This is a genomic window from Streptomyces sp. NPDC051636 (assembly GCF_044453765.1).
Lineage (GTDB): Bacteria > Actinomycetota > Actinomycetes > Streptomycetales > Streptomycetaceae > Streptomyces.
Window position 1 is genome coordinate 56,072 of sequence record NZ_JBITDA010000016.1, and the last position, 57,083, is coordinate 113,154.

The 57,083-nt window shown below is 72.2% G+C and carries 52 protein-coding genes and 1 tRNA gene (2 of these 53 running past the window's edge); 35 read left to right on the forward strand and 18 right to left on the reverse strand.

From position 1 onward, the window contains the following. A protein-coding gene (locus tag ACIBBH_RS25850) for a hypothetical protein (RefSeq protein WP_399408422.1) crosses the window boundary here: on the reverse strand, positions 1–33 show its beginning. It extends 213 nt beyond the left edge of the window; the window shows 33 of its 246 coding nt (coding positions 1–33); its start codon is at positions 31–33; the stop codon falls past the left edge of the window. A gap of 162 nt (positions 34–195) precedes the next feature. On the opposite strand from ACIBBH_RS25850, the gene ACIBBH_RS25855 reads away from it, so the two are divergent. The 3 genes from ACIBBH_RS25855 to ACIBBH_RS25865 are packed head-to-tail and all read left to right on the forward strand — an operon-like array spanning position 196 to position 2,809. Beyond that, entirely contained in the window at positions 196–729 is a 534-nt protein-coding gene (locus ACIBBH_RS25855) for a PadR family transcriptional regulator (RefSeq protein ID WP_399408424.1), read from the forward strand. Continuing rightward, positions 726–1,424, forward strand: coding sequence for an ABC transporter ATP-binding protein (locus ACIBBH_RS25860; RefSeq protein WP_399408426.1), 699 nt, complete (start codon positions 726–728; stop codon positions 1,422–1,424). Before ACIBBH_RS25855 ends, ACIBBH_RS25860 begins: the two co-directional genes overlap by 4 nt. After that, a complete protein-coding gene (locus tag ACIBBH_RS25865) occupies positions 1,421–2,809 on the forward strand; it encodes an FtsX-like permease family protein (protein ID WP_399408428.1) in 1,389 nt (462 codons plus the stop codon). Before ACIBBH_RS25860 ends, ACIBBH_RS25865 begins: the two co-directional genes overlap by 4 nt. A gap of 86 nt (positions 2,810–2,895) precedes the next feature. Here ACIBBH_RS25865 and ACIBBH_RS25870 read toward each other — a convergent pair whose 3' ends face one another. Further along, positions 2,896–3,432 (reverse strand): HNH endonuclease, encoded by a 537-nt coding sequence (locus ACIBBH_RS25870; protein ID WP_121888680.1) that lies wholly within the window; start codon positions 3,430–3,432, stop codon positions 2,896–2,898. Between the two features lie 326 nt (positions 3,433–3,758). On the opposite strand from ACIBBH_RS25870, the gene ACIBBH_RS25875 reads away from it, so the two are divergent. The 14 genes from ACIBBH_RS25875 (at position 3,759) to ACIBBH_RS25940 (ending at position 22,841) form a co-directional block, all read left to right on the forward strand. Then, positions 3,759–4,862, forward strand: a complete 1,104-nt coding sequence (locus ACIBBH_RS25875; protein ID WP_399408430.1) for a mechanosensitive ion channel family protein — start codon at positions 3,759–3,761, stop codon at positions 4,860–4,862. 474 nt (positions 4,863–5,336) lie between these two features. Beyond that, positions 5,337–6,548, forward strand: a complete 1,212-nt coding sequence (locus ACIBBH_RS25880; RefSeq protein WP_399408432.1) for an ROK family protein — start codon at positions 5,337–5,339, stop codon at positions 6,546–6,548. A gap of 56 nt (positions 6,549–6,604) precedes the next feature. Next, positions 6,605–7,948 (forward strand): ABC transporter substrate-binding protein, encoded by a 1,344-nt coding sequence (locus tag ACIBBH_RS25885; protein WP_399408434.1) that lies wholly within the window; start codon positions 6,605–6,607, stop codon positions 7,946–7,948. A 2-nt stretch (positions 7,949–7,950) separates the two neighbouring features. Continuing rightward, on the forward strand, positions 7,951–8,892 hold the full coding sequence (locus tag ACIBBH_RS25890) for a carbohydrate ABC transporter permease (RefSeq protein ID WP_399408436.1): 942 nt from the start codon (positions 7,951–7,953) through the stop codon (positions 8,890–8,892). 2 nt (positions 8,893–8,894) lie between these two features. Beyond that, entirely contained in the window at positions 8,895–9,788 is an 894-nt protein-coding gene (locus ACIBBH_RS25895) for a carbohydrate ABC transporter permease (protein ID WP_399408438.1), read from the forward strand. A 7-nt stretch (positions 9,789–9,795) separates the two neighbouring features. Beyond that, positions 9,796–11,061 (forward strand): 6-phospho-beta-glucosidase, encoded by a 1,266-nt coding sequence (locus tag ACIBBH_RS25900; RefSeq protein ID WP_399408440.1) that lies wholly within the window; start codon positions 9,796–9,798, stop codon positions 11,059–11,061. After that, positions 11,052–12,029 (forward strand): N-acetylglucosamine kinase, encoded by a 978-nt coding sequence (locus tag ACIBBH_RS25905; RefSeq protein ID WP_399408442.1) that lies wholly within the window; start codon positions 11,052–11,054, stop codon positions 12,027–12,029. Before ACIBBH_RS25900 ends, ACIBBH_RS25905 begins: the two co-directional genes overlap by 10 nt. 145 nt (positions 12,030–12,174) lie before the next feature. Beyond that, positions 12,175–13,566, forward strand: coding sequence for a hypothetical protein (locus tag ACIBBH_RS25910; protein ID WP_399408444.1), 1,392 nt, complete (start codon positions 12,175–12,177; stop codon positions 13,564–13,566). Positions 13,567–13,580: 14 nt separating this feature from the next. Then, complete coding sequence (locus tag ACIBBH_RS25915) at positions 13,581–14,609, forward strand: glutamate ABC transporter substrate-binding protein (protein WP_399408446.1); 1,029 nt, start codon at positions 13,581–13,583, stop codon at positions 14,607–14,609. Positions 14,610–14,684: 75 nt separating this feature from the next. Then, positions 14,685–16,010, forward strand: a complete 1,326-nt coding sequence (locus ACIBBH_RS25920) for a hypothetical protein (protein ID WP_399408448.1) — start codon at positions 14,685–14,687, stop codon at positions 16,008–16,010. After that, a complete protein-coding gene (locus ACIBBH_RS25925; RefSeq protein WP_399408450.1) occupies positions 16,007–18,526 on the forward strand; it encodes a tetratricopeptide repeat protein in 2,520 nt (839 codons plus the stop codon). The genes ACIBBH_RS25920 and ACIBBH_RS25925 overlap by 4 nt, the downstream gene beginning before the upstream one ends. 3 nt (positions 18,527–18,529) lie before the next feature. Then, complete coding sequence (locus tag ACIBBH_RS25930; protein WP_399408452.1) at positions 18,530–19,963, forward strand: PP2C family serine/threonine-protein phosphatase; 1,434 nt, start codon at positions 18,530–18,532, stop codon at positions 19,961–19,963. Between the two features lie 100 nt (positions 19,964–20,063). Continuing rightward, on the forward strand, positions 20,064–21,410 hold the full coding sequence (locus tag ACIBBH_RS25935; RefSeq protein WP_399408454.1) for a VWA domain-containing protein: 1,347 nt from the start codon (positions 20,064–20,066) through the stop codon (positions 21,408–21,410). Positions 21,411–21,458: 48 nt separating this feature from the next. Continuing rightward, a complete protein-coding gene (locus tag ACIBBH_RS25940; RefSeq protein ID WP_399408456.1) occupies positions 21,459–22,841 on the forward strand; it encodes an FHA domain-containing protein in 1,383 nt (460 codons plus the stop codon). Between the two features lie 7 nt (positions 22,842–22,848). On the opposite strand, the gene ACIBBH_RS25945 is transcribed toward ACIBBH_RS25940, so the two are convergent. After that, on the reverse strand, positions 22,849–23,838 hold the full coding sequence (locus ACIBBH_RS25945; protein ID WP_399408458.1) for a methyltransferase domain-containing protein: 990 nt from the start codon (positions 23,836–23,838) through the stop codon (positions 22,849–22,851). A gap of 77 nt (positions 23,839–23,915) precedes the next feature. Between ACIBBH_RS25945 and ACIBBH_RS25950 the strand changes: the two genes are divergently transcribed. Both ACIBBH_RS25950 and ACIBBH_RS25955 read left to right on the forward strand, forming a co-directional pair. Then, positions 23,916–24,329, forward strand: a complete 414-nt coding sequence (locus ACIBBH_RS25950; protein WP_399408459.1) for a globin — start codon at positions 23,916–23,918, stop codon at positions 24,327–24,329. A 165-nt stretch (positions 24,330–24,494) separates the two neighbouring features. Continuing rightward, the gene (locus ACIBBH_RS25955; RefSeq protein ID WP_399408461.1) at positions 24,495–25,124 is read left to right on the forward strand and encodes a hypothetical protein; all 630 of its coding nucleotides are present in this window, start codon (positions 24,495–24,497) and stop codon (positions 25,122–25,124) included. Between the two features lie 10 nt (positions 25,125–25,134). On the opposite strand, the gene ACIBBH_RS25960 is transcribed toward ACIBBH_RS25955, so the two are convergent. From ACIBBH_RS25960 to ettA, 3 genes are read right to left on the reverse strand one after another with little or no spacing between them, the layout of a single operon-like run. Next, a complete protein-coding gene (locus ACIBBH_RS25960) occupies positions 25,135–25,809 on the reverse strand; it encodes a hypothetical protein (RefSeq protein ID WP_399408463.1) in 675 nt (224 codons plus the stop codon). Next, positions 25,806–26,216, reverse strand: a complete 411-nt coding sequence (locus tag ACIBBH_RS25965) for an acyl-CoA thioesterase (protein ID WP_399408465.1) — start codon at positions 26,214–26,216, stop codon at positions 25,806–25,808. The genes ACIBBH_RS25960 and ACIBBH_RS25965 overlap by 4 nt, the downstream gene beginning before the upstream one ends. A gap of 6 nt (positions 26,217–26,222) precedes the next feature. Beyond that, complete coding sequence (gene ettA, locus ACIBBH_RS25970; protein ID WP_399408467.1) at positions 26,223–27,887, reverse strand: energy-dependent translational throttle protein EttA; 1,665 nt, start codon at positions 27,885–27,887, stop codon at positions 26,223–26,225. 247 nt (positions 27,888–28,134) lie between these two features. Here ettA and ACIBBH_RS25975 point away from each other — a divergent pair, with 247 nt between their 5' ends. Both ACIBBH_RS25975 and ACIBBH_RS25980 read left to right on the forward strand, forming a co-directional pair. Next, on the forward strand, positions 28,135–28,311 hold the full coding sequence (locus ACIBBH_RS25975) for a hypothetical protein (protein WP_399408469.1): 177 nt from the start codon (positions 28,135–28,137) through the stop codon (positions 28,309–28,311). A 137-nt stretch (positions 28,312–28,448) separates the two neighbouring features. Continuing rightward, on the forward strand, positions 28,449–28,859 hold the full coding sequence (locus ACIBBH_RS25980) for a hypothetical protein (RefSeq protein ID WP_399408471.1): 411 nt from the start codon (positions 28,449–28,451) through the stop codon (positions 28,857–28,859). Positions 28,860–29,161: 302 nt separating this feature from the next. On the opposite strand, the gene ACIBBH_RS25985 is transcribed toward ACIBBH_RS25980, so the two are convergent. From ACIBBH_RS25985 to ACIBBH_RS26000, 4 genes are all read right to left on the reverse strand, one after another. Beyond that, a complete protein-coding gene (locus tag ACIBBH_RS25985; protein ID WP_399408473.1) occupies positions 29,162–30,595 on the reverse strand; it encodes a Cys-Gln thioester bond-forming surface protein in 1,434 nt (477 codons plus the stop codon). A gap of 172 nt (positions 30,596–30,767) precedes the next feature. After that, positions 30,768–31,235 carry a single-stranded DNA-binding protein gene (locus ACIBBH_RS25990; RefSeq protein WP_399408475.1) on the reverse strand — a complete coding sequence of 156 codons (468 nt, stop codon included), beginning with the start codon at positions 31,233–31,235 and terminating at the stop codon, positions 30,768–30,770. Positions 31,236–31,497: 262 nt separating this feature from the next. Then, complete coding sequence (locus ACIBBH_RS25995; protein WP_399408477.1) at positions 31,498–33,459, reverse strand: GTPase; 1,962 nt, start codon at positions 33,457–33,459, stop codon at positions 31,498–31,500. A gap of 231 nt (positions 33,460–33,690) precedes the next feature. Next, positions 33,691–35,298 carry a dynamin family protein gene (locus ACIBBH_RS26000; protein WP_399408479.1) on the reverse strand — a complete coding sequence of 536 codons (1,608 nt, stop codon included), beginning with the start codon at positions 35,296–35,298 and terminating at the stop codon, positions 33,691–33,693. 322 nt (positions 35,299–35,620) lie between these two features. Between ACIBBH_RS26000 and ACIBBH_RS26005 the strand changes: the two genes are divergently transcribed. Further along, positions 35,621–35,693, forward strand: a tRNA-Arg gene (locus tag ACIBBH_RS26005). 144 nt (positions 35,694–35,837) lie between these two features. Here ACIBBH_RS26005 and ACIBBH_RS26010 read toward each other — a convergent pair. Together ACIBBH_RS26010 and ACIBBH_RS26015 are read right to left on the reverse strand one after the other, a co-directional pair. Then, positions 35,838–36,614 carry a hypothetical protein gene (locus ACIBBH_RS26010; protein ID WP_399408481.1) on the reverse strand — a complete coding sequence of 259 codons (777 nt, stop codon included), beginning with the start codon at positions 36,612–36,614 and terminating at the stop codon, positions 35,838–35,840. Beyond that, a complete protein-coding gene (locus ACIBBH_RS26015; protein ID WP_361880148.1) occupies positions 36,611–36,886 on the reverse strand; it encodes a hypothetical protein in 276 nt (91 codons plus the stop codon). Before ACIBBH_RS26015 ends, ACIBBH_RS26010 begins: the two co-directional genes overlap by 4 nt. Before the next feature lie 127 nt (positions 36,887–37,013). On the opposite strand from ACIBBH_RS26015, the gene ACIBBH_RS26020 reads away from it, so the two are divergent. Next, positions 37,014–37,283, forward strand: coding sequence for a hypothetical protein (locus ACIBBH_RS26020; protein WP_399408484.1), 270 nt, complete (start codon positions 37,014–37,016; stop codon positions 37,281–37,283). A gap of 4 nt (positions 37,284–37,287) precedes the next feature. Further along, positions 37,288–38,628, forward strand: coding sequence for a hypothetical protein (locus ACIBBH_RS26025; RefSeq protein WP_399408486.1), 1,341 nt, complete (start codon positions 37,288–37,290; stop codon positions 38,626–38,628). 4 nt (positions 38,629–38,632) lie between these two features. Here ACIBBH_RS26025 and ACIBBH_RS26030 read toward each other — a convergent pair whose 3' ends face one another. The 3 genes from ACIBBH_RS26030 to ACIBBH_RS26040 all read right to left on the reverse strand — a co-directional run bounded on the left by ACIBBH_RS26030 (position 38,633) and on the right by ACIBBH_RS26040 (position 41,912). Beyond that, positions 38,633–39,427, reverse strand: a complete 795-nt coding sequence (locus tag ACIBBH_RS26030; protein WP_399408625.1) for an SDR family oxidoreductase — start codon at positions 39,425–39,427, stop codon at positions 38,633–38,635. 296 nt (positions 39,428–39,723) lie between these two features. Continuing rightward, a complete protein-coding gene (locus tag ACIBBH_RS26035) occupies positions 39,724–39,909 on the reverse strand; it encodes a cytochrome P450 (protein WP_399408488.1) in 186 nt (61 codons plus the stop codon). A 185-nt stretch (positions 39,910–40,094) separates the two neighbouring features. Further along, entirely contained in the window at positions 40,095–41,912 is a 1,818-nt protein-coding gene (locus ACIBBH_RS26040; RefSeq protein WP_399408490.1) for a glycoside hydrolase family 15 protein, read from the reverse strand. A gap of 809 nt (positions 41,913–42,721) precedes the next feature. Here ACIBBH_RS26040 and ACIBBH_RS26045 point away from each other — a divergent pair. Together ACIBBH_RS26045 and ACIBBH_RS26050 are read left to right on the forward strand one after the other, a co-directional pair. Continuing rightward, positions 42,722–43,354 (forward strand): hypothetical protein, encoded by a 633-nt coding sequence (locus ACIBBH_RS26045; protein ID WP_399408492.1) that lies wholly within the window; start codon positions 42,722–42,724, stop codon positions 43,352–43,354. 125 nt (positions 43,355–43,479) lie between these two features. After that, positions 43,480–44,439 carry a D-2-hydroxyacid dehydrogenase family protein gene (locus ACIBBH_RS26050; protein ID WP_399408494.1) on the forward strand — a complete coding sequence of 320 codons (960 nt, stop codon included), beginning with the start codon at positions 43,480–43,482 and terminating at the stop codon, positions 44,437–44,439. Between the two features lie 29 nt (positions 44,440–44,468). On the opposite strand, the gene ACIBBH_RS26055 is transcribed toward ACIBBH_RS26050, so the two are convergent. The 3 genes from ACIBBH_RS26055 to ACIBBH_RS26065 form a co-directional block, all read right to left on the reverse strand. Next, positions 44,469–45,335: a tyrosinase family protein gene (locus tag ACIBBH_RS26055; RefSeq protein ID WP_399408496.1), complete on the reverse strand. Its 867-nt coding sequence runs from the start codon at positions 45,333–45,335 to the stop codon at positions 44,469–44,471. Next, on the reverse strand, positions 45,319–45,783 hold the full coding sequence (locus ACIBBH_RS26060) for a tyrosinase family oxidase copper chaperone (RefSeq protein ID WP_399408498.1): 465 nt from the start codon (positions 45,781–45,783) through the stop codon (positions 45,319–45,321). The genes ACIBBH_RS26055 and ACIBBH_RS26060 overlap by 17 nt, the downstream gene beginning before the upstream one ends. A gap of 287 nt (positions 45,784–46,070) precedes the next feature. Then, a complete protein-coding gene (locus ACIBBH_RS26065) occupies positions 46,071–46,349 on the reverse strand; it encodes a hypothetical protein (RefSeq protein WP_399408500.1) in 279 nt (92 codons plus the stop codon). A 273-nt stretch (positions 46,350–46,622) separates the two neighbouring features. Here ACIBBH_RS26065 and ACIBBH_RS26070 point away from each other — a divergent pair, with 273 nt between their 5' ends. The 9 genes in view from ACIBBH_RS26070 to ACIBBH_RS26110 are tightly spaced (at most 49 nt apart) and all read left to right on the forward strand, a layout consistent with a single transcriptional unit that may run on beyond the window. Next, positions 46,623–47,771 (forward strand): DUF3344 domain-containing protein, encoded by a 1,149-nt coding sequence (locus ACIBBH_RS26070; RefSeq protein ID WP_399408501.1) that lies wholly within the window; start codon positions 46,623–46,625, stop codon positions 47,769–47,771. 49 nt (positions 47,772–47,820) lie between these two features. Further along, positions 47,821–49,002 (forward strand): glycosyltransferase, encoded by a 1,182-nt coding sequence (locus ACIBBH_RS26075; protein WP_399408503.1) that lies wholly within the window; start codon positions 47,821–47,823, stop codon positions 49,000–49,002. Next, positions 48,999–50,426, forward strand: coding sequence for an exopolysaccharide biosynthesis polyprenyl glycosylphosphotransferase (locus tag ACIBBH_RS26080; protein WP_399408505.1), 1,428 nt, complete (start codon positions 48,999–49,001; stop codon positions 50,424–50,426). Before ACIBBH_RS26075 ends, ACIBBH_RS26080 begins: the two co-directional genes overlap by 4 nt. A 5-nt stretch (positions 50,427–50,431) precedes the next feature. Then, positions 50,432–51,787 (forward strand): O-antigen ligase family protein, encoded by a 1,356-nt coding sequence (locus ACIBBH_RS26085; RefSeq protein ID WP_399408507.1) that lies wholly within the window; start codon positions 50,432–50,434, stop codon positions 51,785–51,787. After that, entirely contained in the window at positions 51,784–53,472 is a 1,689-nt protein-coding gene (gene murJ / locus ACIBBH_RS26090) for a murein biosynthesis integral membrane protein MurJ (protein WP_399408509.1), read from the forward strand. Before ACIBBH_RS26085 ends, murJ begins: the two co-directional genes overlap by 4 nt. Further along, positions 53,456–54,220, forward strand: coding sequence for a polysaccharide deacetylase family protein (locus tag ACIBBH_RS26095; RefSeq protein ID WP_399408511.1), 765 nt, complete (start codon positions 53,456–53,458; stop codon positions 54,218–54,220). Before murJ ends, ACIBBH_RS26095 begins: the two co-directional genes overlap by 17 nt. 1 nt (position 54,221) lies before the next feature. Continuing rightward, a complete protein-coding gene (locus ACIBBH_RS26100) occupies positions 54,222–55,373 on the forward strand; it encodes a glycosyltransferase (RefSeq protein WP_399408513.1) in 1,152 nt (383 codons plus the stop codon). Further along, positions 55,370–56,038 carry a lipopolysaccharide biosynthesis protein gene (locus ACIBBH_RS26105; RefSeq protein ID WP_399408515.1) on the forward strand — a complete coding sequence of 223 codons (669 nt, stop codon included), beginning with the start codon at positions 55,370–55,372 and terminating at the stop codon, positions 56,036–56,038. Before ACIBBH_RS26100 ends, ACIBBH_RS26105 begins: the two co-directional genes overlap by 4 nt. Next, positions 56,035–57,083, forward strand: partial view of a GNAT family N-acetyltransferase gene (locus ACIBBH_RS26110; protein ID WP_399408517.1) — the 5' portion only. It continues 64 nt past the right edge of the window; 1,049 of the gene's 1,113 nt are visible here — the first part of the coding sequence; the start codon lies at positions 56,035–56,037; its stop codon lies beyond the right edge, outside the window. The genes ACIBBH_RS26105 and ACIBBH_RS26110 overlap by 4 nt, the downstream gene beginning before the upstream one ends.

Genomic DNA, 57,083 nt, shown 5'->3' on the forward strand with positions numbered 1-57,083 from the left:
GGCCGGGAGCAGAGGGTGTGCCAGTGCGGCCACGGGGGCCTCCTTGTCGGTACGTCGTACGGCGGCTTGGGCGGGATATCGCAGCCCTACCCAGTGGAGGCGACGGCAGACGTACGGAGAAGAACAACGTGACGTATACGTCATGCCGACCGCCACTATTCACTCAGTACAGGTAGCGCGTATATAGTGATCTCCATGAGCACCCGGCACATCCTCCTGGGGCTGCTCGCGGCGGGGCCGAGCCATGGCTACGACCTCAAGCGACGCCACGACGAACGCTTTCCGCAGGCCCGTCCGCTGGCCTACGGGCAGGTCTACACCACCCTGCAACGGCTGGTCCGCGACGGTCTCGCGGAGGTCGACGGCACCGACGCGGACGGGGGTCCGGAGCGGACCCTGTACCGCTCGACGGACACCGGTGCGCACGAGCTGGCCCACTGGGCGGGCGCGATCACCCCGCCGGCGCCCTTCGTGACGAACGAGATTTTCGCCAAGGTCGTCGTGTCGATCCTCGCGGGCGGCGACCCGGCCGCCTACCTCCGCGCCCAGCGCGCCGCGCACATGGAGCGGATGCGGGAACTCACGGCGGTCAAGACCGCCCGGGACGCCGACCTGGCGACCGTGCTCTCGGCGGACTTCGCCCTCAACCACCTCGACGCCGACCTCCGCTGGATGCACACCACAGCGGCCCGGCTCACCACTCTGACCGCGGAGGTCGACGCAGCATGAACAACAAGGGGGACGCCTCGGTGCCGCTTCTGGCGGGCCGGGACCTCGTCAAGGCACACGGCAGGACGCGGGCGCTGCGCGGTGCCTCGCTGGAGCTGCGCGCCGGTGAGATCCTCGCCGTGACGGGTGCCAGCGGCAGCGGCAAGTCGACGCTGCTGCACTGCCTGGCCGGGATCGTCCGTCCGGACGAGGGCTCGGTGGCCTACGCCGGGCAGCGGCTCGACCGGATGCCGGAGAAGCGGCTGAGCGAGCTGCGCCGCACCGACTTCGGCGTCGTCTTCCAGTTCGGGCAGCTGATCCCCGAGCTGACGGCCGGGGACAACGTGGCCCTGCCGCTGATGCTGGCCGGAACCGACCGCGCCGAGGCCCGGGAGCGGGCCGGCGAGTGGCTGGAGCGGTTCGGGGTGCGCGGGCAGGAGGCGCTGCGGCCGGGCGAGATGAGCGGCGGCCAGGCCCAGCGGGCCGCCCTGGCCCGGGCGCTGGTGACCGGCCCGAAGGTGGTCTTCGCCGACGAGCCGACCGGCGCGCTGGACTCGCTGGCGACCGAGCAGGTGATGACGGCCCTGGTGCACACGGCCCGCGAGTCGGGCACGGCGGTGCTGCTGGTCACGCACGATGCCCAGGTGGCGGCGTACGCGGACCGCGAGGTCCGGCTGAGCGACGGCGTCGCGGTGCCGGCGGAGGTGACGGCGTGACGACGGACGTACGCGGCAACGCCCGGGGCGCCCTGTCGGCCGACGTCCGGCTCGCCTGGCAGCTCACCCGGGGCTCGGACCGGCAGGAGTGGTGGCGGGCCGGGCTGACGGCGGCCGGGGCCGCGCTGGCCACGGGGTTCGCCCTCGCGGCCGTGGCGCTGGGCTCGCTCCGGGGGCACCACCAGGTGCCCTTCGCGAGCGGCCTGCTGGACAACCCGGGCGAGCGCTCGGGGGTGATCTTCAGCCTGCTGCTCCTGCTGGTGCCGGTGCTGGGGTTCCTCGGGCAGTGCGCCCGGATCGGCGCCGTGCACCGCGACCGGCGGCTGGCCGGGCTGCGGCTGGCGGGCGCCACCCCGGCCCAGGTGCGCCGGATCGCCGCCCTGGAGACGGGGCTGGCCTGTCTGCTCGGCGCGGTCCTCGCCACGGCCGTCGCGGTCCCGGTCCTGCTCGGCCAGTGGGACAGCCCGACCGCCTGGGCCTGGACGGGGATCGCGCTGGTCCTTCTGGGTGTGCCGGTGCTGGGTGCGGCGGCGAGCGCGCTGGCGCTGCGCCGGGTGGTGGCCTCGCCGCTCGGGTGGGTGCGCCGGGTGCGGCCGAGCAGCGGGCGGGGCCCGGGGCAGCTGTTCGTGGGCGGCGTGCTGGGCATCCTGCTCCTGGCGCTCTGGGCCCTCTCGAACACCGGCCGCGACCGCGGGCGGCTGCCGCTGACGGTGATCGGCCTGGTCCTCGTGGTCGGCGCGGGCACGGTGTGGCTGGCCGGGGGCACGGCCAGGGCGGTCGGGCGGCTGCTGACCGGCCGGGCCCGCTCCGCGGCGACGCTGATCGCGGCGGAACGGCTGCGCGACGACCCTTGGGCGGCGGCCCGTACGCACGCGGCGGTGCTGCTGGTGACCATCGTCGGCACCGGCTTCGTCGGCGTCCGGCAGGTGCTCCTGGCCGATCTGCACGCCATGAGCCGCGAGGGCCACCTCGGCATGAGCATGTCCTTCTACACGACGGGCATCGACCTGACGGCCGCCGCGATCCTCGTCGGCCTCGCGATCACCCTCTCCGGGCTGGCCGTCGGCACCGCCGAATCGCTGGCGAACCGCCGCCGCGGCCTGGCCGCGCAGGTCGCCGCCGGGGTGCCGCGGCCGGTGCTCGGCCGGGCGCTGCTCCTGGAGACGGCGCTGCCGCTGGCCCCCGCGGTCGCGCTGGCGGGCGGGGGCGGCATGGCGATCGGCATCTGGTACGCCTCGCTGAACCAGGAGCACGTCACCCAGGCCGTGCCGTGGGCCGCACTGCTGGTCCCGGTGGGCGTGTACGCGTGCGGCCTGCTGGCGGCGGCCACGTCGCTCCCCCTGCTGCGCCGCTCGGTGCACCCGGCGGAGCTGCGCTACGCATGAGGCTCCGGCTCCGGGGGTACGGGGGACCTCCGGAGCCGGTCGCCGCCGGCTCAGGCCGTGGCGACGCAATACGAAGACCCGGACCGTCAGGCGGAGATGCCGTCGATCCGGGCCAAGGCGTCGTCCGCGCCGTACGGCTGCAAGTACGGCAGCCAGCGCGGGTCCCTGTGGCCGGTCCCGATGATGCGCCAGGCCAGACCGGTGGGCGGGGCGGGTTTGTGGCGCAGCCGCCAGCCGATCTCCACGAGGTGTCGGTCGGCCTTCACGTGGTTGCAGCGGCGGCAGGACGCCACCACGTTGTCCCAGACGTGCTTGCCCCCGCGGCTGCGCGGGATGACGTGGTCGACGCTGGTTGCGACGCCACCGCAGTACATGCACCGGCCCCCGTCGCGGGCGAAGAGCGCTCGCCTTGTCAGAGGAACGGGCCCCCGGTAGGGAACCCGTACGAATCGCTTGAGCCGGACCACGCTGGGTGCGGGGACAGTGACGGTCGCGCTGTGCATGAAGGCGCCGGACTCCTCGAGGCAGACTGCCTTGTTCTCGAGGACGAGGACGAGCGCGCGGCGGAGCGGTACGACGCCGAGCGGCTCGTACGACGCGTTGAGGACCAGGACGTGCGGCACGGGTGCCTCCTTGGGCGTCGGCGGCGCGTGGCTCGCGCCGGGACGATCTGCAGTCAGTCTCCCCTCCGGGCTGGTGGAAGCGCCACCATCTCCCGGTAACGGGCTGGGAGTGTTTTCGACCACACCGGATTCATCCCCCGGATCATGGCCCGTTCAAGCCCAGGTGAGCCTGGTCTCTCCGGTACGCCTCCTGTGCGGATCGGCGCGAGGCACACACAATGCCCCGTTAGTGTGTTGGTTCTGTCCGTCCGGTGACCTTTTCGTGACCTTGAAGACCTTGACCGCCCCACCGGAGCGGACCGCGCAGCACCATGGAGGTACCTGCCGTGTCCTTGCCCGTCGTCCTACCGGCCGCCGGTGCGTCGCCGTCCCCGTCCCCCTCGGGGTCGACGGCACCGGCCGTGCCGTCGATCCAGGACGCCCAGGAGAGCGCGACGAACGCGGCGAGCTGGGTGGAGCAGAACTGGTCGACCTGGCTCGCGATGGGCCTGCAGATCCTGCTGGTCGTGGTGGTGGCGATCGCGCTCAGAGCGGCGGTGCGGCGAGCGATCACCAAGCTGATCGACCGGATGACCCGGAGCGTGCAGGCGGTGGACGGCACCGCGCTGGGCGGGCTGCTGGTCAACGCCGAGCGGCGCCGGCAGCGGGCCGCGGCGATCGGCTCGGTGCTGCGCTCGGTGGCCAGCTTCGTGATCCTCGGCACGGCCGCGCTGATGGTGCTGTCCACCTTCAAGATCAACCTGGCTCCCCTGCTGGCGTCCGCCGGTGTCGCCGGTGTGGCGATCGGTTTCGGCGCCCGCAACCTGGTCACGGACTTCCTCTCCGGCGTCTTCATGATCCTGGAGGACCAGTACGGCGTCGGCGACACGATCGACGCGGGCGTCGCCTCGGGCGAGGTGATCGAGGTCGGCCTGCGCGTGACCAAGCTGCGCGGGGACAACGGCGAGATCTGGTACGTCCGCAACGGCGAGGTCAAGCGCATCGGCAACCTCTCCCAGGGGTGGGCGACGGCCGGGGTCGACGTGACCGTGAAGGCCACCGAGGACCTCGACAAGGTGAAGGCCACCCTCGACGAGGTCGCCGAGAAGATGAGCAAGGAGGAGCCCTGGAGCGAGCTCCTCTGGAGCCCCATCGAGGTCCTCGGCCTGGACAGCGTGCTGATCGACTCGATGGTCGTCCGCGTCTCCGCCAGGACCATGCCGGGCAAGTCGGTGGCGGTGGAGCGCGAGCTGCGCTGGCGCGTCAAGCGGGCCTTCGACGCGGCGAGCATCCGCATCGTGGGCGGGGCGACGGCCGTCCCGGAGGGCGAGGAGACCCCCGATCCGACGGCCACGGTGGCCGCGCCATCCGCGTTCTCCAACACGGACTCCCCGCAGGCGGCGGCCACGACACCGATCGCTCCCCAGCGGGCGGCGACTCCGGGGAAGTAGGCGACTTTGGGGAAGTAGCGGAACGGTTCGGCACGCTCGTCCGGGTGAACGGGCGTGCCGAACGTCATCAGCGCGTCCGCGGGACCCCGCAGTGCCGCTGCACGGACCCCGTCCTCCACGGCGACCCCACCGAGGCCTGCCAGGACACCGACACCAAGGTGGATCCCGGCGCCCCCTCGCGCTCCCGGCGCCCCGCCCCAGCCGGGACACGGCCCCGTTCGTCAACGACCGAGCCGGCCGCCGGTGACCACGTCGAGGTGGCGCCCCCGAAGACTTTCCGGGCACGCATTCGAGCCACCGCCCCCGAGGTAACGACTCTGTTGCCTCGGGGGCGGTGTCTATTGACGCCCCCTTCGTCCTGGGCTTACGTTCCTCCCACCCCAATAGGAAACTTTCCTAACAGTGGCTGGCGGATGGACATGATCCCCAGGCCACTGGGAAACTGGGCAGCTGGAAAGGCAGGTGTCGACCCACATGGCAGGATCCGCCGGTACGCCGGGCACCCCGCGCGTCCTGCGCGCCATGAACGACCGCGCCGCCCTCGACCTCCTCCTGGAGCACGGGCCGCTGTCCCGCACGCGGATCGGCAAGCTCACCGGCCTGTCCAAGCCGACCGCCTCCCAGCTCCTGGCCCGTCTGGAGTCGGCGGGCCTGGTCCTGGCCACCGGCACCAGCGAGGGCCGGCCGGGTCCCAACGCGCAGCTGTACGCGGTCAACCCGGCCGCCGCGCACGCCGCGGGCCTCGACGTCACCCCCGGCCGCATCCGCGCCGCCGTCGCCGACATCACCGGCCGCACGGTGGGCGAGTACGAACTGCCCACCCCCGGCAGACACCCGGAGCAGCCCGTCGTCCGGCAGGTCACCGACGCCCTCGACGGCGCGGTGAAGGCGGCGGGACTGGCCCGGGACGACATCCACCGGCTGGTCATCGGCACCCCGGGCGCCTTCGACCCGGGCACCGGCCGTCTGCGTTACGCCTCCCACCTGCCCGGCTGGCACTCCCCGACGCTGCTCGACGAACTCGCCGCCGCGCTGCCGATGCCGGTCGAGTACGAGAACGACGTCAACCTCGTCGCGATAGCGGAGCAGCGGCTCGGCGCGGCCCGGGGCCACGGGGACTTCGTCCTGCTGTGGAACGAGGAGGGCCTCGGTGCCGCCCTTGTCCTCGGCGGGCGGCTGCACCGCGGCTGGACCGGCGGCGCCGGCGAGGTCGGCTTCCTGCCGGTACCGGGCACTCCCCTGGTCCGCCAGGTGACCAAGGCCAACAGCGGCGGTTACCAGGAGCTGGCCGGCTCGCAGGCCATCCCCCGCCTGGCCCGGGAGCTCGGCGTGGAGGACGTGCCGGCGGGCCCGCACGCCGAGGTGGCCGCCGAGCTGGTGGCCCGTGCCGCGGACCACACGGGCGGACCGCACCGGCAATTGCTGCAGACCTACGCGACCCGGCTCGCCACCGGTCTCGCCTCCCTCGTCTCCGTCCTCGACCCCGAACTCGTCGTCCTCAGCGGCGCCTCCCTCACCGCCGGCGGCGAGGTGCTGCGCGCGCTCGTCCAGGCCGAGCTGGAGGAGCTGGCGGCACCGCGCCCGCGTCTGGTCGTGGGCGACGTCCGCGAACACCCCGTGCTGCGCGGCGCGCTGGAGAGCGCGCTGGCGGCCACCCGCGACGAGGTCTTCGACACCTCGCGCTGAGCCTTCCCGCACGGCCCTTCCCTCACCACCCCGTCCCGCCCCAGGGAGATCCCGTCATGCCCGAAGTCATCCCCGAAGTGGTCCGAAAGACGGCTTTTGCCCTTACTGTCTCGCTGGCGCTGCTCACCACCGCCTGTACCGGCCAGTCGAACTCATCCGCCACCGACGACGCCTCGAAGGACACGACCATCAACTTCTGGCACGCCTGGAGCGCGCCGAACGAGGTCAAGGGGGTGAAGTCCCTGATCGCCGGGTTCGAGAAGGCGCACCCCAACATCCATGTGAACGTCGTCGGCAACATGACCGACGACAAGATCAACCAGGCGCTGCGGACGGGGGGCGGCAAGGCGCCGGACGTCATCTCCTCCTTCACCACCAACAACGTAGGCAAGTTCTGCTCCTCGGGCGCCCTGGTCGATCTCAACCCCTTCTTCAAGAAGTCGGACATCGACCCGGAGAAGACGTTCCCGAAGGCGATGAACGAGTACACCCAGTTCGACGGCAACCGCTGTTCGGTGCCGCTGCTGGGTGATGCGTACGGGCTGTACTACAACAAGACGGCCTTCGAGAAGGCGGGCATCGAGAACCCGCCGAAGACCTGGTCCGAATTCGAGAAGGACGCGAAGAAGCTGACCATCGCTCAGGGCGACAGCTACAAGCAGCTCGGATTCATGCCGGACTACCACGGCTGGGAGTCCACGACCGAGCACTACTTCGCACAGTTCTCCCCGACCTACTTCGACTCCGACGGAAAGTCGAACGTCGCCAAGGACCCCGCGTTCGAGGCCGGTTTCAGACTGCAGAAGAAGCTCGTCGACGAACTCGGCGGATTCCAGAGGCTGGAGAAGTTCCGCGCCACGCTCGGCGACGAATGGGGACCCAAGCACCCCTTCCACACCGGCCAGGTCGCGATGCAGCTCGACGGTGAATGGCGGCTGGGCATGGCCGAGGCCGCGAAGCCGAAGTTCGAGATCGGCGTGGCCCCGCTGCCCGTCCCCGACGACCAGGCCGGCCAGTACGGCAAGGGCTACATCACCGGCACCATCGCCGGCATCGCCGCCACCAGCCACAGGCAGAACGCGGCCTGGGAACTGGTGAAGTACATGACCACGAACACGGACGCGGTCGTGAACTTCTCCAACGCCATCCACAACGTGCCCTCCACGTTCGCCGGGCTGAAGTCGCCGAAGCTGAAGTACGACCCGCGGTTCAAGACGTTCCTGGACATCGCGGCGAACCCGGATTCGACCACCACGCCCGCCTCGATCAACGGCGGCGTGTACCTGGTGACGATCCAGCAGTTCGGGTACGACTACGAGAGCGGCAAGGTCAAGGATCTGAAGGCGGGGCTGAAGAAGACCGCCGCGCAGATCGACACGGACATCGCGCAGGCCAAGTAGCGATGAGCACCGTCACCCTCGCGTCGAAGCGCCGCCGGGCGGCGCTTCGCACGGCCGCCTTCATGTCGCCCTGGCTGATCGGCTTCGCGGTGTTCTTCGCGTATCCGCTGATCTCGACGGTGTATTTCTCGTTCATGCACTACGACGGTTTCAGACCGCCGACGTGGAGCGGAACGAAGAACTGGACGTACGTCTTCGAGCACTACCCGCTCTTCTGGCCCGCCCTGCGCAACACCCTGTGGCTGGTACTGGTCACGGTGACCCTCCGGGTCGTCTTCGGACTCGGAGTCGGCATGCTGATCACCAAGATCAAGACGGGCGTGGGCGTCTTCCGCACCCTCTTCTACCTGCCCTACCTCGCCCCGCCGGTCGCCGCCACCATCGCCTTCGCCTTCCTCCTCAACCCCGGTACGGGCCCGGTGAACTCGCTCCTGGAAAAGGTGGGCATCCCGGCCCCGGGCTGGTTCAACGACCCCACCTGGTCCAAGCCGGCCCTGACCCTGCTGGCCCTGTGGGGCGTCGGCGACCTGATGGTCATCTTCATGGCCGCGCTGCTCGACGTACCGGCGGAGCAGTACGAGGCGGCGGAGCTGGACGGCGCGTCGGCCTGGCAGCGGTTCCGGTACGTGACACTGCCGAACATCTCCCCGATCGTGATGTTCGCCGTGGTCACCGGCGTGATCCAGACCATGCAGTACTACACGCAGCCGCTGATCGCCGGGAAGGTCGCCTCGGGCGTGATCCAGGGCGCGGGCACCCAGTTCGAGCCCGGCTACCCGGAGAAGTCCACGCTCACCCTCCCCCAGCTGGTCTACAACCTCGGCTTCCAGCGCTTCGACTACGGCTCCGCGTGTGTCGTCGCCCTGGTCCTCTTCGGCCTGTCGATGGCGTTCACCGCGTTCCTGATGCGGCGCCGGGGCGGTCTCATCCAGGCAGGTGACTGACGATGACCCAAGTACTGGACAAGCCGGTCGGGTTGACGGCCCCCGCCTCCCCCGCCGAGCGCACCGCCCGCCGCAGGGCGGCCCTGGAATGGGTCGCGGTCCACTCCCTCGGCGTGGCGGCCGCCCTCTTCTTCACCCTGCCGTTCGTCTTCGTCGTCCTCACCTCCCTGATGAGCGACACCCAGGCGCTCAGCCGCGACCTGATCCCGCACACCTGGGAGTGGGGCAACTACCGCAAGGTCTTCGACACGCCCGGCTTCCTGACCTGGTGGAAGAACACCCTGATCTACGCCGGGCTGGGCACCGTCCTGACCGTGGTGTCGTCGATCCCGGTGGCGTACGCGCTCGCCAAGTTCCGCTTCCGGGGCCGCAATCTGTCCCTCATGCTGGTGATCTCGATGATGATGCTGCCCCCGCAGGTGATCATCATCCCGATGTACCTGTTCTGGGCGAAGCAACTGGACCTGTCGGGCACGCTGTGGCCGCTGATCATCCCCATGGCGTTCGGCGACGCGTTCTCCGTCTTCCTGCTGCGGCAGTTCCTGATGACGATCCCGAACGAGTATCTGGACGCGGCGAAGGTGGACGGCTGCGGCGACCTGCGGACGCTGCTGAAGGTCGTCCTGCCGATGGCGCGGCCCGGGATAGCGGCGGTCGCCCTGTTCCAGTTCTTCTACGCCTGGAACGACTACTTCGGGCCCCAGATCTACGCGTCCGAGAACCCGGGCGCCTGGACCCTGTCGTACGGCCTGGACTCCTTCAAGGGCGCGCACCACACCGACTGGAACCTCACCATGGCCGCCACCGTCCTGGTCATGGCCCCCGTGATCCTCGTGTTCTTCTTCGCCCAGAAGGCGTTCGTCGAGGGCGTCACGCTCACCGGAGTGAAGGGTTGATCCACGTATGAAACTCACCGTGGTCGGCGGAGGCTCGACCTACACGCCCGAACTCATCGACGGCTTCGCACGCCTCAGGGACGCCCTCCCCATCGAGGAACTGGTGCTGGTCGACCCGGCGGCCGACCGGCTGGAGCTGGTGGGCGGCCTGGCCCGCCGGATCTTCGCCAGGCAGGGCCACGGTGGCCGGATCGTCACCACCGCCGACCTGGACGCGGCCGTCGACGGCGCGGACGCGGTCCTGCTGCAGCTGCGCGTCGGCGGGCAGGCGGCCCGCGAGCAGGACGAGACCTGGCCGCTGGAGTGCGGCTGCGTCGGACAGGAGACGACCGGCGCGGGCGGCCTGGCCAAGGCGCTGCGCACGGTCCCGGTGGTGCTCGACATCGCCGAGCGGGTCCGTCGTGCCAACCCGCGCGCGTGGATCATCGACTTCACCAACCCGGTCGGCATCGTCACCCGCGCCCTGCTCCAGTCCGGTCACCGGGCGGTCGGGCTGTGCAACGTGGCAATCGGCTTCCAGCGGAAGTTCGCGGGCCTGCTCGGCGTGGCGCCCGCCGACGTCCACCTCGACCACATCGGCCTCAACCACCTCACCTGGGAGACGGGCGTCCGCCTCGGCGGCCCCGAGGGCGAGAACGTCCTGCCCAAGCTGCTCGCCGAACACGGCGACACCATCACCGACGACCTGCGCCTGCCCCGCCCGCTCCTGGACCGCCTGGGCGTGGTCCCGTCGTACTACCTGCGCTACTACTACGCACACGACGCGGTGGTGCGGGAGCTGCGCACCAAGCCGTCCCGGGCGGCGGAAGTGGCCGCGATGGAGCGCGAGTTGCTGGCCATGTACGGCGACCCGGCCCTGGACGAGAAGCCGGAGCTGCTCGCCGAGCGCGGCGGCGCCTACTACTCCGAGGCGGCGGTGGACCTGGCGGCGGCCCTGCTGGGCGGGGCCGGCAGCCCGTACCAGGTGGTGAACGCCGTCAACCGGGGCACGCTGCCCTTCCTGCCCGACGACGCGGTGATCGAGGTGCAGGCGGCGGTCGGGCCGACGGGTCCCGTCCCGCTGCCGGTGCCGGAGGTCGACCCGCTGTTCGCGGGACTGGTGGCGAACGTGACGGCGTACGAGGAGCTGGCGCTGGAGGCGGCACTGCGAGGAGGGCGGGACCGGGTGTTCCGGGCTCTGCTCTCCCACCCTCTGATCGGCCAGTACGAGTACGCCGAGACCCTCACCGACCAGCTGATCGCGCACAACCGGGAGCACCTCGCGTGGGCCTGACCGCAAGTGTCCTCGCCATCGACGCGGGCAACAGCAAGACCGACGTCGCGGTCCTGGCGGCGGACGGCCGCGTCCTGGCCGCGGCCCGCGGCGGCGGGTTCCGCCCGCCGGCGGTGGGCGTGCCGGCGGCGGTGGACGAGCTGGCGCGGGCGGTGGCCCGGGCCTACGCCGCCGCCGGCGTGGACTCGGCGACGCACGTCTCGGCGTGCCTGGCCAACGCCGATCTTCCGGTGGAGGAGGAGCAGTTGGCGGCCGCGCTGCACGCGCGCGCGTGGGGTGCGACGGTGGAGGTCCGCAACGACACCTTCGCGATCCTGCGCGCGGGCGTGGCCGAGCCGCGCGGCGTCGCGGTGGTCTGCGGCGCGGGCATCAACTGCGTCGGCATGCGCCCCGACGGCCGCACGGCCCGCTTCCCCGCCCTGGGCCGCATCTCCGGCGACTGGGGCGGCGGCTGGGGCCTGGCCGAGGAGGCCCTCTGGTTCGCGGCCCGCGCGGAGGACGGCCGGGGCCAGCCCACCGAGCTGGCGCGCACGCTCCCGGCCCACTTCGGGCTGGACTCCATGTACGCCCTCATCGAGGCCCTGCACCTGGAACGCGTCGAGCACGCCCGGCGCCACGAGCTGACGCCGGTGCTGTTCGCGACGGCGGCCGGCGGCGACGCCGTGGCCCGGGCCGTGGTGGACCGGCTGGCCGAGGAGGTGGTGACCATGGCCACGGTGGCGCTGTCCCGCCTGGACCTGCTGGACGAGGAGACACCGGTGCTGCTCGGGGGCGGTGTCCTCACGGCCGGGCACGCCCAGCTCGAGGACGGCATCCGGGACCTGCTGTCGGCGCGGGCGCCGAAGGCGGTGCCGCGGGTGGTGACGGCGAGCCCGGTCCTGGGGGCGGCGCTGCTGGGACTGGACCGGTTGGGTGCGGGGGCTCAGGCGGGGAACCGGGCGCGGGCGTACTGGGAGGAAGGTGCGTGACCCGGGCGACACCACCAGGGAACCGAACACCGTCCCGGCGCGTATTCATGGGCACGGGGAGGTGACAATGCCGCCCCCCGCTGCCCAATGTCAGATCTGGCGGTGATACTGGTCGGCAAGTAGATGACCATGGGGGAGGTCAACAGTGGCGCACCCGCCGAGCAGCGCGGCACCACCCGTGCCGGCACAGCCACCGGCACCGGCAGTCGTCCCGGCGCCGCCCCGCCGCACCGCGTTCGCGGAGGGCGTGGACCGGCTGCGCGCCGCCGCGACCACGGAACCCGGCCGGCTGCGCATCATCGGTGCCGTACTGGCCCTGCTGGTCGTCGCGTTCGGCGCGGTCACCGCCTGGCAGACGAGCGACCGCGCGGCCGCGGCGGACGACGTGCTGCACAGCAGCCAGCCGCTCAGCTCGGGCGCGGCCGACATCTACCGCTCGCTGGCGGACGCCAACACGGCCGCCTCCAGCGGATTCCTGGCGGGCGGTCAGGAGACGGCCGCCTCCCGCGACCGGTACGAGAAGGACATCCGCGCCGCCGCCGAGGGGCTCGTCACGGCCGCCGCCAGCTCCGATCCGGGCTCCCCCTCGGAGGCGACCGTCGCCAAGCTGAACAAGCTGCTGCCGGAGTACAAGGGCCTGATCGAGCGCGCGCGTACCTACAACCGGCAGGGCTACCCGGTGGGCGGCGCGTACCTTCGGTACGCGAACGAGAAGATGCAGAACGAGATGCTCCCGGCGGCCGAGGCTCTCTACAAGGAGGAGAACAGCAGGCTGAGCGAGGACTACGCGGACGCCACGCCTTATCCGTGGGCGGCGATCGCCCTCGGCGTCCTCGCCCTGGCCGCGCTCGCCTGGGCACAGCACCGCGAGTACCGGCGCACCAATCGGGTCCTGAACCACGGCCTGGTCGCCGCCACGGCCACCGCCTCGGTGGTGCTGCTCTGGCTGGTCGTGGGGCACAGCGTCGCCCGCGCGGACCTCGACAGCTCCTACGACCACGGTGTCCGCTCGCTGAACGTGCTGCACGACGCCCGCATCGCCTCCCTGAAGGCACGCGGCAACGAGAACCTCAGCCTGGTGGCGCGCGGCGCCAAGACGATCCAGGTCGGCGGCGACGTGTACGACGCCTACTACTACGACTTCGACAAGGACATCACGGTCCTCGGCAAGCGCCTGGCCGAGGCGGCCGAGCTCGCCGACGACAAGGCGGGCAGCACGCCGGTCCAGTCGGCCGAGGGCAACATGGCGGAGTGGAAGAAGCGCCACACGTCGGCCCGTTCCGAGGACGAGAACGGCAACTACGACAAGGCCCTCGACCTGGTGATCGGCGCCAAGGGCGCGACCGGCGACTGCTTCGACGCCGTGGACACGAACCTGAAGGACGCCCTCGCGCACGAACAGGCCGAGTTCCAGCAGTCGGCCGGCGACGGCCGCGACGCGATGACCGGCCTCCCGGTCGGCACCGCCGTCCTCGCCGTCCTCGGCGCCGCAGGCGCCCTGCTCGGCATCGGCCGCAGGCTTTCGGAGTACCGGTGACAGGGGGCGCGGACGTGGACGCACGACGGGTGCCGGGCGCCCTGCGGGGCTGGGGTGGCGTGGGTGCGATGGCGGTCGTGTGCGCGCTGGCGCTGGGCTTCGTGCTGTTGTTGCCGCTGAGCCAGTCGCACGGGGACGGTGAGCAGGGCGTCGGTGGGCGGGGGGTCGCCACCGGCCGGCAGGCGCGGGCCGAGGCCTGCGAGGACCCCGAGAAGCAGACGCTGTCGCCGTCGGGCGCGGACGGCCGGACGATCGACGCGATCAAGGCCCGCCAGGGCGACAAGCGCAAGATCATCGTGGGCGTCGACCAGAACAGCTACCGCTGGGGTTACCGCAACCCGAACACCGAGGGCGCGGGGCTGGAGGGCTTCGACATCGACCTCGTCCACCGGATCGCCCAGGACATCCTCGGCGACCCGGACGCGGTCCAGTTCAAGGCCATCCCCACCAGCCAGCGCATCTCGGCGGTCAAGGACGGCCGGGTCGACATGGTGGTCCGCACGTTCACCATCACCTGCGACCGCATCGTCGATGTCGCCTTCTCCGCGCCGTACTTCAAGACCGGCCAGCAGGTCCTGGCCCCCAAGTCGTCGCCCATCACGGGGTACAACGACTCGCTGGCGCACAAGAGGATATGCACGGCCGCCGGTTCGACCGCGTACACCAAGCTGGACGACGACAGGAAGGCCGACCGGCTGGTCTCCTCCGCCGACATCTCCACCACCGTCCCCAACCAACTCGACTGCCTGGTACGGCTCCAGCTCGGCGAGGTCGACGCGGTGGTCACCGACGCCGCGCTCGCCGCCAGCCAGGCCGCCCAGGACCCGACGGTCGAACTGAAGGGCGCCGCCTTCACCACCGACTACTACGGCGTGGCGATGAAGCAGGACGCCACCGATCTGGTACGCCGGGTCAATCAGATCCTGGTGGAGTACCGCGCGAGCGGCTGGCAGGCGTCGTACGACAAGTGGCTGTCGGCGACACTGGGTATGGACGCGAGCCCGTCGAAGCCACCCGCGCCGGAGTATCTGCGCAAGAGCTGACCGGGGAGCGTCGGGCAGGCGATCTTCGGGCATGAACTTCAGCAGACTCAGGACCAAGCAAGCGAGAGGTGATCGATGGGCGTCACGGACCCCGCCGGGCCGGTGATGGACCGGGACGAGGTGGACCGTGCGCTGGCGCGGCTCGGCGCGGAACACGAGGCGATCGAGACCTCGCTGCTCGCCCTGCAGGACCACGCGGGCCGCAGACTCCTCGAAGGCGCCGAGCTCACCGGCGTCACCAAGGAGCGCTGGGCGGCCACGGAGGCGTCGATCACGCTGCTGTGGGCGTACTTCGACGCGTACACGGCCGCGCTGCGCGGCGCCCGGGAGATCCGCGCCCGGCGCCGGTGGTCCAGCCGCGAGGACCTGGTGGAGCTGACCGAACTGCTGCGCGGGGAGTCCGTCACGGTCGCGGGCAGCGCGGCGGCGAACGCGCCGACGCTGCTGTCCGCTTCGGGCCGGCTCAGCGAGCGGTTCTCGCTGGCGACGCTGGTGGACCGGATGAACGAGCTGTACGCGCGCTCGCTGGACATGGTCGTCGCCGCCGACGCCGTCTGGTCGGCGCTGCCCGCCCGGATCGATTTACTGGCCGCGGAGCTCCAGCGCACCCGCAAGCTGGCGTACTCGGTCGGCGTGCGCCCCGGCGAGCACCCGGCGGGCGACGACCTGGAACGCATCACGCGCACCCTGACGAAACTGCGCGAGCAGGTGGTCTCCGACCCGCTCGCCTTCTGGGTGCCGGCCGAGGGCAGTTCGGCGCCGGGCGGCGGCCGGCCGGACACCACGGTGTACGACCGTGAGGCGCGCGCCCTGGAGGACGTACGCCGTGAGATCGACGCCGTCCTGACGGTCCGTCAGGACGCCGAGCAGCGGCTGGTGCGGCTGCGGGACGTGCTCTCCCGCGCGGACCGCACGCTCGCCGAGGCCCGCACCGCGCGCGGCGAGGTGCTGGCGAAGATCGCCGCGACGGAGGTGCCCGTGGTCAGCGGCCCGCCGACCGTGCTGCAGGAGCAGCTGGCGACGGCCGCCGAGTACCGCAGACAGGCCCAGTGGCACCGTCTCTCCCCGCTCCTTGAGTCCCTGGAGCAGAAGGCGGAGGACGAACTGCTGCGTGCCCGCGAGTCGTTGACCGCGGTCACCGCGCCCCTGGCGGTCCGTGCCGAACTGCGCGGCCGTCTCGACGCGTACAAGGCGAAGGTCGCCCGGCACGGGCTCGCCGAGGACCCGTTCCTCATCGAGCGCTACGACGCGGCGCGCCGCATGCTGTGGAGCGCGCCCTGCGACCTGCGCGTCGCCGAACAGGCCGTCCTGCGCTACCAGCAGGCGGCCGCCGAACTGCTCGCCGCACCGCGCGTGCCACAGCAGGGCGGCCAAGAGGACCGTAGGGGGAACCAGGCGTGAGTCAGGCACAGCAGGCGTGTCAGCGGCCGGGCTGCGAGGGCGGTTACGAGGACGTGGGCGGCGGCGAGCTGTACTGCGACACCTGCGGTCTCGCCCCGGTCGTGTCGGCGACCGGCATGGTGGGCTCGCCGCCCACCGGGATCACCGGCGGCGGCAAGGGCTCCTCCGGCAGCTCCAGCGCGCGCTCCAGCAGCCGCAGTGCGCGCACCTCGTCGCACTCGTCGAAGTCCCGCCGTTCGGTGTCCGGACGGCTCTCCCGCTCCGTGTCGGGCACGTCGACGGGCCGCTCGGTGTCGGTGCGCAGCTCCGGTTCGGCCGCCGGGTCGTCGGGGCGCAGCCGGCTGGGCGCCGGGCTGGTCACCGTCCCGCAGGTGCCGCGGCCCGACCCGCGCGCGATGGTGCTGGAGAACCCGGAGGTGCCCGAGCGCAAGCGGTTCTGCTCGCGCTCGGACTGCGGGGCGCCGGTCGGCCGGGCGCGCGGTGAGCGGCCCGGGCGCACGGAGGGCTTCTGCACCAAGTGCGGGCACCCGTACTCCTTCGTGCCGAAGCTCAAGGCCGGCGACATCGTGCACGGCCAGTACGAGGTCGTGGGCTGCCTCGCGCACGGCGGCCTGGGCTGGATCTACCTCGCGGTGGACCGCGCGGTCTCCGACCGCTGGGTGGTGCTCAAGGGCCTGCTGGACACCGGCGACCAGGACGCGATGGCCGCCGCGATCTCCGAGCGGCGCTTCCTCGCGGAGATCGAGCACGCCAACATCGTGCGGATCTACAACTTCGTGGAGCACCTCGACCAGCGCACCGGCTCCCTCGACGGCTACATCGTCATGGAGTACGTCGGCGGCAGGTCCCTGAAAGAGATCGCCAACGCCCGCCGCACCCCGGACGGCAAGCGGGACCCGCTGCCGGTGGAGCAGGCGTGCGCGTACGGCATCGAGGCCCTGGAGGCGCTCGGCCATCTGCACAGCCGCAACCTGCTGTACTGCGATTTCAAGGTCGACAACGCCATCCAGACCGAGGACCAGCTCAAGCTGATCGACATGGGCGCGGTGCGCCGCATGGACGACGACGAGTCGGCGATCTACGGCACGGTGGGCTACCAGGCGCCGGAGGTCGCCGAGGTCGGCCCGTCGGTGGCGTCCGACCTGTACACGGTGGGCCGTACGCTCGCGGTGCTCACCTTCGACTTCCAGGGCTACACGAACGTCTTCGTGGACTCCCTGCCCGACCCGGACACCATCGAGGTCTTCCGCCAGTACGAGTCCTTCTACCGCCTCCTGGTCCGCGCCACGGACCCCGACCCGGACCGCCGGTTCGCCTCCGCGCAGGAGATGTCCGAGCAGCTGACGGGCGTGCTGCGGGAGGTCGTGTCGCTGCAGACGGGCCGCCCCCGGCCCGCGCTGTCGACGCTGTTCGGACCCGAGGTGAAGGTCACCGACACCGAGCTGTTCCCGAAGCTGGACGGGGACGTGTCGCGGCTGGGGACGAGAGCGCCGCGGGTGAACCAGGGGCCCACGCCTCCTGCCCCGCCCCACTCCCCCGCGCTCGCGGGCACTGCCGACGGCGGCGGCCCGGGACTCGTCAAGCCCGTCCCCACCCCGGCAGCCGCGCTCGCCCTGCCGGCGCCGCACGTCGACCCGGCCGATCCCAACGCGGGTTTCCTGGCGGGCCTGATGACCTCCGCGCCGGGTGAGCTGATCGGCGCGCTGACGGCGGCACCGCAGCAGACCGTGGAGACGCGGCTGGCGCAGATCCGCGCCCGGCTGGAGAACGGCGACTCCCAGGCCGCGCTGATGTCCCTGGCGAAGCTGGAGGAGGAGCGGCCCGACGACTGGCGGGTGGTGTGGTACCGGGGCGTGGCCGCGCTGGTGACCGGCGACTTCCAGGGTGCCGCGCTGTCCTTCGACGCGGTCTACGACGCCTTCCCCGGCGAGAGCGCGCCCAAGCTGGCGCTCGGCCTGTGCGCGGAGGTGCTCGGCCAGCTGGACAACGCCGCCGAGTACTACCGCCTGGTGTGGTCGACCGACCCGAGCCATGTCAGCGCGGCGTTCGGCCTGGCCCGCGTCCAGCTCGCGGCCGGGGACCGGTGGGCGGCCGTACGGACGCTGGAGTCGGTGCCGGAGTCCTCCATCCACTACACGGCCGCCCGCGTGGCCGCCGTACGGGCGCGGCTCAGGCAGCGCGCGGCGACCGCCTCCGACGTACCGTTCCTGGAGGACCTGACCGCCGCCGCGGCCCAGGTCGAGGCGCTGCAGGCGTACGGTCTGGACCCGGCGCGGCGCGAGCAGTTGTCGGCGGAAGTGCTCGGCAGCGCGCTCGACTGGATACTCTCCGGGGGCCAGGGCGCCCAGCCCGCCGCGGGCGGCAGGGTGCTGCTCGGCAGCGGTCTGGACGAGCGGGGCCTGCGCTTCGGCCTGGAGCGCGCGTACCGCACGCTGGCCCGGCTGGCGCCCGGCGGCGAGGAGAGGATCGACCTGGTGGAACGGGCCAACCGTTACCGCCCCCGGACGTGGGTGTAGTTGATGTCGCAGATGCCCCAGCAGGCCGCACTGTCGCAGTGCCCGAACTGCGCTGAGCCGCTCGAGTCGGATGACCGTTTCTGCGGTGTGTGCGGGTACGACCTGTCGGTGGTGCCCCCGCCACCGCAGGACCACCCGACGCTCACCATGAACGGCTCGGGCGGGCCCGGGCAGGAACCCGGCCGGGCCCCCGGCCAGGGCACCGCCTGGCCCGTCGTGCAGCCCCCGGACGGCTCCGCCGCCCCGGCGGCGGTGCACCTGCCGACGGACCTGCCGGGCACCCACTCGGGCGGCTCCCCGCTGCCACCCGCCACCCCCGCGCCTCCGGCTGTCCCGCCGCCCCCGGCCGCTCCCCCGGCCGTCCCCGCGGCGACCGGTGCCGCCACGCCGCCGCCCGGCTTCCCGGACTCCCCCGATTCACCGGATTCCCCGGCCTCCGGTGTCCGCTTCGACCGGCCGCCGCAGCCCGACGACTATCCGCTGCAGGCGCCCGATCCGCGGGTGGCGAGCGCGGCCGAGGAGGCCAAGGTGTGCGTGGCCTGCCGGGCGGGCCGGGTGGACAGCGACGGCTACTGCGAGAACTGCGGGCACGCCCAGCCCCGCGAACGCGACCACATGGAGCAGGAGTGCGGCCCGGTCGCCGCCGTCAGCGACCGCGGGCTGCGCCACCACCGCAACGAGGACGCCTTCGCCGTCGGCCACACCGCGCTGCCCGACGGCTCGCCCGCGGCCCTGGCGATCGTCTGTGACGGCGTCTCCTCGGCGACCCGCCCCGACGACGCCTCGCTGGCCGCGTCGCGGGCGGCGGGCGAGTCGCTGCTGGCCGCCCTGCCGCACGGCACGCATCCGCAGCAGGCCATGCACGACGCGATCGTCGCCGCCTCGCAGGCGGTCAACGCCCTCGCCGAGGAGTCCGACTCGGCCCGCGAGCACGCCGTGCACCAGAACGCCCCCGCCTGCACGATCGTCGGCGCGGTCGTCACCTCCGGGCTGCTGGTCGTCGGCTGGGTCGGCGACAGCCGCGTCTACTGGGTGCCGCTGGACCGCGGCGCGCCCCCGGCCCGGCTCACCGAGGACGACTCCTGGGCCGCGCAGATGGTCGCCGCGGGACTGATGAGCGAGGCGGAGGCGTACGCCGACGAGCGCGCCCACGCCATCACCGGCTGGCTCGGCGCGGACGCCTACGAACTGGAGCCGCACACCGCTTCCTTCAAGCCGGACCGGGCGGGTGTGGTGGTGGTCTGCACGGACGGCCTGTGGAACTACGCGGAGACGGCCGAGGAGATGTCCGAGGTCGTGCCCCTCGACGCCGCCGCCCGCCCGCTGCACGGCGCCCGGGTCCTGGTCGGCCACGCCCTGGACGGCGGGGGCCACGACAACGTAACAGTGGCCGTCCTGCCGTTCCCTGCCCCGCCGCAAGGGGCAGGATCGGCCTGAGGGCATACCGCGCGGAAGCCCGAACAGACCGGAGGGGACCGGTCCGTTCACCGTCACCGCCCTGCGCCGACAGGGCGTCCGAGGGGGGATTTGAGTAAGCATGGCCAATTTCTCGAAGTCGAACGTGCCGCAGTTCTCGGTGGACGTGTACCAGAACGCGTACCTGCCGGAGGGCGGCCGCGAGGTCAACGCGATCGTCACGGTGTCGGCCACCGGGGGCGGCACCATCGGGAGCGCGGTGGCAGCACCCCACGTGTACGCGCCCGGCCAGGGCCCGTCCGCCGCCGTGGCGATCATGGTCGACTGTTCGGGCTCGATGGACTACCCGCCGACCAAGATGCGCAACGCCCGGGACGCCACGGCCGCCGCGATCGACACCCTGCGCGACGGGGTGCACTTCGCGGTGATCGGCGGCACGCACGTGGCCAAGGAGGTCTATCCGGGCGGCGGCCGGCTCGCGGTGGCCGACACCACCACCCGCGAGCAGGCCAAGCAGGCGCTGCGCCGGCTCAGCGCGGGTGGCGGTACGGCCATCGGGACCTGGCTGCGGCTCGCCGACCGCCTGCTGTCCTCGGCGGACGTCGCGATCCGGCACGGCATCCTGCTCACCGACGGCCGCAACGAGCACGAGTCGCCGGAGGATCTGAGGGCGGCCCTCGACGAATGCGCCGGACGCTTCACCTGTGACACGCGGGGCGTGGGCACCGACTGGGAAGTGAAAGAAGTCACAGGCATCGCCTCCGCGCTGCTCGGCACCGCCGACATCGTCGCCGACCCGGCCGGTCTCGCCGCCGACTTCACACGGATGATGGAGACGGCCATGGGCAAGGAGGTCGCGGACGTCGCCCTCAGGCTGTGGACACCGGTCGGCACCACCATCAAGTTCGTCAAGCAAGTAGCCCCCACGGTCGAGGAGTTGACCGACCGCCGCACCGAGGCGGGCCCGCGCGCCGGGGACTACCCCACCGGCTCCTGGGGAGACGAGTCCCGTGACTACCACGTGTGCGTCGAGGTCCCCGCGGCGGGCATCGGCCAGGAGATGCTGGCCGCCCGGGTGTCCCTGGTCATCCCGCAATCCGGCGGAACGGCCCAGAATCTGGGCGCCCAGGGCCTCGTACGGGCCGTGTGGACCGACGACATGACCGCCTCCACCTCGATCAACCCGCAGGTCGCCCACTACACCGGCCAGGCCGAACTGGCACAGGCCATCCAACAAGGGCTCGATCTTCGCAAAGCTGGAGATTTCGATGGCGCAACGGCCAAACTGGGGCGGGCCGTTCAGCTCGCCAGTGCCTCGGGGAACGCGGATACTGCGAAACTGCTTGCGAAGGTGGTCGACGTGGTCGACGCCGCGACAGGTACTGTGCGACTGAAAGCGAAGGTCGAGGAGGCCGACGAGATGACTCTCGAGACACGGTCCACAAAGACTGTTCGTGTAAAGAAGTGACGTAAGAACGACTCAGCAGGACCCTGCGAGAGAGGGGGAAGCGCCGACATGCCGACCTGCCCGAACGGACACCAGTCGGGTTCCGACGACTGGTGCGAGGTCTGCGGTCACCGCATGGCCGGTGCCGTACCTCCGCCCCCTCCGCCGCCGCCCCCGTCCGGCGGCGGGTACGGATTCCCGCCGCCTCCCGGCCAGGGCGGCCAGCCCGGCGGACGCCACCTGTCCCCCGTGCCGAACCATGAGCCCGAGCTCTGCCCGCAGTGCCGCACGCCCCGCGAGGGCGGTGCGCCGTTCTGCGAGGAGTGCCGCTGGAACTTCCTGACCAACACGGCCACTTCGTACACCCCGGCCGCCCCGCGCACGCCCGCGCCCGGCCCGGCCGCCCCCCGCTTCCAGCCGCCCGGCCCGTCCTACGGTGGCGGCGGCGAGTCGTACGAGTACCAGGGCTCGCGCCCGTCCCAGATGAACCGTCCCGCCGAGCCGATCCCGCCGAACCCCTTCGGCAGCGAGCCCTCGGGGCCGACACCGTTCGGGAACGAGCGCGGTCAGGGCGGTCCCGGCCAGGGTCCCGGTCCGTCGGGCTTCGGCGGCGGGCGCGGCCCCGGTGGACCGGGCGGTCCCGGCCAGGGCGGTCCCGGACCGTCCGGCTTCGGCGGCGGTCAGGGTCCCGCCGGTCACCCCGGCCCGCCCAACCCTCCCGGCCCCGGTGGCTACGGTGGCGGCCCGTCGCGGCCGGTTCCGCCGCCGCCCGGCCCGCCCGCCGGGCCCGGTGCCACGGCCGGTGGTCCCCCGCCCGGGTTCCAGCAGGCCGCTCCACCTGCCCCGCCCGCCTTCCCGCAGGAGACCCGCCGGCCCCCGGCGGGCGGTCCGTCCTTCGGCGGCGGTGAGGACGACTGGGTCATCTCCCCGCCGTCGGGCTCCAGCCCGTCCGGCCCGGGCGGCGGCTACGGCTATCCGCAGCCCGGCGCCACCCAGGCCCCGTCCGGCCCGGGCTTCCCGCAGGCGCCGCAGGCGCCCCAGGGACCGGCCACCTGGACGGCGACCATCGGCCCGGACCGCGAGTACTTCATGGCGATGATGCAGCGCTCCGGCCCCGAGGCCACGGGCCTGAACCTGCCCGCGTACTCGCCCGAGCAGCAGCGCACGCTCACCGGCAACCAGGTGACGATCGGCCGCCGCCGCCACTCCACCGGCGACACCCCCGACATCGACCTGTCGGTGCCGCCGGAGGACCCGGGCGTCTCGCACCAGCACGCGGTGCTGGTCCAGCAGCCGGACGGCAGCTGGGCGGTCGTCGACCAGAACTCGACCAACGGCACGACGGTCAACGGCTCGGAGGAGCCGATCCAGCCCTTCGTGCCGGTGCCGCTGCGGGACGGCGACCGGGTGCACGTGGGCGCCTGGACGACGATCACGATCCGCAGGGGCTGAGAGCCCCTCAGGGGAGGGGCCAGGTGTGCGGCCCCTCCGGATCGTCCAGCCACGCCCACTCGCGGTCGCCGACGACCGTGATGCCGTACCGCTCGCGCCGCGGCATGCCCTCGCGCTCCCACAGCGCGTACGCCTCCCGGGGATCGAGGGTGCCCCCGGCCAGCGCCAGCAGGAAACGGAACAGGTCCTGCTCGCGGGCCCGGCGCGGCAGCCCTTCGAAGGACGCCGGCCCCGGCTCGGGCCGGTGCTCGCCGCGCAGCGGGACGAAGTAGGCGGGCGTGGCCAGGAAGTGGCCCTCGGCGTGCCCGGCGTCCCGCACGTTCAGCGCGACCAGGCCGGTGGCGAGCGGCGTCAGGATCCGCCCGCCGGGACGGCACTGCGCCACCCAGGCGCGCGGCACGGACGGCAGGGCACAGGTCGCGATGATCCGGTCGAAGGGGGCGCGTTCGGGAACTCCGCGCGCCCCGTCGCCGGTGACCACGACCGGGTGGTACCCGGCGGCGGCCAGGTGCTGCCGCGCCGACTCGGTGATCTCCGGCTCCAGGTCGACGGTGGTGACCAGGTCGTCGCCGAGCCGGTGGGCGAGCAGGGCCGCGTTGTAGCCGGTGCCCGCGCCGATCTCCAGCACGCGGTCGCCGTCCGCCACCTGAAGCTCCACGAGCATCTGTGCCATCAGCGAGGGCTGGCTGCTTGAGGAGAGCAGTTCGCCGTCGCGGAGCCGGGTGGCCAGCGGAGTGTCGGCGTAGGCCCCGCGCAGCCAGCGCTCCCGCGCCCCGCGGTCCGGGCTCTCACCCCATCTGCGTTCGTATCCGCCGGCGACGCCGACGTAGTAGTACGGCACGAAGAGGTGCCGCGGTACCGCCGCGAACGCCTCCCGCCACACCGGGTCGGCGTCCCAGACCCCGCTCGCGTCGATCTCCCGCACCAGCGCGGCCCGCGCGGCGGCGGCGAGGTCGTCCAGATCGTCCAGGTCCCTGTCGAGAGCGTGAGCGCCCATGCGTCCACTGTGCGGCGCCGGGCGGCCGGAGGCGAGTGGTCCTAAGCCCTCAGTCCTGGGTCTGCGGGTCTGAGACCATGGGGTACGTGAAAGAGATTCGGCGCGGCACGCTTCAGGAGAAGACCTTCTACGAGCAGGTCGGCGGGGAGGAGACCTTCCGCCGGCTGGTCCACCGTTTCTACCAGGGAGTGGCCGAGGACCCGCTGCTCAGGCCGATGTACCCGGAGGAGGACCTGGGCCCGGCCGAGGAACGGCTGACGCTCTTCCTCATCCAGTACTGGGGCGGTCCGACGACGTACAGCGACAACCGCGGCCACCCCCGCCTGCGCATGCGCCACGCCCCCTTCACCGTTGACCGGGCGGCGCACGACGCCTGGCTGAGGCACATGCGGGCGGCCGTCGACGAGCTGGGCCTGTCCGAGGAGCACGAGCACCAGCTGTGGAACTACCTGACGTACGCGGCCGCATCGATGATCAACACCGCCGAATGACCAGCGTCGGCTGAGCCCTGGATTCCGGTCGTACGACGCCGGAATCGGTCACAATCCGGTCAAGCCCGCCGCGCAACCGCTTACCCCCCCCCCCGTCCGCCCTCTCTGACAGCATCGCCGGGAGGTGCGGACAACGGGGGCCGGACGGGGGCCGGACGGGGCCGGGTGCGGGGGTTCGTCGTCTTACGTGCGCGGGCGCACCGCCTGCCGCTCGCCGCCGCGCTGCTCGCCGCCCTGCTGACCACGGCGGTGCTGGCGACGCTCACCGCGTACGCGGGCGCGATCGGTGACGCGGCCCTGCGCCACTCCCTCGCCGACCCGCGCAACGCCGCCGACACCGCACTGATCGTCAAGGCAGAGGTGCCGCGGGGGCAACGTGCGGCGGCCGACGCCGCCGTAGGGAAGGGGGCCCGGCGGACCTTCGACGGGCTGCCGGTGACCGTGCGGACCCTGGTGCGGCCGGCCCGTACTCGCTGCCCCGCTCGCTCCAGTCCCGCGCGGAGCGCTCCGGGAGAGCCCGCCTTCACCTACGTCGCGGCGCTGGACCGCACGCAGGTGCGGCTGGTCGCCGGACGGCTTCCGCACGGTCCGGCGGAGGTGGCGCTGCCGCAGACCGCCGCCCAGCGGCCGGGGCTGGCGCCCGGCGCCCGGCACACCCTGGCCGACCGGCTGGACGGCCCGCCGGTACGGGTGCGCGTGACGGGGCTGTACCGGCCCGCGCCGGCGACCGCGTCGCCCTGGAACTGGAACCGGACAGACGTCGGCGTGTGGCCGGACGACAGCGAAGAAGAGTGACCGGCGGGACTCAGCGCACGCTGACGCCCAGCCCCCCGAGCCCGCTGCGCCGCACGGCGATAGACCCGTAGGGCGTACGCAGCCGCAGCCAGGCCCCCGACGACAGCAACGCGAGTTCCTGGGCCCCAGCCGGCCGCAGGAACCCCAGCGACTGAGCCGCGTGCACGGCCCGCACCGGCAAGGACGTCTCCCCGACCGTCCGGGACCAGATGTCCCGCCCGATCGCGTCGAGCACCACCCGCGTTCGCCGCTCCGGCCCCAACTCATCCGTACGGGACCGGAATTCGGCGACCGCGGCGCCGACCATCGCCCGCAGGGAGTCCGCCGGGGGCAGCCCCGGCTCCGGCCGCCAGCCCCCGCGCGGCGGCAGCACCCCGGCCCACGGCGGCCCGGTCACCGCGGCCGGCACGACGGCCGTGGCCGCCGACTCGTCCACGGACTCCAGCAGCTCACCGGCGGACACGGTCACATCGAGCGTGACGTCGAGCCCGTTCTCGTACGGCTTGGCGAGCCGCACCGCACGGATCGCCAGCACCTCGAAGGACGGCGGCCGCCCGAACACGGCGAGCGCGGTCCCCGCCGCCTGCAGGCGCACGGCGGCCGAACGGTCGTAGTGGAGCAGCCGGGACAGGAAGGCGGCGAGGTCGGCCGCCTCCACGTCGTCGGCGAGATGGAGCACCGTCATGCGGCGACGGCCTCCTCCTCGTCGTCCATGTACTCCCGGAGGAACTCCCGTTCCTCCGCGGTGATGCGGCGCGGCCGCTGGGCCTCGAAGTCGAACGGCACCACCACTGTCGAGGCCCGTACATAGATCAGGTCATCGTCCTTCACCTCGTAGGTGATGGTGAAGGACGCGGCCCTGATCTCGGTGACCCACAGCTCGACGTCCACCGGATGGTGCCGGTGGACGAGCTGCCGCTTGTAGTCGATCTCATGGCGCGCCACCACGGACCCCTGCTTGAACTCCTTTTCCGGGCGGAACAAGAAGTCGATACGGGCCTCCTCCAGGTAGCGGATGAAGACCGCGTTGTTGACGTGGCCGTACGCGTCCATGTCCGACCAGCGCAGCGGGCAGCGGTAGATGTGGCGCAAGATCGATCAGCCCCGGGTCAGCTTCTTGTAGGTGGCGCGGTGCGGACGCGCGGCGTCCGGCCCGAGCCGCTCGATCTTGTTCTTCTCGTACGACTCGAAGTTGCCCTCGAACCAGAACCACTTGGAGTCACCCTCGTAGGCGAGGATGTGCGTGGCGACGCGGTCGAGGAACCACCGGTCGTGGGAGACGACGACGGCGCAGCCCGGGAACTCCAGCAGCGCGTTCTCGAGGCTGGAGAGGGTCTCGACGTCCAGGTCGTTGGTCGGCTCGTCGAGGAGCAGCAGGTTGCCGCCCTGCTTCAGGGTGAGCGCGAGGTTGAGCCGGTTGCGCTCACCACCGGAGAGGACGCCGGCCGGCTTCTGCTGGTCGGGACCCTTGAAGCCGAAGGCGGAGACGTAAGCACGCGAGGGCATCTCCACCTGCCCCACATTGATGTAGTCGAGCTCGTCGGAGACGACGGCCCACAGCGTCTTCTTCGGGTCGATGTTCTCGCGGCTCTGGTCGACGTACGAGATCTTGACGGTGTCGCCGACCTTGATGCTGCCGGAGTCGGGCGTCTCCAGCCCCTGGATCATCTTGAAGAGGGTGGTCTTGCCGGCGCCGTTGGGCCCGATGACCCCGACGATGCCGTTACGGGGAAGGGTGAAGCTCAGATCGTCGATGAGGACCTTCTCGCCGAAGGCCTTGTTGAGGTTGTTGACCTCGACGACGACGTTGCCGAGCCGCGGACCCGGCGGGATCTGGATCTCCTCGAAGTCCAGCTTCCGCATCTTCTCGGCCTCGGCGGCCATCTCCTCGTACCGGGCCAGACGCGCCTTGGACTTGGCCTGCCGCCCCTTGGCGTTGGACCGCACCCACTCCAGCTCTTCCTTGAGCCGCTTCTGCCGCTTGGCGTCCTTCTGCCCCTCGACCTTGAGGCGGGCGGACTTGGTCTCGAGGTAGGTGGAGTAGTTGCCCTGGTAGGGGTAGGCGCGCCCGCGGTCCAGCTCGAGGATCCACTCGGCGACGTTGTCGAGGAAGTACCGGTCGTGGGTGATGGCCACGACGGTGCCGTCGTACTTGGCCAGGTGCTGCTCCAGCCAGTTCACCGACTCGGCGTCGAGGTGGTTGGTGGGCTCGTCGAGCAGCAGCAGGTCGGGCTGCTCCAGGAGCAGCTTGCACAGCGCGACGCGGCGCCGCTCACCACCGGAGAGGTTGGTGACGGGCCAGTCCCCGGGCGGGCATCCGAGCGCGTCCATGGCCTGCTCGAGCTGAGCGTCGAGGTCCCAGGCGTTGGCGTGGTCGAGCTCCTCCTGCAGCTTGCCCATCTCGTCGAGCAGGGCGTCGGAGTAATCCGTGGCCATCAGCTCGGCGATCTCGTTGAACCGGTCGAGCTTGCCCTTGATCTCGGCGACGCCCTCCTGAACGTTCTCCAGGACCGTCTTGTCCTCGGTCAGCGGGGGCTCCTGGAGCAGGATGCCGACGCTGTAGCCGGGGGAGAGGAAGGCATCACCGTTCGACGGCTGCTCCAGCCCGGCCATGATCTTCAGCACGGTCGACTTACCGGCACCGTTCGGGCCGACGACGCCGATCTTCGCCCCCGGCAGGAAGTTCAGGGTGACGTCATCGAGGATCACCTTGTCGCCGTGCGCTTTGCGCGCCTTGCGCATGGTGTAAATGAACTCAGCCAAGAGAAACCGTCCGGCAGCTTGAAATCTGGCAGTGGGCAGATACACCCCATCTTGCCTGACGGCCAGCCCTGGGTGGTAACCCGTCTGGTTGGGGGGCTGTGACCTGGCGTTTCGCTGCTGCGGGCGGTAGCTCGACCGTCGGTCAGCCAGCTCGGAAGTCAGTCGGGCCAGCCCGGCGGGGTCCCCTTGAGGTGCGGGCGCGCGTCATTGCAGGGGTGGCCGCGACGGCCTGGTCACCCTTTGCTTCATGAGCAACCACCCTCTCGTCGTAGTGGAGGCCCCGGACGACCGAGGCTTGCGGGCCGTGCGTGTCCGGGGTGAAGCCGTAGGCCAGGCATGGTCGCCGCGCGGCCTGCGGAGGCTGGTGCGACGGGCGGGTCTGCCGGACATCGATCTGGACGACCCCGGCCGCGTCCACTGGTAGTGGACCGTAGACCGCGCCGGCCGTGACCGGGTGCCCCAGGTGCGGCCGGATCTCCGCCTGCCCGTGGCTGATGTACTCGCGCAGAACTGAGTACGTGCGCTCTGGTCGGCGACGGGGCGAGCCGAAACGCTTGGACCATGCGCCAAGGACTGCTGAAACCCGTTCTCCAACTGTTGCCGATCATCGCACTGGCCGGGGTATCGCTGGCGGCGTGGGCTGCCTGGCTGGGCTGGGACCAGAATCGTGACGTGCAACCCGGTGGTACGACGACGGGCCCCTACGAGGCGTGGCAGGTGATCGGGCTGGTGCTGACTCTGCTGGCACCGGTGTGCTGGGCGGCATCCCGGCGCTACGGCGCAGGTGCTGTGTTCGGCACCACGGCCGGCCTGACCGTTGCCGCCTATGACGACTGGTCGGACGACTCCAGCGGCCTCTTCATGGTCGGCGTGGGGATGGTCATGATGGGAAGCTTCATCGTGACCGCCGTCATTTCCGCTGTGATCGCCTCCGCGAGTCGAGACGGACGACGGGACCGGAGCTTGACGTAACGCTGCGCTGGCTCCCGGCAGGCCTCGAACCTGCGGCCGAGCGCTTGGACGCTGTCGGCCGTCCACGTGGCAGTCGCCCATGGCAGAGTTCCCGGACTGTCGGCCCGGGCCCGATGACATCGACGCGGACAGCATCGGCCTCCACGGCTTCAGCGTGCTTGATCCGCACGGGTCCGATCCCGCGGAGCAGGAAGCGCTGCCGCGCAAGGCCATGGAAGGGATGGGGCCGCCTCGCTTCTTCGGTCCGGGGCCCGGCAGTTCGCTGATCGAACGTGCCACCCCGTGGAGACCGCGTCGATCGCTCAGCGCCCCGTCGTCGTCTCCCGTCGGCGGAGCAGCACCAGCACCCCACCCCCGATGACCACCAGCCCAATGGCCACCCCCGCGATCAGCGGCGTCACGCTGGAGCCGCCCGTCGCGGCCAGGTTGGTGTCGCCGGCGGTGCCGCCCACCGACGCGGGGCTGGGCTCGCTGAGGGTCTGGACGGCGTCGCCGGTTTCGGCGGACTGGGGCTTGCAGTCCAGGACGCCGGTGAAGCGCTGCTCGAAGCCGTTCGGGCCGGTGATCGTGAAGTCGTATGCCTGGTCTTCCTGGAGGGGGATCGTCACCGTGCGGGAGGTGCCCTCGGGGATGGTGTAGTCGGTCTCCATCAGCGAGAAGGTGAACGGCTTGTCGCCGGTGTTGGTCCCGGTGATGTCCAGGCTGCCCCTGGCGCAGTTCTCGCGGGCCCACAGGGCCGGTATCGCGCCCTTCGCGGCCCAGTCGGCGGCGGCGGGCGCGGAGACCGTCGACTCGCTGGAGCCGGCCAGGATCTGGGTCTGGCTGCGGCTGTCGGAAGTGAAGGCACGGCCGACCGGGACGGTGGTCGACGCCTGCACGGTCAGCTCGGCGGAGCCGTCGGCGGCCTTCTCCGGGACGTCGAAGAACAGGCGGCTGCCGTCCGACGCCGAGGTGACCGGCTTGCCGGTCTTGTCGACGATCCGTACGCCGGTGATCGCCGCGTCCGCCGGGGGTGTCACCGTCACGCTGCGCGCGTTGGTGTGCACCGTCACCGGGCCGAGGAGTCCGCCGGGTCGGCCGGAGACCGCGGGCGGGTCGAGGGTGAGGGAGGCTTCGGGCTCCGCCACGGAGCGGGCGCTCTTGACCAGGTAGTCCGCGAGCTTCTCGGCCTGCGGGTCCACGGCGTCGACGTCCGCGCCGTCGGAGTAGCGCCAGATGGCGACCTGTGTGCCGGCCGCGGCGTCCTGCTCGGTGAGACCGTGGGCGCCCGCCCGGTCGGCGAGCGCCGCGAGGTCGTTGACCTGGGGGTAGGAGTTCTGCAGGATCCAACGGATCTTGCCGGCGTCCTTGTTGGTGCCGAGCGAGGTGGCGCTCCAGGGCGTCTCCTGGTACTTGGCGTCCTTCTGCGTGGGGTTGTCCAGGTCGACGCAGTACGTATGCAGGGTGCCGCCGCCCTCGACGGACATCTCGAACAGACCCGCGGACACCCGCTGCTCGCCGCCGTCCTCGTGGATCACGGCGTCGCCGTACGTCTTCAGGCCGCCTATGGTGGCGGTCGCCCCGCCCTGGTGCTGCGGCGCCTCGCCGGCGGTGGCCGCACCGGCACCGGTCAGCACACCGGCGGCCGCCAGTCCGCCGACCAGGGCCGCGGTGGCGAGGCGGCGCACGCCCGCGCCGAGCGCGGACGGCGCGGACGCTCCGGCGGGCCCCGAGAGCCCAGAGAACGCAGAAAGCACTAAATTCCCCTTCGAGCAGGACCCGTTGTTGTGGGGGGAACGGTCCCACCAGCAGAATCAGCAGCCTCGAGAGCTACGCCCGGCATCCTATGGATCAAGCGCACCGCGCTCGGTGGTCATATCGTCGGATGACCGATCCGACTCGGAATCGTTATCGCGGCTGTGGCTGACGTCACGTCACCGCTACGGTCTGCGCCTGCTGTTGTACCGGAGCGTCGCCGTCTGCGTTCACGGACGGTGTCTCCCAGGCGGGTTCCGGTCGTCGCTGGACCGCCTCCGGCTTGGGCGTGCGCAGGAAGGCCGAGGTCCCGCGGGCCATGTCGTGGCCGATCGCCACGGCGTCGAGGTCCGCGGAGGCCCACTTCTGCCCCCCGTCGCGCGCCTCCTCGCGCACCTTCAACCTGCCCTGGACCACGACGGGATCGCCCAGGTTCAGCGAGGCCGCCGCGTTGACCGCGAGCTGCCGGTTGGCCCACACCGTGAAGAAGTTCGTGTGGCCGTCCGTCCAGGCGCTCTTCTCGCGGTCCCAGTAGCGCGACGTCACCGCCAGCCGGAACCGCACCGACGGGCCCGAGGCCAGCTCCCGGTACGTCAGGTTCGTCGCCACATTGCCCACCGCGCACACCATCGTCTCGTTCATCGCGAATCCCTCCCTCGCCCGGTCGTCACCGCCGAGCGGATACGCGTACGGGCCCGTCCCGTACGGCTGCGTCCGGTGCGTCGGTCGCGTGCCGCCGCGTCGTACTGCCGCGTCGTGCGTCGCGATCGCCGCGGGACCAGACTGCCGCCGTCGGGCCGGGCCCGCCGAGCGCTGTGGACCACCGGGAGACTGTGGAGAACTCCGTCACCCGGGCGAGTGGTTCACATCCCGCACGTCAGAGGGCGGCCCAGCACGTCAGGGGTCACCTCACCGTGGCCCCCGCTCTCGTCACCCTCCCGTACTGCTCCCGCACCTCCCGGTACCGCAGCAGCTCCGCGGCCACCGGATCGAGCACCCGGGCCCGGCCGCAGCCCGCGGCCGCCTCCCGCAGCCGGCGTTCCGCATCCAGGCCGTACCGCCGTGCCGGGCCGCGTGCCGCGATCCGGCAGCTCCACTCGACGAGCGGGCCACCGACGATGCCGGAGACCATCAGCAGCACCGGCACGCCCAGGTTGGGCGCCATGACGCCGACGATCTGCCCCAGCAGCCACAGCCCGCCCACGATCTGCAGAAGGGTCATGGCCGCCTGGACCAGTACGGCCACCGGCCACCAGCCCGGCCGCGGCGGACGCCCGGGCGGCAGTCCGGCCCGCGCCGCCAGGTCGTCCAGCGCCTCGGACAGTCCCTGGGACCCGCGGACGGCCGCCTCGCGCACCGCCTGCGCCCAGGGCGTGGGCAGCCCCGCCGAGGCCCGGTCGGCCACTGTGCGCACAGCCTGCTCGACCCGCTGGCGGGCTGTGGCCTCCTCTTCCGCCGGGGGGCGCGCGGGAAGCCGTCCCGTCATGGGTTCGCGCCGGCCCTGGCACCACCGCCACAGCCGCAGCCAGGGCGTGCCACAGGCCCGGTTGGCGTTGCGCAGCCAGGCGCGTTCGGCGGCCTCGCCGGCGGCGGTGGCGCCCACGGCGTCCGCGAGGCGGTCGGCGAACTCCTCCCGCGCGTCCTCGCTCAGACCGGCGCGCCGCCCGGTGCCGTACACGGGCCGCAGCCGGACCGCCGCGGCGTCCACGTCGGCCGCGATACGCCGGGCAGCCGCCCCGCGCTCGGCCACGAACTCCCCGAGCGCCTCGCGCAGGTCAGCCACGCCGTCGCCGGTGAGCGCGGACAGGGCGAGCACGATCGCGCCCGGTTCGCCGTACTCCCCCAGGGCGACGCCGTCCTCGTCGAGCAGCCGGCGCAGGTCGTCGAGGACCTGGTCGGCGGCCTCGCCGGGAAGCCGGTCGACCTGGTTGAGGACGACGAACATGACCTCCGCGTGGCCCGCCAGAGGCCGCAGATAGCGCTCGTGGAGCACCGCGTCGGCGTACTTCTCCGGGTCGACCACCCAGATGACCGCGTCGACCAGCCTCAGGATGCGGTCCACCTGCTCACGGTGCTCGACGGCCGCGGAGTCGTGGTCGGGCAGGTCGACGAGGACCAGTCCGCGCAGCTGACCGTCGTTCTCCGGGCTGTGCATCGGGCGCCGGCGCAGCCGTCCGGGGATGCCGAGCCGGTCGATCAGGGTCGCCGCGCCGTCGCTCCAGCTGCACACGATGGGCGCGGCGGTGGTCGGCCGCCGTACGCCGGTCTCCGAGATGGTCACCCCGGCGAGGGCGTTGAACAGCTGCGACTTGCCGCTGCCGGTGGCACCCGCGATGGCTACGACGGTGTGCTGGCCGGAGAGTTTGCGGCGCGCCGCCGCCTCGTCGAGGACCCGGCCCGCCTCGGCGAGCGCGCGGCCGTCGAGCCGGGTGCGGGAGAGCCCGACCAGTTCGCGCAGGGCGTCGAGGCGTGAGCGCAGCGGACCGTCGTAGGCAAGGGGGGTCACCGTCTGGGCGCTGGGTTTCCTGGGCTCGAAGGCGGGGCTCTGCTCGGCGGCAGCAGCGGCGGTGGCCTCGGTCACCCGCCGGGCGATGAGGCCGTCGTCCCAGACGTCCGCGGGGCCGGCCTCCGGTTCGGGGCCGCCGTCGTCCCGCACGCGCGCGTGCTGACCGTTGTTCGCCTGCTCGTCCTCGGCCTTCCCCGACGCGTTCTCCGCAGCCTTCGCGGAGGCCTCATCGGGGCGGCCCGGACGGGAGGTGCTGTCCGGACCGCCGTCACCGGGGACGCCGTTGCCGCGGTCCTCGGGGCCGGGCGCCTGGTGCGGGGAGACCTCGGCGGGGGGACCGGCGTGCCTGTTGTCGTCCATGTGATCCAGGTGATCGTTGCGAGCAGTGCGTTCCGGAATCCGTTCCGCGCTCCGTTCCGCGCTCCGTTCTGCGCTGCGTTCGGTACTCCGTTCGGTGCTGCGATCCGCACTGCGATCGCCGGGGTCGACGGCATCCAGGTTTTCCACGTGATCCAAGCGACCCATGTGATCGACGTGATCCACGTGATCGACGTGGCCCCTGTGGTCCTGGTCAGTGACGGCGGTCACCGGTCACCTCTCCTTCTGCAGTACGGACAGCGCGGCGATGAGTTCGGCCTGGGGCTCGGGACGGACCGCCAGGCCGTCGAGCGGGGCGAGGCGGCGTTCGCGTTCGCCGTGCATGACCCGGTCCACGTAGTCGGTGAGCAGCCGTCCGGCGCGGTCGCGCAGCCGCAGCGCGCCGTGGGCGCCGATCCGCTCACCGAGCCCCTCGCCGGCGGAGCGCGCCCGCCGGCCGCCCAGCAGCGCGGTGGCGACCAGGGCGGCGACGGCCTCCGGGTCCGGGGCGACGCTGCGGTCCAGCTCGCGCACCTCGTCCTCGGCGTACTCCTCGAGCTCGCGCCGCCACCGCCGTACGGCCAGGCCGATGCGGTGCTCGGCGCTCGCCAGGGACGGATCCCGGTCCGCGAGCCCCGGGGCGTCCGCGGCCGGCTCGCGCCGCCAGGCGTCGTCCACGCGCTCGTCGGCGGCGGTGACGGAGCACAGCAGCAGTGCCGCCAGGCTCTCCGCCAGGGCGTCGAGGAGCTCTCGGGCGGTGCAGTCGAGCGGGAAGGCACGCCAGCGCTTCAGCGCGTCCCCGGCGAGTACGGCCCCGGCCTGCAGTCGCCCCCGTACGCGCGCGTGCTCGCTGTCGTACGCCGCGTCGACGGCGGCCGTCAGCCGCAGGGCGGCCGCGTACTGGGCGGCGGCGGCGCTCGCCAGCTCGGGCAGGCGCGACTTGAGCGAGTCGAGGAGGCCGTACGCCGTACGTGCCATGACGCGCTGCCGGGCCCCGGAATCCTGCGCCTGCTGGACGAGCCAGGCCCGCAGCGCCGCCACGGCGGTGCCCGGCAGCAGGCCCCCGCCCCAGGCCGACTCGGGCAGCTCCGGCACGGTGAACCGGGGTACGTCGCCGAGGCCGGCCTTGGCGAGCAGCGCCCCGTACTGCCGCGAGACCTCGGAGACCACCTGGTGGGGCACCCGGTCGAGGACGGTCACCAGGGTGGCGTCGTACTCCTTGGCGGTCCGCAGCAGATGCCAGGGCACCGCGTCGGCGTAGCGGGCGGCCGTGGTCACCATCACCCAGATGTCGGCCGCGCAGATCAGTTCGGCCGCCAGGACGCGGTTGTCGGCGACCAGGGAGTCGATGTCGGGCGCGTCGAGCAGGGCGAGCCCGCGCGGGAGGCTGTCGGCGGTCTCGATCCGCAGCACGCGCCCCGGATCCTCCCCGGGAATCGCGAGGTCGTCCCCCGTGTCCTGCTGGGGCCTCCACACGCGCGTGAGGTCGGGCAGCACCCGCATCCCGCTGAACCAGTGATGGTCCTCCGGGTTGCAGACCAGCACCGGCGTCCTGGTCGTCGGCCGCAGCACGCTAGCCTCGCTGACCCGTCGCCCCACGAGCGAGTTGACCAGCGTCGACTTGCCCGCCCCGGTCGAACCTCCCACGACTGCCAGCAACGGCGCTTCGGGCTCCCGCAAGCGGGGCACCAAGTAGTCGTCGAGCTGTGCGAGCAGTTCGTCGCGGTTGGCACGCGCGCGTGGGGCCCCCGCCAGGGGCAGCGGGAAGCGTGCGGCGGCGACACGGTCGCGCAGGGTGGAGAGTGCGTCGAGCAGCTGAGGCCGTACGTCCAAGGTCACCACATGCGAAGAATGCCCAATTTTGGGGGAATTCTGAAGCATATAGACATGTCTGCGCGCCGAAGGGACACAACGGAACTAAGGGGCGACTGGGACGCGGGCACAGTCCAGGCATAACGAGTGCACAACACCCGCCGCGTTCGGACGTCAAAAGCGGTGCACGATTCGTACCTGCCTGCGATTATCAGGACCGCTTCACCGAACCTCCACATCGAGCCACGGAGGCGAAGCGACAGGGTCAAGGATCCGGGAGCCCTATCCTTGTCCCCGGCAACGTCACGGATCAGCCCACACCCGGGCACCAGGTACGAGGCCACCACACCCGGCCCCCGTAGCTCAGTGGATAGAGCAGGCGCCTTCTAAGCGCTTGGCCGCAGGTTCGAGTCCTGCCGGGGGCGCACACACCCTCTCCCTGCGAAAACGCGTGAGGGGTTCTTTGATGTCCGGATGCACATCGCTGTGAGACCAAGCGCCTTGACTGTCCACGATCGTGGATACATACCCCGACATCGGGGTTGCAGTTCGCGCCGAGGGACGCCTGGCTACCGCTCCTCGTCCAGTACCTGGGCAGCCGCGCGTGGGTCCATGAGGTTGGACCACGCCTGTTCGGCCGGGAGCAGGTCCCGCTCAGGCAGGGCGTACTCCGGATACCAGCCCTCAGCCTCGCAGCCGGGGACGTTGCGCAGGATCAGCACGGTCAGGTTCGGCGGAACGGAGCCGGTGATCCGGACGGCGAGGTAGGTCTCGTGGCCGTCGTCCGCACGCACCTGAAGGCCAAGGGTGAAGGTGTCGAACTCGCGTGTGTGCTCACGGCCGTCGCCCAGCGTGGCGTGCGCCAGGTCCAGCAGAGTCGCCCGCAGGCGGCGCACGAAGCGGACACCGGCCTCGGCGCGGTACCGGACATGGTCCTCGCGTGCGGGCAGGAGGTGAGCGGTGTGTGTCGCGGTCTTCAGCCCGTCGGAATGTTCCGCGTTGTAGCGAGCCCGGACGGCACGGCCGTCGGCCTCCAGGGCTGCATAGAAGTCATCGCCCGAGCCGTCCTCGCGCCGACCCGCCGCGACCAGCCACGGCAGATCGGCGTCCAGCCATACCGCGCCGCGCCATCGCTGCACCTTGACCTTGAACAGCACCTGGTCGTCCACGGACCGGATGCGTTCGTGCTTGCCGTCCTCGTCCGCGAACTGCTCGGACGCTTTGGCCGGCACCGGGTGGTCGATCTCGTCCAGCGGCACCGTGACCGGCGGCACCGCGAGGCACAAATCCTCGCGTAAGCAGCGCAGCGTCGGGCGGGCCGGGCCCAGCCGGCCGGGTCCGCTCATTCCTCGATTCCCCCGACCGCGTCGATCTCCTCCGCGGTCAGCCCGGTCAGCAGCATCACATCCGACTTCAGCGAGCCATCCAGCACACTGAGCGCCTCCACCATGCCGGACCGCAGATCCTCACGGCGCTGCTCCAGATACGCCCGGACCGCCTCGGCCACCAGGTCCTTCTTCGTCAGCCCCAGGAAATGAGCGCCCTGGCTGATCAACTTGTCCGTCGCCGGGTCCACCTTCAGCGGGGACTGGCGTACCGGCTTCGCCGCCGTCGTCATCGTCAACACCTCCGCCGCCATAGTACCTAAATACCTCACGGTGTAGTTGTTCCGGCGTCACCGCTGTCGAACGCCCTGGCTCTGGCCGACGGCACGCGCACCAGCTCATGGCAGCCGACTCGGAACGGTGGGACACCGGCAGCCCGGCAGCGATGACGAACGCCTCGTCCTGCCGGCCGGCTGCCAGACCCCGGCAGCCATCCGCCGCCGCGGCCGGGCGAGGCTGACCTCATGGCCGGCCGGCCGTGACGCGCGCGGCGCCGACGCGGTCGTGGCCACCGCGCTGGACGCGGCCCCGGCCCAGCACACCGCACTGGCCTGTGCCCTTCGCACGCCGGTGTGTTCACCCGTCCGCGTCACCCGGGTGGCGGGTTCCCTTCCGCAGGGATCCCCTTGAGATCATGAGCGACAACGGCGGCGCCCCGTTCTCCGGCGGGGAGCGCGGTGAGCTGGACGAACTACGGCGTCGACTGAGCGCCTTGGAGACCGCCGGGCCACCGCGGGCGGCGGGCCATCACCGGTTCCGCTCGCTCGGCTCGGTCCTGCTGATCCTTTTCGCCGCGCTGCTGTCGCTGTTGTCCGTCGTCGCGGTGTGGGCGAACAGCATCGTGCGGGACACCGACCGCTACGTCGCCACCGTCGGACCGCTGGCCAGTGACCCCGATGTGCAGAAGGCGGTCACGAACCGGGTCACCGCCGCCGTGCTGGCACAGATCGACGTGGACACGCTGGTCAAGCAACTGTCGGACGCGGCTGCGCAGAAGGGTGTCCCGCCGCGGGCGGCACAGTTGCTGAACAGCCTGGACGGGCCGATCTCCAGCGGGCTGAAGCAGCTGGTCAGCAGCACAGTGGAGCGGGTGGTCACCAGCAGCGCCTTCGACACGGTCTGGGTGGACGCCAACCGCAGGGTGCACACGGCGCTCGACAAGGCCCTGACGGGCGAAGCGGCCGATGGCGCGGTCTCGCTGAAGGACAACCAGGTCGCCATCGACGTGGCTCCGATCATCGCCCAGGTGAAGGACCGGTTGGTCCGCGCCGGCTTCTCGCCCGCCGCGAAGATCCCGGATGTCCACACGAACTTCGTGGTGTTCGCCTCGAAGGACATCGGCGAGGTCAAGACGTACCTGCGAGTGCTGCAGATCCTCGGCGGCTGGCTGCCCCTCATCGCCCTGCTGATGGCCGCCGCCGGGGTGTACGTGGCGTACAACCGCCGGCACGCGCTGATCGGGGCCGCACTGGCGGTGTTCGTCGCCATGCTGGTCCTCGGTATCGCCCTCACCGTCGCGCGCGACGTCTACCTGGACCGTCTGCCGCCCGGGACGTCCCAGGCAGCCGCCGGAGCCGTGTACGACGCTCTGGTCAAGTTCCTGCGCGCCGCCGTCCGGGCGCTCGCCGCGGTCGCTCTCTTCACCGCTGTCGGCGCCTTCCTGCTCGGTCCCTCCCGGCTCGCCGTGCTCACTCGTAAGGGCTGCCGCAGGAGCATTGCCGCGCTGCGCGATGTGGCGGCGTCGGCAGGGCTTCGCCTGGGTGCGGTCGGGCGGTTCGTTCACCGCTTCAAGCACTGGATCGGGGTCGCCATCCTGGCCGTCGCGGCGATCGTCCTGTTCACCTGGACCTACCCGACCACGATGGTCGTGGTCTGGACAGCGGTGCTCACCCTGGTCGCCTTCGCGATCCGCGAATTCCTGGACGCCGGCACCACCCCGCCCGCCGACTCCCGCGCCGGTGGGCCCGCTCGCTGACAGGTCATCCACCGGTGGCGAAGCCGGGGAAGAGAGTCATGCCGCCGTCCACGTAGAGGGTGGTGCCCACGACGTAGTCCATGAGGTCCGAGGAGAGGCCGACGACGGCGTTCGCGATGTCCTCGGGGTCGCCGATGCGCTTGTAGGGAATCAGCCGCAGCAGGTCTTCCTGGGCCTCGGGCGTCTCCCAGGCGCTGCGGTTGATCGGTGTCTTGACGGCTCCCGGGGCCACCGCGTTCACGCGGACCTTCTTCGGTGCGAGTTCCTGGGCCAGGGTCTGCATCATCATCTGCAGGCCGCCCTTGGAGGAGGCGTAGTTCGCGTGTCCCGCCCACGGGATGAGCTGGTGCACCGAGCTCATGCAGATGATCTTTCCTGCGGCGCTGGAGACCTCCGGGACGACCCCGCGCCGCAGGAACTCCTTCGTCGCCTCCCGGGCACACAGGAACTGGCCCGTGAGGTTGACGTCCAGTACCTTCTGCCACTGGGCGAGGGTCATCTCGGTGAAGGGGGCGTCGCGCTGAAGGCCGGCGTTGGCGACCAGGATGTCGATCGTCCCGAACTCCTGGATCATCCGGTCCAGCATGGCGACGACCTGCTCCTCGTTGGAGACGTCCGCCTCGTACGCGGCAGCGCGCACGCCGAAGGAGGCGATCTCCGCGACCACTTTCTCGGCGTCCTCGCGGCCGGCCACGTAGTTGACGACGACGTCGGCGCCGGCCCGGCCGAGCGCGATGGCCGTTGCCTTGCCGATTCCTGAGTTGGCGCCGGTGACCAGTGCCTTCTGGCCCTTGAGGATGTGCGCGGGAATCACGTCCCGACGACGTACGTCGTCCGCGGTGGAGTTCACGGTGGTCTGCCTCCTTGCTCGGTGCCCCGGGCCCGCAGGACTACGTCCGGCGTCTTCCGGGCGCCAAGGGATCAACGCCGGCGGGCCCGGGAACGGATCGTCACCGAACCGCCCCTCCTCCTGCGCGTGTCCGTCAGCCGCTCTGCTCGACGTGCGGATGGATCGGACCCCGAAGGACGGGGCTCGGCCGGTACGGCGGAGGACGGCGCCCAGCCGGGGCCCGTCGAGACGGCGTACCAGCTCCGTCAGCGCCAGAACTGTGTCTCCGGCCGGGCCATCGGTCCGCCGAAGCACGGGTGGATACCGCTGCCGAATCCCAGGTGCTGGTTGTCCGGCCGGCCGGGGTCGAAGCGGTCGGCGTGCTCGAAGCGGTCCGGATCCCGGCTGCCCGAGGCGGGCATGAGCATGATCTGCGAGCCCTTGTCCCTCACGAGCCTATGCCGTGCGGACGTCGCCCGCACCCGGGGAATGCGGGGGGGGTGCGGGCGCGTGCCGGTGCCAGGGAAAAGAGCCGTGCGAAGGCACCAGGTTCCCGCTCGACGCTCCGGCCGCCGCGGGCCATGCACAGCAACGGCCCCGCCCCGTGTGACAACCCCTCTGTGGCTGACCTGACTTGTCACGCCTGCATGCGGTCGAGGGCGTCGTCGAGAGTGGTGGCGGCCATGATGAGGGAGAGATGGGTGAAAGCCTGGGGGAAGTTGCCGAGCTGTTCGCCGCTCGGACCGACTTCCTCGGCGAACAGGCCCACATGGTTGGCGTACGTCTGCATCTTCTCGAACGCGTAGCGCGCCTGTCGGACCCGGCCCGCCCGGGCGAGCGCGTCGACGTAGAGGAAGGTGCAGAGGCTGAAGGTGCCCTCGGAGCCGCGCAGACCGTCCGGAGACGCCGTCGGGTCGTAGCGGTAGACGAGGCTGTCCGAGACGAGGGTGCGGTCCATCGCATCGAGCGTCGACAGCCAGCCGGGACTCTTGGGCGCCAGAAAGCCGACGCGGGGAATGAGCAGCAGCGACGCATCAAGGACGTGGCCGTCGTAGTGCTGGACCAGGGCCTGTTCCTTGTCGCTCCACCCCCGTTCCATCACCTGTTCCAGGATGGCGTCGCGCGCGGCGGTCCAGCCGGATATGTCGGCAGGGCGGCTGAACTCCCGCGCCAGGCGCAGCCCGCGGTCGAAGGCGACCCAGCACATCACCCGGCTGTACGTGAAGTCCTTGCGACCGCCGCGGGTCTCCCAGATGCCCTCGTCCGGCCGGTCCCAGGCAGCCGCGAGCCAGTCCAGGGTCGAGGCGAGCCCCTTCCAGCCGTGGTATCCGGTCTGGTTTCCCACGTCCCGGCCCTCGGCCAGGGCATAGAGCGCCTCGCCGTAGATGTCGAGCTGCAGTTGGTCCATCGCCGCGTTCCCAGCCCGTACCGGGGCGGACCCGCGGTACCCCTCGAAGTGGTCGAGGATCTCCTCCGGGATGTCAGGGTCTCCGTCGACCCGGTACATGATCTGGAGACGTTCACCCGGCACCTCGGCACGGTCACGCATCCGGTCGCCGAGCCAGCGCGTGAACCGGGCCGCCTCGTCGACGAACCCCAGGTCCAACAGCGCCCGCACGGACAGGCTCCCGTCGCGGACCCACGTGTACCGGTAGTCCCAGTTGCGCTCGCCGCCGACCTGTTCGGGAAGCCCCGTGGTGGCCGCGGCGACCGGTGCGCCCGTCGGGGCGTAGGTGAGGAGCTTGAGGGTGATGGCCGAGCGGTTCACCATGGCCGGCCACCGGCCGCGATAGCGGGAGGTCCGAAGCCAGCTCTGCCAGAACTCGCCCACGACGAAGAGCTGATCGGTCAACTCCTCCAACGTGACGGGGGCAGGCGGCTCCCCGCCGGTGTCGCAGACGGTGAAGGCGGCGGCGGCTGTCTGTCCGGCCTCGAGTGTGATCTCGCTCCGGACGTCCCGCCCGTCGCGCTGCAGGGGGAACGTCGCCTGGAGGTAACCGGTCTGCGCCGGCGCCCGGAACACGGCTGTCCCGGATGTCAGACCGAGGTCATGAGCGGCCCGCCCGTAGTCGAAGCGGGGCCGGCATTCCAGAGCGAAGCGCACGGTGCCGCGCACGGCGCGTACGAGACGCACCACGGCGTGCCGGTCCGTCGGTGTGAGGGTCGTGTCCGGTGGCATGCAGTCGATGACCTCACCGACGCCTGCCGGTGACATGAACCGCGTCACCAGCACGGCGGTGTCCGGGTAGTAGAGCTGCTTGCAGACAGCCTCACGGTCCTGCGGGGCGAACATGAAGTGTCCGCCGCGGTCGTGGTCGAGCAGGGAGGCGAAGACGCTCGGGGAGTCGAACCGGGGAGCGGCGAACCAGTCGATCACACCGCCGGAGGAGACCAGAGCAGCGGTCTGCAAGTCACCGATCAGACCATGGTCGGCGATGGGCGGATAGCGGTCCATGGTGACTCCCGTACGTTCGTCGGGTTTGTCCGTACGTCGGGTTCGGTCGGGCGGGCTTCCCGGGAAAAAAGGGAGAACCAAGTCAGCTCCGAACGAGGGCCCGTCCGGCCCGACTGCGGCTCCTCACGGCTCATGGGAACCCGTCGGGGCCACCCGCTGCGCGCCGCCCACTGCCAGGTCATGGCAGAAGGAGGAGCTGCGATGATCCTGTCGTTCCCAGCGCGAGCATGACGGGGCCGCCCTGAATGTCGGCATCCCGTTCAGGAGGCCCGAAGGGGCTCCCAGCGTTCCGGCGGTTCCCACACCGCTGCGTCCATTGCATCACCCTGGCCGTCCGGGCGCACTTCGAAGTCTGGCTCCGCTTCGCCGGATGACGAACCGCCGTCCTCTTGGCGATGTACCGAGCGCGCACCGGTCTTCCCGCCCGCCCCGCCGCAATGCCCGCCATTCCTCGCTGGTGCACGCCGCGAGGAATGGCGGGACACCGCAGGAAGTGCGCCGTGGCGCGGCAGGATCAGTCGGCCAGCCGGTCCCGGGCAGGAGGGGGTGGGCACCGGCCAGGTCCTCGCGGCCGACACGCCTCGTGGTCTGGCTTGCGGCGGTCGTCGTGTACCTGGTGACAGCGGTGCTGACCTGGTTGGTCCGCTGAACCTGGATTCCCCGTCGTCGTTCAGATCGGCGTTCGCGGGACGAGGTGAAGAAGGCCGCATGAGAGCGCCGTCGCCATGGCAACCCCGTGCCCTGGCCAAGCTCCCCCGAGGCTCGGCGGCGCGCGTTTGAGTCGCACGCAGGGTGCCCAGGATTGCAGCATGAGTAGCTGGGGGGATCTGGCGGGCCAAACGGCCAGTGCGCTCGTAGGGACGTTGGCCGGCGGGGCCATCGCGGTGCACGTGGCCCGCTGGCAAACCGCAAGGACCATCGAGGCCCAAGCTGAACTCGCTGCTTCTCAGGAAGCTGCCAACAGCGCGTTGGCACGTCGGCAATGGACGCAGCAGCGCTCCGCCGAGGCTGCGCAGCGGCTCTTGGAACGGCTGGCAGAGCTTTGTGCATGGCTGCCCTCACTCCCAGACCTGGGCCTGGAGGAGCCTGAGTTGAGCCTGCGGGCTCGTGAGCATTGCGCAGCGGCCCTCAACTCGGTCCGTCATGGCATGCAAACCGATCTCCTCTCCATAGGGGACGATCACGTTCGCGCCCGGTACAGGACTCTGGTGCGGTTGTGCTTCGACGTCGGGTGGCGAGGCGTCGGCCAGGGCAACCGCGAGCGCCAGGTTCGCGACGTCCGCGGGTACCTGCGCTATGTCCAGTTCACTCTTGAGGCCTTGATCGACGGCAGCCCCTTGCCGGATGACTGTGAGGCGCCAGTGCTTGAGCGGAGTGGCAGCGCTCCTTGGCTGCCTCCAGTGGTGCCCTGGTACTGGCGAGACCCAGCCGACGGCAGTTGAAGACCGGCTGTACGTGGTCGCGCGCTTCGCGCTTCCGCCGTCCGCGCGTCTGCCGTACGGCAGTGAAGTTCCGGGCCCGCGCGGGAGGCCACGATTACAGTCGCCGACGAGGAGGGAGAGACGGCGTGCGACTTCGCTGTGCTGTGCTGGACGACTTCCAGGGGGTGGCGACCCGGTTCGCCGACTGGTCGGTGATCGAGGACGAGGTGGAGGTCGTCGCGCTGCGCGAGCACCTCGCCGACGAGGACGCCCTGGCCGCGGCGCTCGCCGGCTTCGACATCGTGGTCACGCTGCGCGAGCGGGTGCCGTTCCCCGCCTCGCTGCTCGCCCGCCTGCCCCGGCTGCGGCTGCTGATCGCCTCCGGTAGGCGCAACAGCGTCGTCGACTACGCCGCCGCCGAGGCGCACGGCGTCACCGTGTGCGGTACGGCGAGTTCGTCCACCCCGCCGGTCGAACTGACCTGGGCCCTGCTGCTCGGCCTCGCCCGCTGCATCGTCGAGGAGAGCAACGCCCTGCGCTCCGGCGGCCCCTGGCAGTCCACGGTGGGCGCCGACCTGCACGGCCGCCGGCTCGGGCTGCTCGGGCTCGGGAAGATCGGCAGCCGGGTGGCGCAGGTGGGGCTCGCCTTCGGCATGCACGTCAGCGCCTGGAGCCAGAACCTCACCAAGGAGCGCGCCGACGAGGTGGGCGTCGACCTCGCCCCGTCCAAGGAGGCGCTACTGGAGTCGAGCGACTTCGTCTCCGTGCACCTGGCCCTCGGCGACCGCACCCGCGGCCTGCTCGGCCCCGCGGAACTCGCCCTGATGAAGCCGACCGCGTACCTGGTCAACACCTCCCGGGCGGCCATCGTCGACCAGGACGCCCTGCTGTCCGCGCTCCACGAGGGCCGTATCGCGGGCGCCGCCGTCGACGTCTTCGACACCGAGCCCCTCCCGGCCGGCCACCCCCTGCGTACCGCGCCCCGCCTGCTGGCCACTCCTCACCTGGGCTACGTCTCACGGGCCAACTACACGACGTACTACGGCCAGGCGGTGGAGAACATCCGGGCGTACCTGTCGGGCTGTCCGGTACGGCGGCTGCCCTGACGACCGGCCGGCCGGTCGCACGGCGGTCGCTACGCGTACCGGTAGATCCGGCTGTGGTCCCGGAGTTCCTCCGGTGTCACGTCCCACGGCGGCATCTTCTCGTGCCGTGCGACGACCCGGCCGTGCTGGGCGTCGCCCGCGGCGAGCGGTCTCGCGGGGAGATAGCGGGCGTTCGGGTGCCGCCGTTGCCAGCGGGACCAGAGCAGGTCGACGAAGGCGTGGTGCATCCAGAAGACGGGGTCGTTGGCGGAGGCGCCGCCCACCATGTGGCCGCCGACCCAGCGGTGGACCCGGTTGTGGTTGAGCCATGAGGCGGCGCCCTTCCCGGGCCCCCACCCCTCCAGTCTGTTGCGGAACCCCTTGGCGGACGTGGAGTTCCACGGCGCCGTGTCGTAGACGGGATCGGCGAGGGCCGCCTCCACGTCCCTGGCCGTCGGCAGTGCGATCGGGTTCCCGGAGCGGCCCAGGTCGCGCTGGAGGAACGCGGTGTCGGTGACTCCCACCTTGATGGTCCACTTCCCGTTGCGGTGGGCGAAGGGGCCCGTCATGACCTGCCGGTCGGAACTCCGCCCGGTGCCGCCGAGCAGGTCGTCGGTCCACGGTACGGCCCTCGGAGTGCGATCGCGCGTCCAGTCCCAGTACGGGACGGTCACCGACTCGTCCACGCGGCGCAGAGCCCGCTCCAGATCCAGCAGGAACCTGCGGTGCCAGGGCAGGAAGGAGGGTGCCATGTGGGCCGCGCGCAGGCCGCTTTCGCCGTCGGGCTTGTAGTACTCGATGTGCGTGCGTACCAACTCGTCGTACTCGCCGCGGCGCTTGATCTCGAGGAACGCCGTGACGAGCCGACGCCGCTCGGACCGGGTGAGCGTGCTGACGTCCTTACGCGTGTACACCACTGCGATGATCCCCCTCGACTCCCGTGTGGCCGCTCGCCGCACCGCTGCCGGTCATACGGCCGCCGCTGTCGTCCGGCGTGCCGAGCCGCTCGGCGGGGCCGAGTTCGTCGACGGCCGCGCGCGCGGCTGCGAGCGGTGTCGGATAGGACTGGTAGTGGTCGACCATGGTCATCCAGCTGCCGTCCGCCCTGCGCATCAGGTGCAGCGGCTGTCCGTCCACGGTGACCTGCCACCCGCCGGAGCCGTCGTACCCGGACCGTCCGTCGCGGTGCCTGACACCGACGAGACGGCGCCGGCGGTATGTCTCCTCGAACCCGGCCTCCGCCGGCCCGGCCGATCCCGACGCCGCCAGGACCGGTGCGAGCGCCGCCCCGGCGCCCGACGCCAGCAGGCCCAGCAGTACCCGCCTGCGGCCGGGAGAGCGCGTTTGGTTGGTGGTTGAGGTCACCGCGGCACTCTACCGACGGGCCGGAAAGGGCCTGTGCGTTCTCTCACCCGAGCGGAGTATTCGTAGCCATGCGACCACACGGATGAGGGATTCTTTTTTTCCGGCGCCCATTGAGCCGGCAGAGGGAATTGCGACACCGTTCCCGACGAATCCGGGAAGGACGTGTGCCACTCGCTTTTCACGCCCCTGGGCAACACCGAAGGCCGACTCCGCGGGGCGCGGAATCGGCCTCTTCGGAGCGACGCCCTGCAACGCCGGAAACGGCGGGCATCGCGGCCGGGAAAACCTCAGCTGTGCAGCGGAAGACCGCCCAGCAGCGACTTGCCGCCGGTCAGGCCCTTGGCCGTGCCCTGCACCGTGTTCAGCACCGAGTCCTTCTTCTTGGTGTCGAGCGCGTCCAGCTTCTGCACCGGCCCCGCCTGGACGGGACCCTTGGTGAGGGTGTCCGCCACGCTGTTGAGGCTGGTGCTCGTGACGTCGGTGGCGTTCTGGGCGAACGCGGGCGCGGCAGCACCGGCAATGACCAGGGACCCGGCGACGACGGCGGCAGCCTTCAGAGACTTCATCGTGTTCCTTTCTTCGGCCGCGTGCGCAGCCGGAGGAAATGTCTGACGCCGTACCCAACGATCCCCGGTCGGTCCGGTAACTCCGCACACAGAGATGGCCGAGTCCTCATATGAGATTTACAAGCGGCATTCCGACACACTTGTCCGGTTTCACCGGATCAAATGCTTTAGCGGCTAGTGTTACGCACCTCCCTACGCGCCCCTATGGCACGCACTTCGCCTTCGTGCGCCCCCTCTGACACCGCTACCTTTTCCGAAAGGGAAACGCCGGTCATGCGCAATCCTCTTGTCCCACTACTGCACCGTGTGACGGCAGGCGCTCTCGTCCTCGCCGGGAGTTGGGCATCCGCCGCCGCCCCGGCGACGGCGGCCGGCGCCCCGCCTTCACCGGAGGCGAGCCGTGTCGCGTTCGCCGAGCGGTACCACGCACTGCAGCACGGCGGCATCGTCCGCGCGGCCAACTCCTCCATCAGCTGCCGTATGACAGGGGCGGCTGGAAGGCCCCTGCAGTCGACGGCGCACGCCTGCACGGCCGCCCGCTCCGGCGAGGCCCGGGTGAACGGCCAGTTCGACACGGACTACATCGACGTCGACCGGGACCCGAACACCTACAACTCCTCCCAGGCGGAGGTCCGTCTGCCCGAGGGCTCCCGGGTCAGCTACGCACGGCTGTACTGGGGCGGCAACCTCCGTGTCGGCGAGCAGAAGCCACCCAAGGACAACGGGCGGGTGCTGATCGCCGAACCCGGCGGGCAGTACAAGGAGGTCCTCGCGGACACGGTCGTCGGCCACCGGGTGGCGAACGGCGCGGACGCCTTCCAGGCCTCGGCGGACGTCACGAAGCTGGTGCGGGAGAGCAAGCCGGGTCTGTACACCGTGGCGCAGGTCAACGTGGCGATGGGCAGGTCGGCGGCCGGCGCGTGGGGCGGCTGGACGCTGGTGGTGGCGTACGAGAACCCGGCGGCGCCACTGCGGCACCTCGCCCTCTGGGACGGCTTCGACGCGCTGAAGCGCGGTGCGGGACAGGAGGTCCGGCTGCCGGGGCTGCGCTTCCCCGCCGGCGCGGGCGGTCGCGCGGGTCTGGTCACGTACGACGGTGACCGCGGCATCACCGGCGACACGCTCACCCTCCGGGCCACCCGGGCGGGTACGCCCGCTCAGCGCCCTCGCATCACGGTCACCTCCCTCACCGACCCGGACAACCCGGTCGACGACGTCCTGAACTCCACGATCAGCGAGCCCGGGACGGCCGCGCCGCGGCGTGTCCCGGCGTACGCCAACACCCTCGGCTACGACTCCGACGTCCTCGATCTCGGCCCAGGTCTGCGGGGCGGCGGCGACCAGCTGGCCTTCCGGCTCACGTCGCAGCGGGACGTGGCATGGGCCGGCGCGCTGTTCGTCGCCGTCGACGCGCAGCGGTGAGGCGCGTTCCCTGCCGTCCCGAGCACCACCCCGAGCGAGGACATCGCGCATGCATCTGTCACCGACCCCCTCTCGGCCGCGGGTCCTCCACGTTGCCCAGCCCGTGGAGGGCGGCGTCGCCCGCGTCGTGACGGACCTGGTACGGGCACAGCGCGCGGACGGTCTGGCCGTCACGACGGCCTGCCCCGACGGCGCGCTCACGGCAGGGCTCAGGGCGCTCGGCGCCGACGTACGGCACTGGCACGCCACGCGGTCGCCGGGTCCGTCGCTCGTCCGGGAGGTGCGGCACCTCGCCCGTGTGATCGACGAGGTGCGCCCCGATCTGGTGCACGCCCACAGCGCCAAGGCCGGGCTCGCCGGGCGGCTCGCCGTGCGGGGGCGGATCCCCACCGTGTTCCAGCCGCACGCCTGGTCGTTCGAGGCGGTCGGCGGGGCCGGCTCGGCACTCGCGCTGGCGTGGGAGCGGTGGGGGGCGCGCTGGGCCTCGCGGGTGGTGTGCGTGAGCGAGGCGGAGCGCACCACTGGCGTGCGCGCCGGGATCGACGGACGGTGGAGCGTCATCCCCAACGGTGTGGACACCCGGCGCTTCCACCCCGCCCCGGCCGGCACCGTACGGGCCGGCCTGGAGCCGTTGCGCGGGGTCGGTCCCGCCGCACCGCTCGTCGTCTGCGTGGGGCGGCTGTGCCGGCAGAAGGGACAGGACGTCCTGCTGACGGCGTGGCGTGCCGTCGCCCGCAGGGTGCCCGGTGCGCGTCTCGTCCTGGCCGGCGACGGGCCGGACCGGGACCGGCTGCGGGCGCGGGCGCCGAAGTCCGTGCTGTTCGTGGGAGCCGTCGCCGACACCGCGCCCTGGTACCAGGCCGCGGATCTCGTCGTTCTGCCGTCCCGCTGGGAGGGCATGGCGCTGGCCCCACTGGAGGCGATGGCCTGCGGGCGGCCGGTGGTGGTCACGGACGTCGACGGTGCCCGCGAGAGCCTGCCGTCCTCCGTCACCGCCCGGTGCCTGGTCCCGCCGGAGAACCCGGTGGTGCTGGCCGGGGCTGTGGCCGAACTGCTGCTCGACCCGCTGCTGCGCGAGTCGCTCGGCCACCGGGGGCGCCGACACGTGCTGTCCACACACGACGTGCGGCACACCGCCGAGGCGGTCGCGGACGTCTACCGCGACCTGGTCGGCGCATGGCCCGCAGGGCGCGTCGCGCCCATCGAGCACAGGGAGTCCATCCACTCGTGACCGCGGAAAGCACCGTTCCCTCCCCCGGCGCACAGCCCCGGGAGCTCGGATTCTCGCCCGTCTCGGTCCTGCCGCCGCGGGGCACCGCCCCGGGTGTCCGGTTCCCCTCCCACAGGCCGCCCCCACGGCCGGCCTCGCCGGTGCCGCCGCTCGTCCTGGACGGCGCGGCCGCCCTGCTGGGCGCCCTGACGCTGACCGGAACCCAGCTGCGCCCGCTCCCCGTCACCCTGCTGCTCGCCGCGTCGCTGCTGCTGGGCCCGCCCCGCGCGCACCCCCCGGTACCGGAGGTCCTGCGCGAACTGCCCACCGTCTGCGGCCGGACCGCCGTGGCCTGGCTCGCGCTCGCGGCACTGGTGGCGGCATACCGGCCGGACCACGCGCTGTCCGCCCGCACCCTGCTGGCCGGCTTCGCCGTGCAGGCGGCGGCGAGCTGCGCGCTGCGCGCCGCCGTGTACGCGAGGTGGCGCTCCGTACTGTCGCGCCACCCGTGCACCGCGCTCGTCATCGGCCCGGCCGCGACCGCGCAGCGCGTGGCCGCCGCCGTGCTGCGGCATCCGTCGTGCGGAGTGCGGCCCGTGGGGATCGCGGCGGAGCGCCCGGACGGCACCGAGGGACTACCGGTGCTGACGACCGGTGAGGAGATCGAGCGGGCGGTCATCCAGAACGGGGTGCGGGCGGTGCTGGCCGTCCACCCCTCCGTACGGGCCCGGCAGGGACCGCTGCTGCGCACGCTGGCCGAGGCGGGCTGCGAGGTGTGGGAGGTCGACGCGGGCTCTCCGTCGTACGCGGCGCAGGAGCGGCTGGCCGGGTTCCCCTGCCGGCGTCTGGAGATGTCCGCCGCGCGCAGCGGCAGCGCGGGCAAGCGGATGCTCGACATCCTCGTGTCGGGAACCCTGTTGCTGCTGGCCGGCCCCCTGCTGCTGGCGTGCGCGGTGGCGCTGCGGGTCAGCGACGGGCCGGGCGTGGTGTTCCGGCAGGAACGCATCGGCAAGGACGGAAATCCGTTCACGCTGCTGAAGTTCCGCACGCACCGCCCGGCCGACGAGCACGAGGCGGCGACCCGGTGGAGCGTGGCGAACGAGAACGAGATGCGTGGTTTCTGCCGCATGCTGCGGCGCACCTCGCTCGACGAACTGCTGCAGTTGTGGAACGTGCTCCGGGGCGACATGAGTCTGGTCGGCCCGCGCCCCGAACGGCCGTTCTTCGTCGCGCAGTTCAGCCAGACCTATCCCGGTTACGCGGCCCGCCACCGCATGCGCACCGGTATCACCGGGCTCGCCCAGATCCACGGACTGCGCGGCGACACCTCGATCGAGGACCGCTGCCGGTTCGACAACGCCTACATCGACAACTGGTCGCTGTGGCAGGACGTCTGCATCCTGCTGCGTACCGCGGCCACGCTCGTTCGTCCGACGGGGAGCTGAGAGCCGTGGGCCTCACGCTGACGCTGCTCCCGCGCCGGGGCACCGCCCTGCCACCGGTCCTGCCCGTGGCCGCCGTGCCCGCCCTGCTGGCGCTGCCGCCCACCCCGGGCGGCGTGGGCGGCGCGGGTCCCGCCGACGTCGTGTCCGGGCTGGCGGTGCTGTACTGCGCGATCCGCCTCGTACGGGACCGGCGGCGCCCCTTGTCCCGTACGGCCGCCGTGGTGCTGGGTCTGCCGGTCGTCGGGCTCGCCCTCGCTGCCGTGGGGGCGCCCTCACCCTGGGCCGGTGTCACCGGCATGGGCCGCTGTCTGCAGGTCTTCGTGCTCGTCCCGGCGGCGGTCCTGCTGCTGGTCCGCGACCGGGGCGACTTCCGGCTGCTGGCCTGGTCGTTGGTGGGGCTCGCCCTGTGGCAGGGGGCCGTCGGAGTGCACCAGTACGTCACCCGGACCGGTGCCTCCTACCAGGGTGAGGACATCCGCGCCGTCGGCACCTTCGGGCCGCAGGACGTGATGGGCATGGCCACGGTGGTCGCCGTCGGCCTGGTGTGCGCGATCGGTCTCGCGCTCGGCCGGGCCTCCCTGCGACAGCGGTCGGCCGCCATCGGGTGCGCGCTGGCCCTGCTGGCGCCGCTCGCGCTGTCCTTCAGCCGGGGCGCGTGGATCGCGACGGCCGTGACCTGTGCGGCGCAGCTGGCACTGGCCGGGCTGCGGCGCGCGCTGAAGGTGGCCGCGGCCGTGGCCGCCGCGGGCGTCGTCCTGGTGGGCGGCCTCGGCGTCGGCACGGCGATGCTGCAGGAGCGGATCGACAGCATCACGCGGATCACCGACGCTCCCGACCAGTCCGTCGTCGACCGGTACACCCTGTGGGCGGCCGCGACCGGGATGTGGCGCGACCACCCGGTCACCGGCGTCGGTCTGAAGGGCTTCCCCGAGTACCGGGACGGGTACGCGTCGCCGGCGCTGTCGGCCGGCAGCGACACGGAGGGCGCGGGGGCGGCGTACCGGAGGCAGCCGCTGCTGTCGCCGCACAACATGTATCTGCTGGTGCTGAGCGAGCAGGGCCTGACCGGCCTGTCGGCGCTCGCCGGGAGCTGGCTGGCGCTGCTGGTGTGCGGGCTGCGGGGTCTGTCGCGGACGCGGGCGTCACGGGGGCCCGGCCTCGACTGCGGGCTCGTCGCCTGCGGACTGCTGGTCTGGCTGCTGACCGACTTCCTGTACGCCGACATCGGCGGCCCCTCCACCGTGCTGACCGCGGTGTGCTTCGGGCTGGCGGCCTGGTGGGCGCTGGCCGGGCACGGCGAGAGGGCGGGCGCGGCGTCGGTTCCGGTGCCGCGGAGCGTCGAGGAGGCCGTGGCGCGATGACGATGACGCCGCCTCAGAGCCCACGGACTCCGCGGGCTTCCGCTTCCGGGACCGACCGGGCGGCCCTGCCCGCGGCGCGGGCCGCGGACGGCACGGACCTCACCGCGGTCTCCCGGAGGTTCCTCGCCAAGGCCACCCTGATCACGGCGTCGCTGTCGGTCGCCGGGGCGCTGCTCGGCCTGGTGCGCGACCAGGCGCTGGCCCGGCTGTTCGGGGCGGGCAGCGAGACGGACGCCTTCCTGGTCGCGTGGACCGTGCCGGAGTTCGCCTCCACGCTGCTCATCGAGGACGGGCTGGCCTTCGTGCTGATCCCGGCGTTCAGCATGGCCCTGGCCCGACGCGCCCAGGGCGCTCCCGGAGACCCGGTCCGCTCTCTGGTGGCCGGCACTCTGCCCCGTCTGTCCCTCGGTTTCGTCGCCGTGTCCGCGCTGGTCGCCGCCGGTGCCCCCTACCTGGTCGGGGCTCTGGCACCCGGCCTGCCCGATCCCCGTCTCGCCGTCGACTGCACCCGGCTGACGGCGACCTGCGTGCTGACCTTCGGGCTCGCCGGGTACTGCAGCGCGGCCCTGCGGGCGCATCGGAGCTTCCTGGCCCCCGCGACGATCTACGTCGCCTACAACACCGGCATCATCGCCACGATGGCCCTGCTCGGCGGAGGCTGGGGCGTGCGATCGGCCGCGGCCGGGGTCGCGGCCGGCGGCTGCCTGATGGTGGCGGTCCAGATTCCCTCGCTCTTGCGGCAGCTGAAGAGCCGTACGCCCGCCTCCGGTGACACCGGGGTCGAGACACGCCCGATGCGCCTCTCCCTGCTCGGCGCTGTTCTGCTCTTCGCCCTGTGCCGCCAGTCCCAGGTCCTGATCGAACGGTTCCTCGCCTCCACCCTCCCCGCCGGAGCCATCTCGCACCTCAACTACGCGCAGAAGGTGGCCCAGATCCCCATGACGCTGTCGCTGATGCTGTGCACCGTCACCTTCCCGGTGGTCGCACGGGCGCTCGCGGACGGCGACACGGAACGGGCCCGCGCCCGTGTGGAGCGGGACCTGGCCCTGGCTTCCTGGCTGCTGCTCCTCGGCGCGTCCACGGTGATCGCCTGCGCCCCGCAGATCACCGAACTGCTCTTCCAGCGGGGCGCGTTCACGGCGTGGGACACGGCGGCGACGGCGGGCGTCCTGCGCGTGTACGCCCTCGGGCTGCTCGGCCAGACCGTGGTGGGCGTCCTGATCCGCTCGTACTTCTCGGCGGGGCGGCCCACCTGGTATCCGGTCGGCGCCATGGCGGCGGGCATCATCGCGACCTCCTGGATCGGGGTGGTGACCGTGGGCCCGTGGGGCGTGCCCGGTATCGCCGCCGCCAACGCCGCCGGCATCACCGTCACGGCCGCACTGCTGCTCGCGGGCCTCGCGGGCAAGCCCGAAGGCCGCGTCCCGCGCGGGGTCCCGATCCGTGTCCGGCAGGTGCTGGCCGAGCTGAGCAGGCCGCTGCGCGCCGCGGCGGTCGCGACGGCGGCGGGGGCGGCGGCCGCGAGTGGACTCGAGTCCCCGGTGGCGGGGCTCATGACCGGCTGCGTGACCGTGACCGCGGTGTTCCTCCCGCTCAGCCGGGTCCTGGGCGCCGAGGGCTGCGCGTCCGCACTCCATTCCGTACGTACCGTCACACGGAGGCTGACGCATGGCCGTTCCCGTTGATTCCCCCGTCACCGGCACCGTCCGCGCGGCGCGCTTCCGCCCGGCCCCCTGGGTGGCGATGTACCACTCCGTGGGGGACTGCTCGGACGACCCGTACCGCATCACGGTCACCCCCGAGCGGCTGGAACGGCAGCTGGCCTGGCTGCGCCGGCGCGGGCTGCGCGGTGTGTCCCTGCGCGAGTTGTTCGCCGCCCGCGCCCGGGGGCGGGGACGGAGCCTGGTCGGTCTCACCTTCGACGACGGATACGCCGACTTCCTCACCCACGCCCTTCCGGCACTGCTCCGCTGGAACTGCGGCGCCACCCTCTTCGTCCTGCCCGGACGCCTCGGCGGCGTCAACTCCTGGGACCCGCTCGGCCCGCGCAAGCCGCTGCTGACCGCCGACGGCGTCCGGCGCGTGGCCGCCGAGGGCGTGGAGATCGGCTCGCACGGGCTGACCCACGTCGATCTGACCCGGGCCGACGACATCACCCTGAAGACGGAGGTCGCCGACAGCAGGGCGCTGCTGGCGGAGCTGACCGGCGCTCCGGTCGACGGCTTCTGCTACCCCTACGGCACGGTCGACCGGCGCGCCGTCGCCGCCGTACGGGAAGCCGGATACGCCTACGCCTGTGCCATCGATCCCGGCCCGCTGACCGGCCCGCACGCCCTCCCGCGGCTGCACGTCGGCCAGAACGACACGGCCTGGCGGCTCCACCTCAAGCGCAAGCTGCACCTGCTGCGCCGGCGCCCCGTGGCGGGTGTGTGACATGAAGGCGCTGCACATCATCACCGGTCTCGGCGTCGGCGGCGCCGAGCAGCAACTGCGCCTGCTGCTGCGTCATCTCCCCGTGGACTGCGAGGTGGCCGCCCTCACCAACCCGGGCGCTGTCGCCGACGGGCTGGTCGCCGACGGCGTCCGCGTGCACCACCTCGGCATGGGCGGCAACCGCGACCTGTCCGCGCTCCCCCGCCTGGTCCGCCTGATCCGCGCGGGCGGCTACGACCTGGTGCACACCCACCTCTACCGCGCCTGCGTCTACGGCCGGCTCGCCGCCCGCCTCGCCGGCGTCAGGGCCGTGGTCGCCACCGAACACTCCCTCGGCGCCTCCCAGATGGAGGGCCGGCCGCTGACCGCGGGCGTCCGCGCGCTGTATCTCGCCAGCGAGCGCCTCGGCTCCGCCACGGTCGCCGTCTCCACCACGGTCGCCGACCGCCTCAGACGCTGGGGTGTGCCCGCCCCGCGCATCGAGGTCGTCCCCAACGGCGTCGATCTGGCCCGGTTCCGCTTCGACCGGTCGCGGCGCCACCACACCCGCCGGCGCCTCGGCCTGCCGGAGCACGCCTACGTCGTCGGCGGGATCGGCCGGCTCGCCGCGGGCAAGCGCTTCGACGTCCTGATCCGGACCATCGCCCGGCTTCCCGACGACTACTGGCTGCTGCTGGTCGGCGCGGGCCCGGAGTCGAGCGTCCTGCGCCGCACGGCCCATGAGGCCGGCGTGGCCGAACGCGTCCTGTTCACCGGCGAACGCCCCAATGTCCCCGACGGCTCCCCCGGCCCCGATCTGCCCTCGCTCACCGCCGCCATGGACCTGCTCGTCTCGCCGTCCCCGGAGGAGTCCTTCGGGCTGGCGGTCGTGGAGGCCCTCGCATCCGGCCTGCCCGTGCTCTACGCCTCCTGCCCGGCGGTCGAGGACCTGCCCCCGCGGGCCGCCGCCGGGGCCCGGCGGGTGCGCGGCGGCCCCGAGGTGTACGCCCGCGCCGTCGCCGAGGTCCGCGCGGCCGGTCCACGGCCTCGTACGGTCCCGGCCGCCGCCCACCGCTACAGCATCAACCGCAGCGCCGCCCGGCTCATGGACGTGTACGCGGCGGCGGTGTCCAACTCGTCGTCCCCCTCATCCAAGGGAGCCAGTGCGTCATGACCGACAACCCCACCCCACCGCCCCGGTCGTCCGGCCGCCTGGCCCGCGCCGCCCGGGCCCTGCTGCCCTGGGCGCTGCTCGTGACCTGCGCGCTCGTCGGCGGCCTGCTCGGCGGCGCCTACGCCGTGTACAGACACCCGAGGTACACGGCCACCAGCTACGTCGTCGCGGTGCCCACCGAGCAGTCCGACCCGGCCTCCGCACTCGGCTTCGCGCAGGCGTACGGCCGGGCCGCCACGCAGCTCGCGGTGCTCGGTGACGCGCAGGTGTCGGCGCGCGTGCCGGTGCGGACGCTGCAGCGCAGCGTGCGGACGGCGACCTCTCCGGACGCGCCGATGGTCGCCGTCTCGGCCACCTCGCGGCGCCCCGGTGCCGCCGCCCGCATGGCCAACGCGGTCGCCCGGGCGCTGACCCGGCAGGCGAACGGCACCAAGAGCAGCACCCATGTCGAACTCGTCCAGCTCTCACGGGCGGTGCGGCCGACCGAGCCGTCGTCCGCGTCACCGAAGGTGACCGCTCTGGTCGGTGCCAGTGCGGGCGGCCTGCTCGGCGGCCTGGTGCTGCTCGTCCGGCCGCGGCGGACCAGAACCAGGGACGAGGACACCGTCCGCCCCGCCCCGGTGCCCGTTCCGGCCCCCGCCGCCGACGCGCACGGACAACCGTGACAGCGGCGTACACGACGGACATCGTCACCGACGCGCGCACCTTCGCCACGCTGGCCCCGCAATGGGGGCGGCTGTACGAGCGGTGCGGAGCGGCGACCCCGTTCCAGAACCACGCCTGGCTGCACTCGTGGTGGCTCTCGTACGGCAGGCCCGGCCGGCTGCGGCTGGTGCTGGTGCGCGAGGGCGCCGAACTCGTCGCCGCGGCGCCCCTGATGCTCCGGCGCGGTCCGGTGCCCACACTGGTGCCGCTCGGCGGGGTGATCTCCGACTACGGGGATGTGCTCATCGACGACGAGCGGGCGGGCCGGGCGGCCGCCGCACTCACCGAGGTGCTCTCGGCCGCCGCCCGCACCGCGCTGATCGACTTCCGCGAGGTGCGGCCGGGCGGTGCGGTCGAGCGCGTCTACGACCACTGGACCGGTCCGCGCCGACGGGTGCGGGACTCGCTGTGCCTGGAGCTGCCGGCCGCCCCCATGGACGAGCTGGTGTCCCGGCTGCCGTCCCGCGGGGCCCAGCGGGTGCGCGCCAAGCTGCGCAGGCTGAGGTCGCTCGGTGTGGAGCGGCACGTCGTACGGCCGGAGGAGGTGAACGCGGCGCTGCGGCGGCTGCTCGAGCTGCACCGGCTGCAGTGGCAGGGGCGGAAGGTGACGCCGGAGCATCTGCGCACCCGCTTCTGCGAGCATCTGGTGCGCTCCGTGGAACCGATGGTGCGCTCCGGCGACGCGGTGGTCACCGAGTTCCGGCTCGACGACGACGTGGTGGCCGTGGACGTGACGCTGCTGTCACGGCGGCTCGCGGGCGGCTATCTGTACGGGGCCCATCCGAGCCTGCGGGAACGCAGGGCGGACGTGGCCGTGATACTCCTCGACGCGTGCGCCCAGCACACGGGTACCGGCGGCATGGGCGCGCTGAGCCTGCTGCGCGGCAACGAGCCCTACAAGCACCACTGGCGCCCCCGACCGGTCGTCAACCAGCGTCTGCTGCTGGCCCGCCGGCGCACGGCCCCGCTGATGTCGGCGGTGCTCTGGGGCACGGTCGCACGCCG

Coding starts and splice junctions, on each gene's coding strand:
- ACIBBH_RS25855 (WP_399408424.1), top strand. CDS start 196: ATGAGCACCCGGCACATCCTCCTGGGGCTGCTCGCGGCGGGGCCGAGC.
- ACIBBH_RS25860 (WP_399408426.1), top strand. CDS start 726: ATGAACAACAAGGGGGACGCCTCGGTGCCGCTTCTGGCGGGCCGGGAC.
- ACIBBH_RS25880 (WP_399408432.1), top strand. CDS start 5,337: ATGGCAGGATCCGCCGGTACGCCGGGCACCCCGCGCGTCCTGCGCGCC.
- ACIBBH_RS25885 (WP_399408434.1), top strand. CDS start 6,605: ATGCCCGAAGTCATCCCCGAAGTGGTCCGAAAGACGGCTTTTGCCCTT.
- ACIBBH_RS25890 (WP_399408436.1), top strand. CDS start 7,951: ATGAGCACCGTCACCCTCGCGTCGAAGCGCCGCCGGGCGGCGCTTCGC.
- ACIBBH_RS25895 (WP_399408438.1), top strand. CDS start 8,895: ATGACCCAAGTACTGGACAAGCCGGTCGGGTTGACGGCCCCCGCCTCC.
- ACIBBH_RS25900 (WP_399408440.1), top strand. CDS start 9,796: ATGAAACTCACCGTGGTCGGCGGAGGCTCGACCTACACGCCCGAACTC.
- ACIBBH_RS25920 (WP_399408448.1), top strand. CDS start 14,685: ATGGGCGTCACGGACCCCGCCGGGCCGGTGATGGACCGGGACGAGGTG.
- ACIBBH_RS25930 (WP_399408452.1), top strand. CDS start 18,530: ATGTCGCAGATGCCCCAGCAGGCCGCACTGTCGCAGTGCCCGAACTGC.
- ACIBBH_RS25935 (WP_399408454.1), top strand. CDS start 20,064: ATGGCCAATTTCTCGAAGTCGAACGTGCCGCAGTTCTCGGTGGACGTG.
- ACIBBH_RS25940 (WP_399408456.1), top strand. CDS start 21,459: ATGCCGACCTGCCCGAACGGACACCAGTCGGGTTCCGACGACTGGTGC.
- ACIBBH_RS25945 (WP_399408458.1), bottom strand. CDS start 23,838: ATGGGCGCTCACGCTCTCGACAGGGACCTGGACGATCTGGACGACCTC.
- ACIBBH_RS25950 (WP_399408459.1), top strand. CDS start 23,916: ATGGGGTACGTGAAAGAGATTCGGCGCGGCACGCTTCAGGAGAAGACC.
- ACIBBH_RS25960 (WP_399408463.1), bottom strand. CDS start 25,809: ATGACGGTGCTCCATCTCGCCGACGACGTGGAGGCGGCCGACCTCGCC.
- ACIBBH_RS25975 (WP_399408469.1), top strand. CDS start 28,135: ATGAGCAACCACCCTCTCGTCGTAGTGGAGGCCCCGGACGACCGAGGC.
- ACIBBH_RS25980 (WP_399408471.1), top strand. CDS start 28,449: ATGCGCCAAGGACTGCTGAAACCCGTTCTCCAACTGTTGCCGATCATC.
- ACIBBH_RS25990 (WP_399408475.1), bottom strand. CDS start 31,235: ATGAACGAGACGATGGTGTGCGCGGTGGGCAATGTGGCGACGAACCTG.
- ACIBBH_RS25995 (WP_399408477.1), bottom strand. CDS start 33,459: ATGGACGACAACAGGCACGCCGGTCCCCCCGCCGAGGTCTCCCCGCAC.
- ACIBBH_RS26010 (WP_399408481.1), bottom strand. CDS start 36,614: ATGAGCGGACCCGGCCGGCTGGGCCCGGCCCGCCCGACGCTGCGCTGC.
- ACIBBH_RS26015 (WP_361880148.1), bottom strand. CDS start 36,886: ATGACGACGGCGGCGAAGCCGGTACGCCAGTCCCCGCTGAAGGTGGAC.
- ACIBBH_RS26025 (WP_399408486.1), top strand. CDS start 37,288: ATGAGCGACAACGGCGGCGCCCCGTTCTCCGGCGGGGAGCGCGGTGAG.
- ACIBBH_RS26040 (WP_399408490.1), bottom strand. CDS start 41,912: ATGGACCGCTATCCGCCCATCGCCGACCATGGTCTGATCGGTGACTTG.
- ACIBBH_RS26045 (WP_399408492.1), top strand. CDS start 42,722: ATGAGTAGCTGGGGGGATCTGGCGGGCCAAACGGCCAGTGCGCTCGTA.
- ACIBBH_RS26065 (WP_399408500.1), bottom strand. CDS start 46,349: ATGAAGTCTCTGAAGGCTGCCGCCGTCGTCGCCGGGTCCCTGGTCATT.
- ACIBBH_RS26070 (WP_399408501.1), top strand. CDS start 46,623: ATGCGCAATCCTCTTGTCCCACTACTGCACCGTGTGACGGCAGGCGCT.
- ACIBBH_RS26075 (WP_399408503.1), top strand. CDS start 47,821: ATGCATCTGTCACCGACCCCCTCTCGGCCGCGGGTCCTCCACGTTGCC.
- murJ (WP_399408509.1), top strand. CDS start 51,784: ATGACGATGACGCCGCCTCAGAGCCCACGGACTCCGCGGGCTTCCGCT.
- ACIBBH_RS26095 (WP_399408511.1), top strand. CDS start 53,456: ATGGCCGTTCCCGTTGATTCCCCCGTCACCGGCACCGTCCGCGCGGCG.
- ACIBBH_RS26100 (WP_399408513.1), top strand. CDS start 54,222: ATGAAGGCGCTGCACATCATCACCGGTCTCGGCGTCGGCGGCGCCGAG.
- ACIBBH_RS26105 (WP_399408515.1), top strand. CDS start 55,370: ATGACCGACAACCCCACCCCACCGCCCCGGTCGTCCGGCCGCCTGGCC.